The organism is Paraburkholderia flava, assembly GCF_004359985.1.
Taxonomy (GTDB): domain Bacteria; phylum Pseudomonadota; class Gammaproteobacteria; order Burkholderiales; family Burkholderiaceae; genus Paraburkholderia; species Paraburkholderia flava.
Genome location: NZ_SMRO01000002.1, coordinates 343,860 through 401,530, shown reverse-complemented (window position 1 = coordinate 401,530; position 57,671 = coordinate 343,860). Strand labels below are relative to the sequence as shown.

General features: G+C 63.7%; 47 protein-coding genes and 1 pseudogene (2 of these 48 cut by a window edge). 32 read left to right on the top strand and 16 right to left on the bottom strand.

What is annotated here, in order from left to right:
* The 5 genes in view from ileS to dut are tightly spaced (at most 57 nt apart) and all read left to right on the top strand, a layout consistent with a single transcriptional unit that may run on beyond the window.
* On the top strand, positions 1-1,637 hold the 3' portion of the coding sequence (gene ileS, locus E1748_RS13130; RefSeq protein WP_133647671.1) for an isoleucine--tRNA ligase. It extends 1,201 nt beyond the left edge of the window; only the last 1,637 of its 2,838 coding nucleotides appear in the window; its start codon lies beyond the left edge, outside the window; it ends in the stop codon at positions 1,635-1,637.
* Positions 1,637-2,137: a signal peptidase II gene (gene lspA, locus E1748_RS13125; RefSeq protein ID WP_133647670.1), complete on the top strand. Its 501-nt coding sequence runs from the start codon at positions 1,637-1,639 to the stop codon at positions 2,135-2,137. Before ileS ends, lspA begins: the two co-directional genes overlap by 1 nt.
* A 57-nt stretch (positions 2,138-2,194) precedes the next feature.
* Positions 2,195-3,436, top strand: a complete 1,242-nt coding sequence (coaBC, locus tag E1748_RS13120; protein ID WP_133647669.1) for a bifunctional phosphopantothenoylcysteine decarboxylase/phosphopantothenate--cysteine ligase CoaBC — start codon at positions 2,195-2,197, stop codon at positions 3,434-3,436.
* A gap of 22 nt (positions 3,437-3,458) precedes the next feature.
* A complete protein-coding gene (locus E1748_RS13115; RefSeq protein WP_133647668.1) occupies positions 3,459-4,460 on the top strand; it encodes an LLM class flavin-dependent oxidoreductase in 1,002 nt (333 codons plus the stop codon).
* Between the two features lie 32 nt (positions 4,461-4,492).
* Complete coding sequence (gene dut, locus E1748_RS13110; protein ID WP_133647667.1) at positions 4,493-4,939, top strand: dUTP diphosphatase; 447 nt, start codon at positions 4,493-4,495, stop codon at positions 4,937-4,939.
* Positions 4,940-5,027: 88 nt separating this feature from the next.
* On the opposite strand, the gene clpA is transcribed toward dut, so the two are convergent.
* Positions 5,028-7,325, bottom strand: a complete 2,298-nt coding sequence (gene clpA, locus E1748_RS13105; RefSeq protein ID WP_133647666.1) for an ATP-dependent Clp protease ATP-binding subunit ClpA — start codon at positions 7,323-7,325, stop codon at positions 5,028-5,030.
* Positions 7,322-7,636, bottom strand: a complete 315-nt coding sequence (clpS, locus tag E1748_RS13100) for an ATP-dependent Clp protease adapter ClpS (RefSeq protein ID WP_090528410.1) — start codon at positions 7,634-7,636, stop codon at positions 7,322-7,324. Before clpS ends, clpA begins: the two co-directional genes overlap by 4 nt.
* A 539-nt stretch (positions 7,637-8,175) precedes the next feature.
* Here clpS and E1748_RS13095 point away from each other — a divergent pair.
* Complete coding sequence (locus tag E1748_RS13095; protein WP_133647665.1) at positions 8,176-8,382, top strand: cold-shock protein; 207 nt, start codon at positions 8,176-8,178, stop codon at positions 8,380-8,382.
* 87 nt (positions 8,383-8,469) lie between these two features.
* Here the strand turns inward: E1748_RS13095 and E1748_RS13090 are convergent, their stop codons facing one another.
* The 6 genes and pseudogenes from E1748_RS13090 to icd all read right to left on the bottom strand — a co-directional run bounded on the left by E1748_RS13090 (position 8,470) and on the right by icd (position 21,004).
* The gene (locus tag E1748_RS13090; protein ID WP_133647664.1) at positions 8,470-10,113 is read right to left on the bottom strand and encodes a multicopper oxidase family protein; all 1,644 of its coding nucleotides are present in this window, start codon (positions 10,111-10,113) and stop codon (positions 8,470-8,472) included.
* A gap of 187 nt (positions 10,114-10,300) precedes the next feature.
* A complete protein-coding gene (locus E1748_RS13085) occupies positions 10,301-10,657 on the bottom strand; it encodes a hypothetical protein (protein WP_133647663.1) in 357 nt (118 codons plus the stop codon).
* Positions 10,658-10,907: 250 nt separating this feature from the next.
* Complete coding sequence (locus E1748_RS13080; RefSeq protein WP_133647662.1) at positions 10,908-13,556, bottom strand: GH92 family glycosyl hydrolase; 2,649 nt, start codon at positions 13,554-13,556, stop codon at positions 10,908-10,910.
* Between the two features lie 152 nt (positions 13,557-13,708).
* A pseudogene (locus tag E1748_RS13075) lies at positions 13,709-16,075 on the bottom strand (GH92 family glycosyl hydrolase); the annotation flags it as partial.
* Between the two features lie 242 nt (positions 16,076-16,317).
* On the bottom strand, positions 16,318-19,236 hold the full coding sequence (locus E1748_RS13070; protein ID WP_133649345.1) for a GH92 family glycosyl hydrolase: 2,919 nt from the start codon (positions 19,234-19,236) through the stop codon (positions 16,318-16,320).
* A 511-nt stretch (positions 19,237-19,747) separates the two neighbouring features.
* Positions 19,748-21,004, bottom strand: coding sequence for an NADP-dependent isocitrate dehydrogenase (gene icd, locus E1748_RS13065; protein WP_133647660.1), 1,257 nt, complete (start codon positions 21,002-21,004; stop codon positions 19,748-19,750).
* Between the two features lie 312 nt (positions 21,005-21,316).
* Here icd and E1748_RS13060 point away from each other — a divergent pair, with 312 nt between their 5' ends.
* The 12 genes from E1748_RS13060 to E1748_RS13005 all read left to right on the top strand — a co-directional run bounded on the left by E1748_RS13060 (position 21,317) and on the right by E1748_RS13005 (position 35,416).
* The gene (locus E1748_RS13060) at positions 21,317-21,886 is read left to right on the top strand and encodes a pseudouridine synthase (protein ID WP_133647659.1); all 570 of its coding nucleotides are present in this window, start codon (positions 21,317-21,319) and stop codon (positions 21,884-21,886) included.
* A gap of 385 nt (positions 21,887-22,271) precedes the next feature.
* Positions 22,272-22,475, top strand: a complete 204-nt coding sequence (locus tag E1748_RS13055; RefSeq protein ID WP_133647658.1) for a hypothetical protein — start codon at positions 22,272-22,274, stop codon at positions 22,473-22,475.
* A 146-nt stretch (positions 22,476-22,621) separates the two neighbouring features.
* Positions 22,622-23,131, top strand: coding sequence for a DUF192 domain-containing protein (locus tag E1748_RS13050; RefSeq protein ID WP_133647657.1), 510 nt, complete (start codon positions 22,622-22,624; stop codon positions 23,129-23,131).
* A 298-nt stretch (positions 23,132-23,429) separates the two neighbouring features.
* The gene (gene fusA / locus E1748_RS13045; RefSeq protein WP_133647656.1) at positions 23,430-25,532 is read left to right on the top strand and encodes an elongation factor G; all 2,103 of its coding nucleotides are present in this window, start codon (positions 23,430-23,432) and stop codon (positions 25,530-25,532) included.
* A 181-nt stretch (positions 25,533-25,713) separates the two neighbouring features.
* Positions 25,714-26,229, top strand: a complete 516-nt coding sequence (locus E1748_RS13040) for a cupin domain-containing protein (protein WP_133647655.1) — start codon at positions 25,714-25,716, stop codon at positions 26,227-26,229.
* Positions 26,230-26,263: 34 nt separating this feature from the next.
* The gene (locus E1748_RS13035; protein WP_133647654.1) at positions 26,264-27,325 is read left to right on the top strand and encodes a HoxN/HupN/NixA family nickel/cobalt transporter; all 1,062 of its coding nucleotides are present in this window, start codon (positions 26,264-26,266) and stop codon (positions 27,323-27,325) included.
* Positions 27,326-27,621: 296 nt separating this feature from the next.
* Positions 27,622-29,295, top strand: a complete 1,674-nt coding sequence (locus E1748_RS13030; RefSeq protein ID WP_133647653.1) for an ABC transporter substrate-binding protein — start codon at positions 27,622-27,624, stop codon at positions 29,293-29,295.
* A 42-nt stretch (positions 29,296-29,337) separates the two neighbouring features.
* Positions 29,338-30,348, top strand: a complete 1,011-nt coding sequence (locus E1748_RS13025) for an ABC transporter permease (protein ID WP_133647652.1) — start codon at positions 29,338-29,340, stop codon at positions 30,346-30,348.
* Positions 30,345-31,214: an ABC transporter permease gene (locus E1748_RS13020; protein ID WP_133647651.1), complete on the top strand. Its 870-nt coding sequence runs from the start codon at positions 30,345-30,347 to the stop codon at positions 31,212-31,214. The genes E1748_RS13025 and E1748_RS13020 overlap by 4 nt, the downstream gene beginning before the upstream one ends.
* Positions 31,211-33,304, top strand: coding sequence for an ABC transporter ATP-binding protein (locus tag E1748_RS13015; protein WP_133647650.1), 2,094 nt, complete (start codon positions 31,211-31,213; stop codon positions 33,302-33,304). Before E1748_RS13020 ends, E1748_RS13015 begins: the two co-directional genes overlap by 4 nt.
* Before the next feature lie 441 nt (positions 33,305-33,745).
* A complete protein-coding gene (locus E1748_RS31465) occupies positions 33,746-34,597 on the top strand; it encodes a hypothetical protein (protein ID WP_166653558.1) in 852 nt (283 codons plus the stop codon).
* A 345-nt stretch (positions 34,598-34,942) separates the two neighbouring features.
* Positions 34,943-35,416 carry a hypothetical protein gene (locus E1748_RS13005; protein ID WP_133647649.1) on the top strand — a complete coding sequence of 158 codons (474 nt, stop codon included), beginning with the start codon at positions 34,943-34,945 and terminating at the stop codon, positions 35,414-35,416.
* A 24-nt stretch (positions 35,417-35,440) separates the two neighbouring features.
* On the opposite strand, the gene E1748_RS13000 is transcribed toward E1748_RS13005, so the two are convergent.
* Positions 35,441-36,289 (bottom strand): aldo/keto reductase, encoded by an 849-nt coding sequence (locus E1748_RS13000; protein ID WP_133647648.1) that lies wholly within the window; start codon positions 36,287-36,289, stop codon positions 35,441-35,443.
* A gap of 186 nt (positions 36,290-36,475) precedes the next feature.
* Here E1748_RS13000 and E1748_RS12995 point away from each other — a divergent pair, with 186 nt between their 5' ends.
* The gene (locus E1748_RS12995; RefSeq protein WP_133647647.1) at positions 36,476-37,222 is read left to right on the top strand and encodes a GntR family transcriptional regulator; all 747 of its coding nucleotides are present in this window, start codon (positions 36,476-36,478) and stop codon (positions 37,220-37,222) included.
* 102 nt (positions 37,223-37,324) lie between these two features.
* Here E1748_RS12995 and E1748_RS12990 read toward each other — a convergent pair whose 3' ends face one another.
* Positions 37,325-38,719, bottom strand: a complete 1,395-nt coding sequence (locus E1748_RS12990) for a CoA transferase (protein ID WP_133647646.1) — start codon at positions 38,717-38,719, stop codon at positions 37,325-37,327.
* Between the two features lie 139 nt (positions 38,720-38,858).
* Between E1748_RS12990 and E1748_RS12985 the strand changes: the two genes are divergently transcribed.
* Entirely contained in the window at positions 38,859-40,094 is a 1,236-nt protein-coding gene (locus E1748_RS12985; RefSeq protein WP_133647645.1) for a citrate/2-methylcitrate synthase, read from the top strand.
* Here the strand turns inward: E1748_RS12985 and E1748_RS12980 are convergent.
* Positions 40,091-40,408: a DUF2917 domain-containing protein gene (locus E1748_RS12980; protein WP_133647644.1), complete on the bottom strand. Its 318-nt coding sequence runs from the start codon at positions 40,406-40,408 to the stop codon at positions 40,091-40,093. The two genes, E1748_RS12985 and E1748_RS12980, sit on opposite strands and share 4 nt — an antisense overlap.
* 169 nt (positions 40,409-40,577) lie before the next feature.
* On the opposite strand from E1748_RS12980, the gene E1748_RS12975 reads away from it, so the two are divergent.
* The 3 genes from E1748_RS12975 to E1748_RS12965 all read left to right on the top strand — a co-directional run bounded on the left by E1748_RS12975 (position 40,578) and on the right by E1748_RS12965 (position 45,282).
* The gene (locus tag E1748_RS12975) at positions 40,578-42,011 is read left to right on the top strand and encodes an aminotransferase-like domain-containing protein (RefSeq protein WP_133647643.1); all 1,434 of its coding nucleotides are present in this window, start codon (positions 40,578-40,580) and stop codon (positions 42,009-42,011) included.
* Between the two features lie 147 nt (positions 42,012-42,158).
* Positions 42,159-43,595, top strand: coding sequence for a multidrug transporter subunit MdtD (mdtD, locus tag E1748_RS12970; RefSeq protein WP_240766595.1), 1,437 nt, complete (start codon positions 42,159-42,161; stop codon positions 43,593-43,595).
* A 412-nt stretch (positions 43,596-44,007) separates the two neighbouring features.
* A complete protein-coding gene (locus E1748_RS12965; protein ID WP_133649343.1) occupies positions 44,008-45,282 on the top strand; it encodes an EAL domain-containing protein in 1,275 nt (424 codons plus the stop codon).
* Here the strand turns inward: E1748_RS12965 and E1748_RS12960 are convergent.
* Positions 45,238-46,185 (bottom strand): sigma-70 family RNA polymerase sigma factor, encoded by a 948-nt coding sequence (locus E1748_RS12960; RefSeq protein ID WP_133647642.1) that lies wholly within the window; start codon positions 46,183-46,185, stop codon positions 45,238-45,240. The two genes, E1748_RS12965 and E1748_RS12960, sit on opposite strands and share 45 nt — an antisense overlap.
* A gap of 199 nt (positions 46,186-46,384) precedes the next feature.
* Between E1748_RS12960 and clpP the strand changes: the two genes are divergently transcribed.
* The 7 genes from clpP to E1748_RS12925 all read left to right on the top strand — a co-directional run bounded on the left by clpP (position 46,385) and on the right by E1748_RS12925 (position 52,676).
* A complete protein-coding gene (gene clpP, locus E1748_RS12955; protein ID WP_133647641.1) occupies positions 46,385-47,038 on the top strand; it encodes an ATP-dependent Clp endopeptidase proteolytic subunit ClpP in 654 nt (217 codons plus the stop codon).
* Positions 47,039-47,334: 296 nt separating this feature from the next.
* On the top strand, positions 47,335-48,672 hold the full coding sequence (locus tag E1748_RS12950) for a chloride channel protein (protein WP_133647640.1): 1,338 nt from the start codon (positions 47,335-47,337) through the stop codon (positions 48,670-48,672).
* Between the two features lie 220 nt (positions 48,673-48,892).
* A complete protein-coding gene (locus tag E1748_RS12945) occupies positions 48,893-49,234 on the top strand; it encodes a DUF4148 domain-containing protein (RefSeq protein ID WP_133647639.1) in 342 nt (113 codons plus the stop codon).
* A gap of 150 nt (positions 49,235-49,384) precedes the next feature.
* Entirely contained in the window at positions 49,385-49,693 is a 309-nt protein-coding gene (locus E1748_RS12940; RefSeq protein WP_133647638.1) for a DUF4148 domain-containing protein, read from the top strand.
* 294 nt (positions 49,694-49,987) lie between these two features.
* Positions 49,988-51,163 (top strand): class C beta-lactamase, encoded by a 1,176-nt coding sequence (ampC, locus tag E1748_RS12935; protein ID WP_133647637.1) that lies wholly within the window; start codon positions 49,988-49,990, stop codon positions 51,161-51,163.
* A 13-nt stretch (positions 51,164-51,176) separates the two neighbouring features.
* Positions 51,177-51,590: a cupin domain-containing protein gene (locus tag E1748_RS12930; RefSeq protein WP_240766587.1), complete on the top strand. Its 414-nt coding sequence runs from the start codon at positions 51,177-51,179 to the stop codon at positions 51,588-51,590.
* A gap of 108 nt (positions 51,591-51,698) precedes the next feature.
* Entirely contained in the window at positions 51,699-52,676 is a 978-nt protein-coding gene (locus E1748_RS12925; RefSeq protein WP_133647636.1) for a D-2-hydroxyacid dehydrogenase family protein, read from the top strand.
* Positions 52,677-52,784: 108 nt separating this feature from the next.
* On the opposite strand, the gene argG is transcribed toward E1748_RS12925, so the two are convergent.
* From argG to E1748_RS12910, 3 genes are all read right to left on the bottom strand, one after another.
* Entirely contained in the window at positions 52,785-54,125 is a 1,341-nt protein-coding gene (gene argG / locus E1748_RS12920; RefSeq protein ID WP_133647635.1) for an argininosuccinate synthase, read from the bottom strand.
* A 298-nt stretch (positions 54,126-54,423) separates the two neighbouring features.
* The gene (locus E1748_RS12915; protein ID WP_133647634.1) at positions 54,424-54,786 is read right to left on the bottom strand and encodes a hypothetical protein; all 363 of its coding nucleotides are present in this window, start codon (positions 54,784-54,786) and stop codon (positions 54,424-54,426) included.
* 12 nt (positions 54,787-54,798) lie between these two features.
* Positions 54,799-55,356, bottom strand: coding sequence for a 4-hydroxylaminobenzoate lyase (locus E1748_RS12910; protein WP_133647633.1), 558 nt, complete (start codon positions 55,354-55,356; stop codon positions 54,799-54,801).
* Positions 55,357-55,682: 326 nt separating this feature from the next.
* On the opposite strand from E1748_RS12910, the gene E1748_RS12905 reads away from it, so the two are divergent.
* Positions 55,683-56,654, top strand: coding sequence for a LysR family transcriptional regulator (locus E1748_RS12905; protein ID WP_133647632.1), 972 nt, complete (start codon positions 55,683-55,685; stop codon positions 56,652-56,654).
* 239 nt (positions 56,655-56,893) lie between these two features.
* Here the strand turns inward: E1748_RS12905 and E1748_RS31460 are convergent, their stop codons facing one another.
* On the bottom strand, positions 56,894-57,058 hold the full coding sequence (locus tag E1748_RS31460) for a hypothetical protein (RefSeq protein WP_166653557.1): 165 nt from the start codon (positions 57,056-57,058) through the stop codon (positions 56,894-56,896).
* 537 nt (positions 57,059-57,595) lie between these two features.
* Between E1748_RS31460 and E1748_RS12895 the strand changes: the two genes are divergently transcribed.
* A protein-coding gene (locus E1748_RS12895; protein WP_133647630.1) for a LysR family transcriptional regulator crosses the window boundary here: on the top strand, positions 57,596-57,671 show its 5' portion. It continues 860 nt past the right edge of the window; only the first 76 of its 936 coding nucleotides appear in the window; the start codon lies at positions 57,596-57,598; the stop codon falls past the right edge of the window.

Genomic DNA, 57,671 nt, shown 5'->3' with positions numbered 1-57,671 from the left:
GTAACGCCGGCACGCTGCTACGCAGCGAGAAGTACACGCACAGCTACATGCACTGCTGGCGTCACAAGACGCCGATCATCTATCGCGCGACGTCGCAGTGGTTCGCGGGCATGGACGTGAAGCCGAACGACAGCGACCGCACGCTGCGCGAAACCGCGCTCGCGGGCATCGAGGCGACCGCGTTCTATCCGTCGTGGGGCAAGCAACGTCTCTTCTCGATGATCGCGAACCGGCCCGACTGGACCTTGTCACGTCAGCGGCAATGGGGCGTGCCGATGGCGTTCTTCGTGCACAAGGAAACCGGCGAGCTGCATCCGCGCACGCTCGAACTGCTCGAACAGGTCGCACAGCGTGTCGAAACCGGCGGCATCGAAGCGTGGCAGACGCTCGATCCGCGCGAGCTGATCGGCGACGACGCGAACCTGTACGAGAAGAACCGCGACACGCTCGACGTCTGGTTCGATTCGGGCACGACGCACTGGCACGTGCTGCGCGGCTCGCACAAAGACTCGCTGCAGTTCCCGGCTGACCTCTATCTCGAAGGCTCGGACCAGCATCGCGGCTGGTTCCATTCGTCGCTGCTCACTGCGTCGATGCTCGACGGCCGGCCGCCGTACAACGCGCTGCTCACGCACGGCTTCACCGTCGACGGCGAAGGCCGCAAGATGAGCAAGTCGCTCGGCAACGGGATCGATCCGCATGAAGTGGCGAACCGGTTGGGTGCGGAAATCATCCGGCTGTGGATCGCATCGACCGACTATTCCGGCGAGCTCGCGATCTCCGAGGAAATCCTCAAGCGCGTGACGGAAAGCTATCGACGTATCCGCAACACGCTGCGCTTCCTGCTCGCAAACCTGTCGGACTTCGACTTCGCCGCGCACGCGCGCCCGGTCGACGAATGGCTCGAGATCGATCGCTACGCGGTCGCGCTGACGTCCGCGCTGCAGACCGACGTGCTCGCGCACTACGACCGATACGAGTTCCATCCGGTCGTCGCGAAGCTGCAGACGTTCTGCTCGGAAGATCTCGGCGGCTTCTATCTCGACGTGCTGAAAGACCGTCTCTACACGACCGCGCCCGACTCGACCGCGCGCCGTGCCGCACAGACCGCGCTGTATCACATCGCGCACGGGCTGCTGCGGATCATGGCGCCGTTCCTGTCGTTCACCGCCGAAGAAGCATGGAAGATCTTCCAGCCGGGCAACGACACGATCTTCACCGGCACGTATCACGTGTACCCGCAGGTCGAGGACAGCGCCGCGCTGATCGACAAGTGGGCGCTGCTGCGCTCGGTACGTAGCGATGTCACGAAGGCTCTGGAAGAAGCGCGCGTCGCGAACCTGATCGGTTCGTCGCTGCAGGCCGAAGTCGAGATCCGCGCGAGCGGTGCGCGTCACGATGCGCTCGCGAGCCTCGGCGCCGATCTGAAGTTCGTGCTGATCACGTCGGCGGCGACGGTCGTGCGTGTGGACAGCGAAGCCGACGAAGGCGTCGAAGTGATCGCGTCGAAATACCTCAAGTGCGAGCGCTGCTGGCACTACCGCGCGGACGTCGGCGAGAACGCCGAACACCCGACGCTGTGCGGGCGCTGTATCAGCAATCTGTTCGGCAGCGGTGAAACAAGGAGCGCGGCATAATGGCCAAAACCCTGTCGAAATCGGGCGGCGGATCGCTCGCACCGTGGCTGGGCGTCGCACTGATCGTGATCCTGTTCGATCAGTTGACGAAGATCGCTGTCGCGCGCGTGTTCGAGTACGGTCGCCCGTATGAACTGACGCCGTTCTTCAACCTGCTGCTGGTGTTCAACCGCGGCGCGGCGTTCAGCTTCCTCGCGGCTGCCGGCGGCTGGCAGCGCTGGGGCTTCACCGCGCTCGGCATCGTTGCGGCGCTCGTGATCTGCTATCTGTTGAAGCGGCACGGCACGCAGCGGCTGTTCTGTGCGGCGCTGTCGCTGATTCTCGGCGGTGCGCTCGGCAACGTGATCGACCGGCTGATGTACGGCCACGTGATCGACTTCCTCGATTTTCACGTGCGCGCATGGCACTGGCCGGCGTTCAATCTCGCCGACAGCGCGATCACGATCGGCGCAGCGCTGCTCGTGTTCGACGAGCTGCGGCGCGTGCGCGGCTCGCGTTGACCGTGTTTCAAAGCCGGCGCGCTGCGCCGGCGGCACTTGCTTAGTCGGAGGCTTGCGTTGGCGACTGTCACTACCGTCACTACTGCCACAGGCGGAGAACTCGCAGGAAAACATCTCGTCCTCGGTCTGACGGGTGGCATCGCCTGCTACAAGATCGCCGAACTCACGCGCCTGCTCGTCAAGGCAGGTGCCACCGTGCAGATCGTGATGACCGATGCGGCAACGCAGTTCATCACGCCGGTCACGATGCAGGCGCTGTCCGGCCGGCCCGTCTACACGAGCCAGTGGGACGCGCGCATTCCGAACAACATGCCGCACATCGATCTGTCGCGCGAAGCCGATGCGATCGTGATCGCGCCGGCGTCGACGGATTTTCTCGCGAAGCTCGCGCATGGTCGCGCGGACGATCTGCTGTCCACGCTGTGTGTGGCGCGCGACTGTCCGCTGCTCGTCGTCCCCGCGATGAACCGGCAGATGTGGCAGAACCCGGCCACGCAACGCAACGTCGCGCAGCTGCGCGCGGACGGCGTCGAAGTGCTGGGTCCGGACTCCGGTCCGCAGGCGTGCGGTGAAGTCGGCGACGGCCGGATGCTCGAACCCGAAGCGACGTATGAAGCGATCGCGTCGTTCTTCCATCCGAAGCTGCTCGCCGGACATCGCGTGTTGCTCACCGCGGGCCCGACGTTCGAACCGCTCGATCCGGTGCGCGGCATCACGAATCGCTCCAGCGGCAAGATGGGCTTCGCGCTCGCGCGCGCCGCACAACAGGCGGGCGCGGACGTGCATCTGATCGCCGGTCCGGTCAGCATCGAAACACCGTGGGGCGTCTATCGAGAAGACGTGCAGACCGCGCAGCAGATGCACGACGCGGTGATGCGCGCGGTGCCCGACTACGACATCTTCATCGGCGTCGCAGCGGTCGCCGACTGGCGCGTCGATCACCCGAGCGACCACAAGATCAAGAAGACCGCCGACAAGCCGATGCCGTCGTTCACGTTCATCGAGAACCCCGACATCCTTGCAGCGGTCGCGAAGCTGCCGCATCCGCCGTTCTGCGTCGGCTTCGCGGCGGAGAGCGGCGACCTCGACGTGCACGGCGAAGAAAAGCGCGTACGCAAGAACGTGCCGCTACTGATCGGCAATCTCGGTCCGCTGACGTTCGGCCTCGACGACAACGAAGTCGTGCTATTCGAAGCAAGCGGCGCGACGAAGCTGCCGCGCGCGGACAAGCGTTCGCTCGCCGGCGCGCTGATCGCCGAAATCGCGAAGCGGCTGCCGGACACGAGCCTGATCCGCTGATCTCATCCGGAGCGGTACTGCCATGACGCGACTTTCCGTGCTCGATCAAACGCCCGTGATCGACGCGCACTCGGTAGCCGATGCGATCGCGGCCACCATCGAACTCGCCCAACTCGCCGACGACCTCGGCTACACGCGCTACTGGTGCGCCGAACACCACGGGTTGCGCGGCGTATCGAACCCGTGTCCCGAAGTCATGCTCGCGCGCCTCGGCAGCGTGACGAAGCGCATCCGCATCGGCTCCGGCGGCGTGATGCTGCCGTACTACAGCCCGTTCAAACTCGCCGAGCAGTTCATGATGCTCGAAGCGCTGTTCCCGAATCGCGTCGATCTCGGTGTCGGGCGCGCGCCCGGCGGCGACATGCGCACCGCGCAGGCCGTCGCGGCGGGCACGTACAACCGTGGCGACATTTTTCCGCAGCAGGTCGGCGAACTGGTCGGGCTGATGAACGGCACCCTGCCCGACGATCACCTCGCGCACGGCGTGCTGCTGCAACCGCAAGTCGAGACGCGACCTGAACTGTGGGTGCTCGGGTCGAGCGACTTCGGCGGGCTGCTTGCCGCGCAGCTTGGGCTGCGCTTCGCGTTCGCGCATTTCATCAACGCGCATTTCGGACATCAGGTGGCGCAGGCGTATCGCGAGCGCTTCGCTGCCGGCAACGAAGCGCGGCCGTATCTGGCGGCCGCAGTATTCGCGATCTGCGCGGACACCGAACAGGAAGCCGCCGACCTCGAAAAAGCAGTCGATCTGCGCCGCGTGCAGATGGCCTACGGACTCAACGCGCCGATTCCATCGATCGAGCAAGGCCTCGCGCAGGAATACGGCGAGCGCGAGCAACTGGTCATCGCGCGCGAAAAGCCGCGCAGCGTGATCGGCACGCCCGGCACGGTGACCGAACGGCTACTCGAGTTGAAGGACCAGTTCGAGGCCGACGAACTGATCGTGCTGACCGTCGCGGGCAGCTACCGCGCGCGACTGCGCTCGTACGAACTGCTTGCCGAAGCGTTCCAGCTGGGACGCTGAATTTTTTTCTTCACCTCCATTCCCGACCTCGCATGAAACTCGACCTGAAGATTCTCAACCCGAAGATGCGCGACCAGCTTCCGCACTACGCGACGCCGGGCAGCGCGGGCCTCGATCTGCGTGCATGTCTCGACGCGCCGCTGATCCTCGAACCGGGACAGACCGCGCTCGTGCCGACCGGCCTCGCGATCCACGTCGGCGATCCGGGCTACGCCGCGCTGATCCTGCCGCGCTCGGGCCTCGGTCATAAGCACGGCATCGTGCTGGGTAATCTGGTGGGATTGATCGATTCGGATTACCAGGGCGAGCTGATGATTTCGACGTGGAACCGCGGCCAGACCACGTTCACGCTGAATCCGTTCGAACGTCTCGCGCAACTGGTAATCGTGCCGGTCGTGCAGGCGCAGTTCAACATCGTCGACGACTTTGCGGAGAGCGCGCGCGGCGCGGGTGGATTCGGTAGTACCGGCAAGCACTGAACGTCGATACGCAGGACAAATACGCCACGCAAAAGAAAAACGGCGCGGGTTTATAGCCCGCGCCGTTTTTTATTGCTGCTCTTGAAGCTTATTCGGCCTCGACCGCTTCCGGATTCGGACTGCCCGGCTCCGAATGCTCGTCGAACGTCAGCTGCACCTTGTCGTTGCCATCGACGTCGACCGTCACGCGGCCGCCCGTCACCAGCTTGCCGAACAGCAACTCGTCGGCGAGCGCGCGACGGATCGTGTCCTGGATCAGGCGCTGCATCGGACGTGCACCCATCAACGGATCGAAACCGTGCTTCGCAAGATGCGCGCGCAGCGCGTCGGTGAAGAGCGCGTCGACCTTCTTCTCGTGCAGCTGGTCTTCGAGCTGCATCAGGAACTTGTCGACCACGCGCATGATGATTTCTTCATCGAGCGAGCGGAAGCTGATCGTCGCGTCCAGACGGTTACGGAACTCCGGCGTGAACATCCGCTTGATATCGGCCATTTCGTCGCCGGTTTCGCGGCGCGTCGTGAAACCGATCGTCGACTTCTGCATCGACTCGGCGCCCGCATTCGTCGTCATGATGATGATGACGTTGCGGAAGTCCGCCTTGCGGCCGTTGTTGTCGGTCAGCGTGCCGTGGTCCATCACCTGCAGCAGCACGTTGTAGATGTCCGGATGCGCCTTCTCGATTTCGTCGAGCAGCAGCACGCAGTGCGGCTTCTTCGTGACGGCTTCGGTCAGCAAACCACCCTGATCGAACCCGACGTAGCCCGGCGGCGCGCCAATCAAACGGCTCACCGCATGACGCTCCATGTATTCCGACATGTCGAAGCGCAGCAGTTCGATGCCCATCGTGAACGCGAGCTGCCGCGCCACTTCGGTCTTGCCGACACCGGTCGGGCCCGAGAACAGGAACGCGCCGATCGGCTTGTCCGTCTTGCCGAGGCCCGCGCGCGCCATCTTGATCGCGGCCGACAGCGCATCGATGGCCGGGTCTTGTCCGAACACGACGCTCTTCAGATCGCGATCGAGCGTCTGCAGCTTGCTGCGGTCGTCCTGCGACACGCTCTGCGGAGGGATGCGCGCGATCTTCGAAATGATTTCCTCGATCTCGCCCTTGCCGATCGTCTTCTTCTGCTTCGACTTCGGCAGGATGCGTTGCGCCGCACCGGCTTCGTCGATCACGTCGATCGCCTTGTCCGGCAGATGACGGTCGGTGATGAAGCGCGCCGACAGCTCCGCCGCCGCCGACAGCGCACCCGACGAATACTTCACGCCGTGGTGCTCTTCGAAGCGCGACTTCAAGCCACGCAGGATCGCCACCGTTTGTTCGACGGTCGGCTCGGTCACATCGACTTTCTGGAAGCGGCGCGACAGCGCTGCGTCCTTCTCGAAGATGCCGCGATATTCGGTGAACGTCGTCGCGCCGATGCACTTCAACACACCCGACGACAACGCCGGCTTCAGCAGATTCGATGCATCGAGCGTGCCGCCCGACGCAGCACCTGCGCCGATCAGCGTATGGATTTCGTCGATGAACAGAATGGCGTGCGGCCGTTCCTTCAGTTCCTTCAACACCGTCTTCAGGCGTTGCTCGAAATCGCCGCGATACTTCGTGCCGGCGAGCAGCGCGCCCATATCGAGCGAATAGACCTGCGCATCCGCAAGAATGTCCGGCACTTCGCCGCGCGTGATCCGATACGCAAGACCTTCGGCGATCGCCGTCTTGCCGACGCCCGCTTCACCGACCAGCAGCGGATTGTTCTTGCGACGACGGCACAGCACCTGAACGACGCGCTCGACTTCCGCTTCGCGTCCGATCAGCGGATCGATGCGGCCGTCCTTTGCCATCTGGTTCAGGTTCTGCGTGAACTGCGCGAGCGGCGTTTCCTTCTGCGCACCGGCTTCGTCGGACTCGGCATTCGCGTCGCTCGCTTTCGCGGCGTCGGTGCTGTTCGTCTTCGCGATGCCATGCGAAATGAAATTCACGACGTCGAGCCGCGTGACGCCCTGCTGCTGCAGGTAGTACACCGCGTGAGAATCCTTCTCGCCGAAGATCGCAACCAGCACGTTCGCGCCGGTCACTTCCTTCTTGCCGTTCGACGTGGACTGCACATGCATGATGGCGCGCTGGATCACACGCTGAAAACCGAGCGTGGGCTGCGTGTCGACGTCGTCCGTGCCAGGCACGGTCGGCGTGTTGTCATGAATGAAGTTGCGCAGGTTCTGACGCAGATCCTCGATGTTGGCCGCGCATGCGCGCAACACCTCAGCCGCCGTCGGATTGTCCAACAGCGCCAGCAAAAGATGTTCGACCGTGATGAACTCGTGCCTGGCCTGGCGTGCTTCCATGAACGCCATGTGCAGGCTGACTTCCAGTTCCTGGGCAATCATGCTTCCTCCATCACACACTGCAGCGGATGCCCGGCCTGCCGTGCGTGGGTAACGACTTGCTCGACTTTGGTCGACGCGATGTCCCGCGTATAGACCCCACAGACTCCCCTACCTTCGCGATGTACCTTCAACATAACCTGCGTTGCGGTTTCACGATCTTTATTGAAATACTCCTGCACGATCATCACGACAAATTCCATCGGCGTGAAGTCGTCATTCAGCAGCACCACCTTATACATGGCCGGCGGTTTTAGCTTCTGTTCCTGCCGCTCCAGTACGGTGCCATCCTGCTTGTCCGGAATAATCGCCATACACCCATTCTAAACAACTCGGACAGGCCCGCAATCCTGCCAAAACCCCCAGCCAGCTGGCCGGTGAACGTTGCCCGGAGGCCCTGCGGCCAGCATTGCCGGCGCGAGCGTTCCGCGACGAGCCGAGTGCGGTGCCGGCCCTCCCGAAAGTCGTTGCTGCATTCGTCAAACCATCGTCGGATCGAGTATCGCATAACCCGCCGGAAGCGGCTGGCGGCTCCGCGTTCCTCCGCGACCCGCTACGCAGCATGTGAGTCGATTATGCGACTTTTCAAGACCGCCCGCTCGTACGGCCGCACATAAGAAAAGCGGGAAAAACCCTGAAAATGGGATTCACGCAACGGCCCGCAGCGTGTCTCAAAATTTTCTTGACACTCGAATTAAGAGCCTCAACAATCAAGCTGGCACTTTTTTCAACCAGCAATTATTTCGAAAAAATGCCGATGGTGAGCTTGTGAGGAGGGGACGGCTGCAAACTGCGGTCGTTAAGCTTTTCGAGCGTGCTCGTGGTGGGAACATGAGTTACAGGGGAAGTTGGTATGTCAACTGGTACAGTCAAATGGTTCAATGACGCGAAAGGTTTCGGATTCATTACGCCCGACGAAGGCGGTGAGGATCTGTTCGCGCACTTTTCGGCTATCACGATGAACGGGTTCAAAACCCTCAAGGAAGGCCAGAAGGTGAGTTTCGACGTCGTGCAGGGCCCCAAAGGCAAACAGGCATCGAACATCCAGGCCGCCGCCTGACTCCGTTCGATACCCGTACCTCTGAAACCCGGCTTCATGCCGGGTTTTTTCATTTTGCGTTCACATAGGGCGCGACGCTCAGATCACTCAGATCACCTTGAGCGTGGCCATCATTCCGAGGTCCTCGTGCTCGAGGATGTGACAGTGGAACATGCGCTCGCCCGCCATCCGCTGCACCGTCGCGATGCGCACGATCTCGTCGGGCTCGACGTTCACCGTGTCGCGCCACGCGCGATACGGCTCGGACGTCGCAACACCGCCCCGCACCCGCTCGACCACCTGAAACTGCGTGCCGTGCAGATGGAACGGATGATCCATGTCGGTGCGATTTTCGATTGACCAGATTTCCACGTCGTCGCGCCGGCTCGTCAGCGTGACGCGAGATGGATCGAACGTCGCGCCGTTGATCATGAAGGACATGCCGGCGGGCATCCCGTGCACGGACGCGCCGGGTTTATGCATCGCGGCCATGTCCATCTTCTCGGAAAACACGACCGATTTTTTTGCAACCGACGTGCCCAGCGGTTCGATCGTGCGCAATATCGCGGGTAATGCTCGTGGTGTCGCAGCGGCAGCATCGGCACCGGCCGACGGTGCGAATTCGATGTCGGCGAGCGCATGCGCGGGATCGGCGGGCAGACTGCCGTGCGACATTGCCATCTTGCGGCGATCGTAGACATCGGCGGTGAGCACCACCTGTTGCGGCTTCGTGCCGGCGCGCACGATCAGCTCCGCGCGCTCGCCCGGCGCGAGCAGCAGGTCGGTCAGACCGTCGCGCGAACGCTCCAGCAAACCGCCGTCGGTGCCGACCTGCGCGAACGGCACACCCAGCGACAACCGAAGATAGCGCGCATTGCAGCCGTTCCACACACGCCAGCGCTCGTCGTTTGCGACGACGATGCGCGGCCGCCGAGCGCCGTTGACCAGCACGAACTGGCCTTCGCGGCCGTTCATCCAGTCCATCATGTCGTTCGGCGGAATCGTGCCGTCGGCGGACAGCTTCAGATCCGAGAAGAACAGATGACGCTCAGGCCAGCCGGCGAGCGGATCGTTAGCAGCGCGCACGACGATCGGACCGGCCAGCCCGCGAAACACCTGCTCGGCGGACATCATGTGCGGATGCGGGTGATACCAGTACGTTCCCGCGCTGCCGGGCGGCAGCGTGAAACGGTAGACGTGCGTCGCGCCCGGCGCGACCGGATCGGAAGGATTGCCGTCCTGATCGGGCGGCACGGGCAAGCCGTGCCAATGAATTGTCGACGGCTGTGCAAGCCGGTTGATGAAGTGGATCTCGACGGTGTCGCCCTCGCGTACGTCGATCAGCGGACCGACGATGGGACCCTGCGATGTCGCGTCGGTCGTCGGGTCGTACTGCCAGAACGTCGTGGGTTTGCCGCTGCCCGCGAGCACATTGCGCTGGACCGGATGCGCGACGAGCGTCGCGCGAAACACACCTGGCTCGCGGCTCTCGTTGGCAAGGATGCGCAGCGATGCGAGCGGACGGCCTGCCGGCAGCGCATCGACCGCAGCGAGCGGCGCAGGCGCGTGTGCGGCGGCGCTCGTCTTCGGCGTCATGCCGGGCATTCCGGCCATGCCTTCCATCCCTTCCATGCCGGCCATATCGTGCATGCCCTGCATGCCGTGCGACGCCTGCTGCGCACACGCGCCACGACCGGCTAGCGTTGCCACCGCCGCAGCCAGCGTGCGAACCATAAATTCTCTGCGGATCATCGATCGATTCCTCTTTGCTCGCGCACGCGGCTGCCGCTCGGGCAATGTCGCGTGCGCATTCGTTCATTCGGGAAACGGCCAGCGACTGCGCGAGCGCGCGGTCGGCCGTCGTCGTTGCGGCGCGCCGCAGCTGTTGCGTGATTGCGTGACATCGATCACGCGCCCAAGCAGGCGACACACACGTAAGTCAAACGATCGGCGGACGCAGCGGCGGCGCGTGCGAAATGCCTGCGCGATAAGGACCAGTAGCGGAAGACGGCAACGATGCATCGGGCGTCCACGGTTCGAAGCGCCACGCGACAAACAATGCGCCGCAATGCGCACCGCACATCGTCGCGCAACACGACGCGTGACCGCATACACAGTGGAGCATGTCGCAATGCGCGGACAGATGTGACACGCGGTGCTCGTGTTCCGCCGTCGCGATGCGATGAGAGACCTGCGCACCGTTGTTGACGGCGATACGCTGCACGTCTTGTTCGTGTGCGGACACGCGCTGCGTGAACAGCAGCGCGATCGACAGCACAACGAGGATTCGCCACAACGAAGACATGCGACGGGAAAGTGGAAAGTGAAAAAGGCGTGCGGCCATCATACCGCAGCGCGCCGCCGCAGCCGGTCGACCGCCGCAACGCAACTATCGCGACCGTCGCACGATGAGCGACGCAAGAAAAAAACCCCAGCGAGTCACCCCGCCAGGGTTTCAAAGCCAGCCACGGGTCAGGCTGCTGGCCACCACTCCCACCACACCCGCGCTTCGAACCCGCGCGGATGCAGTGCGTCGATTCAACGCTTCAAGGCTGCGGCGTCGCGAGTGCCTTCGTATAGTCCGCGCCCGGTCCGGACGGCGGCGCGAGCGCGGCGCCGGTCGCCCAGTCGGTCGGCGTCGCCGACAGCGTGTAGGTCAACGTACCGCCGTTCGCAATTGCCGCGAGCGGCAGCCACGATCCCTGATACGTCTTGCCGTTCAGCTGCACCGACTTGATGTACGGCTTTGTGTTCAACAACGCTTCGTCGTCGGCTTCGATGCGCAGCTTCTTCGTGCCGTCGGCGAGCCACACGGTCATCCCCTTGAACTGCGGCGTCGACATCGCGAGACCGGGTGCCGACGGAATCACCGGATACAGCCCGAGGCTCGCCCACAGATACCAGCCGGACGTCGCGCCCATGTCGTCGTTGCCGGGCAGGCCGCCTGGGTCGTTGGCGAAGGTCTGCTGCATCACGATCGGGATCACACGCTGCGTGAGCTGCGGCGTGCCGGTCCAGTTGTAGGCCCACGGCGTTTGCAACGACGGCTCGTTACCAATGTACAGCGTGCTGCCGCCCTCTCCGCTGTTCAGCGTTTGCGGACTTGGCAGCGCGCCGCCATACGGATTGCTCGCGTCCAGTCCGAACAGCGCATTCAGCTGCGTGATCGCCGCCGTGTTGCCGCCGAGCGCCGCGTTCAGCGCCGTGTAGTCGTGGCCGATCGTCCAGATGTAGTTCGGCTCGGTCGATTCGTGGAAGCCGCCGTTCTGCGGATCGTTGAACACCCATTGCCCGCTCGAAGTCTTCGGCACGAGTCCCTTCGTCACGCCGAAGTAGTTCTGGCTCGCGGGAATGTTCGCGTCGAAGATGTTGGCCCAGGCGGCGGCCCGTTTGTGCAACGTCGTGACAGTGCTTGCATCGCCGGTCTGGCCGAGCGCGGCAAGGAAGTTGCCGATCGATTCGTCCGTCGTGCCCATCTCCAGGGTGACAGAACCCGAGTGATGATTGACCGAAAGATCGGTGGAAACGTAGCCGTTCTTCAGATAGAAACTACCGACGCTGCTCGACCCGTTCGTCCAGTCGACGCTCGGCTGGTCGTTGCACTGACCTTCGACAAACGCACTGCCCGGACCGCCCGTGCCGAACGCCGATTGCAGCATGTACTTGCGCGCGGTCGTCGTATCGAACGAACGCGCGCCGAACGCGTAAGCACCCGCGATCACGTTCGGCGCGTGGTCGCCTTCCATCGGCCTGGTGTCGTCGCTGCCGTCGACCCAGTGCGGGAGCGCGCCGCATTGCTTCGCGTCGGCGACGAGCGACTGCATCATGTCGCTCGTTTCGGTCGGAAACAGCAGCGCCTGCAATTGCGTCTCCGAACGATACGTGTCCCACATCGAGAAGCCTGAGTAGTGCGCCTTGTACGCATTCGCGTTGCCGGGCACCGGATATTGCGAGACGTTTGCGGTCGGACGTCCCGGTGCCGTGTTGCCGGGCGCGCCAAGATTGGCCTGCTGCATGCTTCGGTAATCGCCGTTGACGTCGCTATAGATCGTGGGGCCCGTCATCGTGTGATAGAGCGCCGTGTAGAACTGCGTCACGTAGTTGGTCGCGGCCTGCGCCTTCGAACCGAGACTCGTGATCGCGCCACTCTGCGCAAGATCGAGCTGCACGGTGTTGAGCCGGTGATTCCAGATCGCATCCTGATTCGTGCGAACGGTATCGAACGACCAGTTCGGGTTTTCCGTCGTCAGATTCAGCTTCGCGTTGGTGACGCTGACCGACGAGATACCGACCTTGACCTGCACGACCGTCGCGGCACCGGCAGCCGCGGGCTGGAACGTAAGCGTCGCGACGCCGTTCGACGACTTGGTCTTCGTCGGATCGAACGCGGTATCGAAGACGATGTAGAAGTACACCGGCTTGTACCAGGTCCCGCCGCAGAACGCACCGACCACCGTTTGACCGGACACCACACCGGCCGTTGTATCGACGGCGATGTTCACGAGCGATGACGACACACCGCTCTTCATTCCGTTGCTCTTCAGCGCGTTGACGACAAGCGTCGGCGTCGACCCCGCCGGGAAGGTCAAGCGAGCCATGCCGGTGCGCGTCGTCGCGGTGAATTCGTTGACGATGCCGTTGCCGGTCTTCACCTTGTAGTAGCCAGGCGATGCGCTTTCGTCCGCATGCGAGAAGGTCAGTTGGCCCCCACCGGGGATCATCGCGACCGCGCCCTGCCCCCGGCAGCCTGGACCATTCAGATGCGTGAGGCTGAAGAAGTCGATGCTCGAATCTTCATAGAAGTAACCGCCCGAGCCCGCCCCGTACGGCGACCTGCTGCCGGGTGTGTCCGGACCGAAGCTCACCATGCCGAACGGCGTCTGCGCTCCCGGGTTGAGGTTGCCGGGATAGCCCGAGAGACCCGTATCCGGCGTATCGGTGCCGATGAACACGTTGACGAATTTCGTCAGGCCGGCAATGTCGGTGCGGGTCACCGGAGGCGTGACCACCGGCGGGTTGCTGCCGGTCGAATTACCGCCAGAGCCAACCGGCGTTCCCGCGCCTCCGCTTACCGACCCTGCTCCGTTACTCCCGCTCGTATGCGTCGCGGACTGCGACGATCCAACGTCGCCTCCGCAACCCGTGAGTGCCGCCATGCTCGCGACGACTATCGCGAGCTTCAGCAGATTTTTCATGTCCACCTCCCTGTTTAATGCATCGGTACGATGTCGCTCGACGATCGCGACGACCCGCACGCTTTGCCGCGTGCGGGGTCGTGTCCGATGCTGTTTGTCGATCGTTGTTTTTAGAAGTACGGCAGTCGGTGCCGCGACTACTGCGAACCCGACGCAGCCGGAGCCGCAAACGAAGGCGGCGCATCCGAAGCCTGCGTGCCCCACGTCGACGGCGCGGTGCCCATCGTGAATTTCATCGACGCGCCGTTCGTCAGTGCATCGAGCGACAGCCACGTGCTCGTGTGAGCCGCACCATCGATGCTCAGGCTCTGCACATAGTTCGACGTCGACGACGCGCCGGGCGCATCGATCTGCAACGTCTTGCCGTTACCGAGCCTCACCGCAATCGAGTCGAACTGCGGACTGCCGATCGCGAGCCCGCCGACACCCGGAATCTCCGGATACAACCCCAGCGCACCCCACACGTACCATCCCGACACCGCGCCGAGATCGTCGTTTCCCGGCAGGCCATCGGGCTTCGTGCTGAAGACGGTCGTCATGATCTGGCGGACGACGCGCTGCGTGCCCGATGGCGAACCCGCCCAGTTGTAGAGCCACGGCACCGTGAAGGTCGGTTCGTTGCCCATGTAGAAGTTGGGCTGCGTGGTGCCCGCATTGAGTTGCGAGAAGAACTTGTCGAGCCGCGCGACGACGACCGCATTTCCGCCGAGTTTCGCGAACAGCCCGCCGACGTCGTGCGGCACCATCCACGTGTACTGCTCCGCGTTGCCTTCGACGTACGCGCTGTTGTCCGGCGAGAGCCAGTTGCCGCTGTCGTCGCGTGGCGTGATCAGCGGCGGCGTCGCGGACGTGTTGAGCAGATTCGCCCAGTAGCCGGAACGTTGCAGTTCGGTCGTCTGGAACGCCGTATTGCCGAGCGCACCGGCGAACTGCGCCATCGCGAAGTCAGTGCTCGCGTATTCGAGTGTGGACGACGCAGGTCCCCAGCCATTTTCGTCCTCTGTCATGTAGTGATACTTCAGGTAGCTGCCGCGTCCTTCGGCGGTCGTGTCGCCCTGGCATTTAGTGCCCGGCACGTTCGCGACGGTCATCATGTGTTTCAGTGCGCCCTGCGTATCGAAGTCCTTCGCGCCGAACGCGTACCCGCCCGCGACCATCAACGAACCGGAATCGCCCGGCATCACACCGGTCTCGACGTTGTAGTTGACCCAGCGCGGAATCGCGCCGCACTGGTCGGCGTCGTTGATCAGCGACTGCATCATGTCGCTGGTTTCCTGCGGGAACAGCAGCGCCTTCAACGGAATCAGCGAGCGGTAGATGTCCCAGCCGGAGTAGTTGGTGTATTGCGCGTGGCCGGCGGCGACCTTATGAGTCTTCTGGTCGAAGCCGATGTAGCTGCCGTCGACATCGCTGAACACGCTCGGCGACCACTGCGTGTGATACAGCGCGGTGTAGAACTTCTTCTTGTCGTCGTCGGTGCCGCCTGTCACCTGAATTGCGTTGAGGCGGCTGTTCCATGTTGCGTCGGCGGCTTTGCGGGTTGCGTCGAAGTCCCACTTCAGATCTTTCGTCTCGGTGGTCAGGTTCAGCTTCGCATGGTCCTTCACAAACGAGATGCCGATTTTCATCTGCACCGTTGCGCCGGGTGCAAAATGCAACTCGGCCTTGCCGTTCTCAATCGGCGACGCTGCATCGAACGGCTGATCGAACACCGCATCGAAATAGACGGTGACCGGCGTGGTGTGATTGCAGAAACCCTGGCTCGTCGTACTGCCTTGCAGTTCGTTCGCGGAGATGCCCGTCACGGTGCCGGTCGTGTGCGACTTCGTGTTGGTGCTCGTCGCGTCGAGCACGAGAATCGACGGTTGCCCAGCGGGGTACGTGAAGCGTCCGAAGCCAGTACGCAGCGTCGCGGTCAGTTCGACCTTGATGCCGTTGTCGAGCTTGACCGAGTAATAACCCGGCGCCGCGTGCTCGTTGTCGTGACTGAAGCCGGGCAGGAGCTTGCCGGTGTCGGTCCTCGGCATCACCGGGAATTCGCCGCCGTTGCCGCCGCAGCCGGCGCCGCTCATATGCATCAGGCTGAAGCCCTTGATCGTCTTCAGATCGTAGTAGTAGCCGGCGGGCGAACCGGGTTCGGCGCTGGTCGACGGGGCTGGCGTGGTGTTCGTGTCGGGTGCCCACTGCACCATTCCGTTAGGCAGTCCCGCAGCAGGTATCACGCTGCCGGCCTGACCCGCGGGCACCGGGTTCGGCGAGTTGCTCGCGAGCGTGCCGATCAATGGATCGACGTATTGGGTCAGTTGCAGATCCTTCGCGACCACCACCGGCGACGATGCGCCACTCGCTGGCGCGCCGGTCGCGGGTGCTGTGCTGTTCGCCGGCGTATCGATCGATGGACTCACGGCGTTGCCGGTGCGAATGGCCGTGCTGTCGACGCCGCCTCCGCATGCGCTCATTAATGCCGCCGTGATGGCGGCGGCGGACACGCGCAGTATCAGTGTGCGTATTGGTTTCATCCTCGTCTCCTGGCCAGCTGTCGACCAGAGTTAGCGCTTTAGCGCTTACTCTGGTCCCATGCACAGCGGTCGGCGGCGCCCATTCCTCGCGCCACCTCATTGTTTTGTCCGTCCGGTCTGCTCTCAATCACAGCAGCCGGACTTCTCCCTAGCACTTCTCACTGTTACTCACCCACTGCTGCGGCGTCACGCGCGGCCGCTCTATTCCACGAGCGACCGCACGCGATCCGACGACGCCACCATCACGTCCCAACCGCCATCCCGAACACGTGCATCTTTCCGGTATTCACCTGCCGGGGCAGCGTCACGCTGGCGACGGTCTTGCCCGCCGTCAGCGGCACCTTGACCGCGAACACATAGGTCTTCGTGTTGTCCTTCTGGCCGCTGCCGGTGTCGCGATACGGCATCGTCAGCGCGATGTCGGCGCTCGCGGTCTTGCTGCCGCCGTTGAGCGTCCAGTCGTCGAATGCGAGCGTGAAGGTCGACGACGTACCGTCCGAATAATTGACACGCGCGGTGCCGCTGCTCGGCCCGTTGTTCGAAGCGCCCAGCACGACGAGATTGCTACCGGGCTGTGCGGGGCTCAGCGTGATCGTCTGTCCGACCGCGACGGCGTTATCGAGCATCGATCCGCCCGACGCCGTGAAGGTCGCGCCGTCGAACGAGAACGCCTGGTCCGCTTTCCAGCCGGCCGCCGCCATCGCCGCCGACGAGTACGCGTACAGACCGCCGTCGAAATCCGCGCCGGTGCCGTCGGTGTTTGCGCTGCCATCGGTGGCGATGCCGTGGTTATTGAACGCATCGGCGACGTTCAGCGCGACCGGCACGCCGAACGAAGGCGGCGCGTCCTTTGCTGCCGTGCCCCAGCTCGACGCCGCCGAACCCATCGTGAAGTTCATCGTCGCGCCGTTGCTCAGCGCGGCGAGCGGCAGCCACGTGCTGGTCTGCGCGGTGCCGTTCACCGTGAGGCTCTGGATGTAGTTCGAAGCGGGCGCATCGGGTGCCGAAATCTTCAGCATCTTGCCGTTGCCGAGACGCACCGCGATCGCCGGGAACTGCGGACTGCCGATCGCAAAACCGCCGACCGCCGGAATCTCCGGATACAGCCCGAGCGCACCCCACACATACCAGCCCGACACAGCGCCGAGATCGTCATTGCCGGGCAAGCCATCGGGCTGCGTGCTGAATGCCGTGTTCATGATCTGCTGGACGACGTTCTGCGTACCGGACGGCGAACCGGCCCAGTTGTACAGCCACGGCACTTCGAAAGTCGGCTCGTTGCCCATGTAGAAATTGGGCAGGCTCATGCCGGCGTTGAGCACGGTGAAGAAGTTGTTCAGACGCGGCACGACGACGCTGTTGCCGCCGAGTTGTCCGAAGAGGCCGGCGGGGTCGAACGGCACCATCCATGTGTACTGTTCGGCGTTGCCTTCGACGTAGTTGTCGGTGCTCGAAGGGTCCTCCGAGGTCCAGCTGCCGTCGCCGTTTCGTGCAGCGAGAAGCGGTGTTGCGAGCGACGTGTTCAGCACGTACTGCCAGTAGGCCGAGCGGCTGAGCATCATCTTCTGGATCGCAGTGTTGCCGAGTGCACCAGCGAGGCTCGAGATCGCGAAATGGCTGCTCGTGTATTCGAGATTCGTCGACGCTCCGCCCCACACGCCGTCGCCAGGCACCAGATGACCTTGGCCCAGGAAGTCGTTCAGACCACCGTAGCTCGTCATCCCGGATTGCTGGCATGCAGTGCCAGGAATGTTCGCCATCTTGATCATGTGCTTCAGCGCGCCTTGCGCGTCGAACGCCGTCGCGCCGAACGCATAGCCTCCCGCGACCATCGCCGAGCCTGCATCGCCCGGCATCACGCCGTCTTCGACGTTGTCGTTGACCCAGTGCGGAATCGCGCCGCACTGATCGGCGTCGTTCACGAGCGACTGCATCATGTCGCTGGTTTCCTGAGGGAACAACACCGCCTTCAACGGAATCAGCGAGCGATAGACGTCCCAGCCCGAAAAGCTCGTGTACTGCGCGTGACCCGATGCGACGGTATGAACCGTGTTGTCGAACCCCTGGTACTGACCGTTTGCATCGCTGAACACGCTCGGTGCCCACAGCGCGTGATAGAGCGCGGTGTAGAACTTCGTCATCGAATCAGGCGTGCCGCCGGTCACCTGAATCGCGTTCAGGCGCGAGTTCCATGCGCTGTCGGCGAGCGTCTTGATGCCGTCGAAATCCCACGCGGAGTTTTCTTTCGCGAGATTGTCCTGTGCGTTTGTGGTGCTCACGTACGAGATGCCGATCTTCATCAACACGGTTGCGCCCGGTTTGAAGTTCAACACCGCGCGGCCGTTGCTGAACGACGACGTCGTATCGAACGGCTGGCTGAACTGCGCGTAGAAGTAGACCGGCACCTGAGTCGAGTTGCCGCAGAAGCCACCGCCGGTCGTGCTGCCGGAGATCGTGTCGGTGGCCACTTTCGTCACCGAACCAGCTACCTGCGAATTCGTGTTGGTGTGCGTGGTGTCGAGCACGACGATCGACGGCTTCGCAGCCGGATACGTGAAGCGTCCGAAGCCCGTGCGCAGCGTCGCGGTGAGTTCGACCTTGACGCCGCTGTCCAGCACGACCGAGTAGAAGCCGGCCGCCGCGTGTTCGTTGGTGTGCTTGAACGAAGGCGCGAGCTGGGTCGCATCGGTGGTCGGCATGACGGGGAACTCGCCGTCGTTGCCCGAGCAGCCGGCGCCGCTCATGTGTGTGAGGCTGAAGCCCTGGATGTTCGACAGGTCGTAGTAGTAGCCCGCGGGAGAGCCGGGCTCCTTGCTGTTCGACGGTGCCGTGCCGGTGTTCGTGTCCGGTGCCCATTGCACCATGCCCGACGGCAGACCCGCTGCCGGCACTACGCTGCCGGCCTGTCCGGCAGGCACCGGGTTCGGCGAATTGCTCGCGAGCGTGCCGATCAGCGGATTCACGTACTGGGTCAACGCGAGGTTGGCGGGCGGTGCCGTGTCGGTACCGCTGCCGCTGCTACCGCCGGTGCTGCTGCTTCCCGTGCTGCCGCCTGCCGATCCGGACTGCGCGGATCCGCTGCCGGTCACCACGGGCGTCGTCGCAGCCTGACCGCTGCCCGAATGCACGTCGCCGCCGCATCCTGCCAATGCACCGAGCATTAACAGGGCCGCAAATATCTCCTGATTTCTTTTCACTGCCGTCTCCTTTTCATTCTTTGTTTAGTAGATTTCCTAAACAATTTAGTGGTGAAAAGCGTGTAAGAATTCTATTTAAACTCAGTCTAGACGGAGTAATTTGCCAATGTCAACGATGTATTCTTATCGCATTATGTTTATTCGTTTTGCTAAACAAGCGAAGTTTGCGAATTTAGTTTATTCGCTAAACGGCACATTCCGCTTAATGAGATAGAAGTGAAGCGCGACGGGGTGAATGCCCTTGCGATTGGTACGCGGCACCGGGATCTGCTGCGTGTTTTGTATTTTTGTATCGATGCATGCGATCGTGAATCGCACAGGCGCGGCAGCGGCTGAACAGACTCACGCGGATCGCGGAGCGCACGCGGCATACGGAATTGACGTAGAACGCGCGCGAATAAATTCGCGCTTAAAAAGAAAAACCCCGGCGGACACGATATGTCTGCCGGGGTTTATCGGATCGCTCCGAACTGCTTTACATGTTTTCGATCAGCACCTGACCGAAGCCCGAGCACGACACTTGCGTCGCGCCTTCCATCAGGCGTGCGAAGTCGTACGTGACGCGCTTTTGCAGGATCGACTTTTCCATCGACTTGATGATGACGTCAGCCGCTTCGGTCCAGCCGAGGTGGCGCAGCATCATTTCCGCCGACAGGATTTCCGAACCCGGGTTCACATAGTCCTTACCCGCATACTTCGGCGCCGTGCCGTGCGTCGCTTCGAACATCGCCACGGAATCCGACAGGTTCGCACCCGGCGCGATACCGATGCCGCCGACCTGCGCAGCCAGTGCGTCCGAGATGTAGTCGCCGTTCAGGTTCAGCGTTGCGATCACGTCGTATTCGGCCGGACGCAGCAGGATCTGCTGCAGGAATGCGTCGGCGATCACGTCCTTCACGACGATATCGTTGCCCGTGCGCGGGTTCTTGAACTTCATCCACGGGCCGCCGTCGATCAGCTCGGCGCCGAATTCCTTCTGCGCGAGTTCATAACCGTAGTCACGGAACGCACCTTCCGTGAACTTCATGATGTTGCCCTTGTGAACTAGCGTCAGCGAGCGGCGGTCGTTGTCGATCGTGTACTGGATCGCCTTGCGCACCAGACGCTCCGTACCTTCGCGCGACACCGGCTTCACGCCGATCGCCGACGTTTCCGGGAAGCGGATCTTCTTCACGCCCATTTCTTCGCGGAAGAACTTGATGACCTTCTTCGCCTGCTCCGACTCGGCCGCCCATTCGATACCGGCGTAGATGTCTTCCGAGTTCTCGCGGAAGATGACCATGTTGGTCTTTTCCGGCTCACGCACCGGCGAAGGCACGCCCTTGAAGTACTGCACCGGACGCAGACACACGTACAGGTCGAGTTCCTGGCGCAGCGCGACGTTCAGCGAACGGATGCCGCCGCCGACCGGAGTCGTCAACGGACCCTTGATCGACACGACGTATTCCTTCACGACCTCGAGCGTTTCTTCCGGCAGCCACACGTCCGGACCGTACACCTTGGTCGCCTTCTCGCCGGCATAGACTTCCATCCAGTGGATTTTCTTCTTGCCCGCGTACGCTTTCTCGACCGCCGCATCGACGACCTTGATCATCACCGGCGTGATGTCCGCGCCCGTGCCGTCGCCTTCGATGAAGGGGATGATCGGCTGGTCGGAAACGTTGAGCGAGAAATCCGCATTGACGGTGATCTTGTCTCCGCCGGTCGGGACCTTGATGTGCTGATACGGCATGGTCGACTCCAGTGATAGCTGTGCTGATGGAAGCTGTGGGGAAAGCAGACTATGAACTGCGGAACCGGGCGCCTCGTTGCGCGCGGTGCCGGGCGCCAGCAAGCGGCCAGGGCGTTATTCTAGCCCACGCCGACGACTGCACGCCCGCACCTGGACACGACGTTTTTGCATGGACGGTCGTACCCGGGTTCCCAAGTCTTATATAAGACAAAAGACTTGCTGTTTCATATTATGCATTAATATCTCGCCATTTGCCAACGCGCTCGCGGGCTAACCCGCGCCAGCCGGGGCTTCCCCGACCCACCGATCCGTATGCGTCTGCTCGCCCTCAACAAGCCTTTCGGCACGATCTGCCAGTTCTCGCCGCACGAGACGCGCGCGTCGCTGGCGGACTGGGTCAAGGTGCCCGGCGTTTATCCGGCCGGCCGGCTCGATTCGGACAGCGAGGGCCTACTGCTGCTCACCGACGACGGCGCATTGCAGGCACGCATCGCCGAGCCCCGGCACAAGCTCGTCAAACGCTACTGGGCCCAGGTGGAAGGCGCACCGGACCCGTCGACGCTCACAGCGCTCGCACGCGGCGTCGATCTCGGCGACTACGTGACGCGTCCGTGCAAGGCCGCCTTCGTCACACCGCCGGATACGCTATGGCCACGCAATCCGCCGATCCGTTATCGCGCTGCGATTCCGACCACATGGATCGAACTGTCGATCACCGAGGGCAAGAATCGCCAGGTGAGGCGGATGACGGCCGCGGTCGGATTTCCGACGCTGCGGCTCGTGCGTGTCGGCGTCGGTGCACTCGATATTTTTTCGCTCGGACTGCAGCCCGGCGAAAGCATCGACCTCCGTGCGAATGCGCCGTGGGACGGTATCGCGTAATCCAGACGTCCCGGGACAATCGTCCATCCGACGCCTAACCCGTTGTGGCGGCACGTATTTCTTATCGAAACGAACACGCCAACGTCAACGCAATCACACGCGAATAAACAATCCCGAAATTTCACGAAAGAATTTCGTCAACCGTGTGCCGAACTCACGCGTTATTCGACGCAGATGCCACCGAAGCTATCCGGCATTCAGCCATAAGAGCCTTTGTGCACGCCGCTCCAACGGCCTGCACGAATAGTTCGAGCGCTAGCAGTGCCCGTCGGAAAAATTCTTCGACGGGTCTGTCAACCGAAAGGTGGATGGCACGTTTACCGGCATGACTCAAGAACCGGGTCATCTGGTTAATTAACCGCAACTCAAGCTGAGGATTTACAAAATGAACAAACTGATCGCCGCTCTGGTCGCTGGCCTGTTCGCAACGGCTGCTTTCGCACAAGCTTCGGCTCCGGTCGCTGCTTCGGCTGCTCCGGCTGCTGCTGCTTCGTCGGCCAAGAAGGCCACGAAGGCTACGAAGCATCACGCAAAGAAGTCGCACAAGAAGGCAGCAGCAGCTGCTGCAGCTTCGGGCGCTTCGGAATAAGTTAGCTTGTAAAACGCAGTCAAGAACCAGCAGTATTGCCGTTCTTACGGCGTTGAAAGGCAGATCACCGCAAGGCGATCTGCCTTTTTGTTTTTGACGCGCTCGCGTAACATGCGCGGGTTATTTTCGAGGCAAGGAGTGTTGTCGTGCGATTTCCCCTGCGCTTGTCGATGGCACGTGTCGCGATTGCGATCATGTTGCCCCTCGCTGCTTTATCGTCGGCCTGGTTTGCCGCGCCCGTTACCGCTCACGCACAGCAGATGCCCGCAGGCGCGAAGCAGCCCGGCGATTTCCCGCGTGCGAAACTTACTGCCGGCATGTTCGTGATCGACGCAGCCGTCGCCGCCAACGATGCCGATCGCGAACAGGGCTTGATGTATCGTTCGCAGCTCGCGCCCAACGAAGGCATGCTGTTCGTCTTCAACGAAAACGCGGTGCACTGCTTCTGGATGAAGAACACGCTGATCCCGCTGTCGATCGCCTTCATGCGCGCCGACGGCACGGTCACCGACATCGACGAGATGCAGGCCGAGACGGAGAACAACCACTGCCCGCGCAACAACGGCGTCTATGCGCTCGAGATGAGCAAGGGCTGGTTCACGTCGAAGGGCATCAAACCCGGGACGAAGATTCAGGGGCTGCCCGCACCGCAGTGATCGCCAGAGCGCGCGTCGCGATGGGTCGACGGCGATGCGCACCCGGCACCGGAAACAGAAAAGCCGGCGGCATGCCGGCTTTTTCGTATTCATCCGACCGGCGCGCCGGACAGGTTCGATTCACGTGCCGCGCCGCCACCGTCATCGTCCCAAACTGCCCGCCCAGCAAGAATCCTGCAAAAGCCTGACGCAGGCGCTATCCTTATAGTCTTCGTACCGCAGCACCCCGATCGTCCGGACGGCATATCCAGCCGTTCGACGTTTTTCCATCGGCGCGCCCAACTCCAAGGAGATTCACGTGCCCCGCAAGACTCCCATCGAGCGTTACCGGAACATTGGTATCAGTGCTCACATCGATGCCGGCAAAACCACCACCACCGAACGCATTCTGTTCTACACCGGCGTGACTCACAAGATCGGCGAAGTTCACGACGGTGCGGCGACGATGGACTGGATGGAGCAGGAGCAGGAGCGCGGCATCACGATCACGTCCGCTGCTACGACCGCGTTCTGGAAGGGCATGGCCGGCAACTACCCGGAACACCGCATCAACATCATCGACACCCCGGGTCACGTCGACTTCACGATCGAGGTCGAGCGTTCGATGCGCGTGCTCGACGGCGCGTGCATGGTCTACGACTCGGTCGGCGGCGTGCAGCCGCAGTCGGAAACGGTGTGGCGTCAGGCGAACAAGTACAAGGTGCCGCGCATCGCGTTCGTCAACAAGATGGACCGCGTCGGTGCGGACTTCTTCCGCGTGCAGCGGCAGATCGGCGACCGCCTGAAGGGCGTCGCGGTGCCGATCCAGATTCCGGTCGGCGCGGAAGAAAACTTCCACGGCGTCGTCGATCTGGTGAAGATGAAAGCGATCTACTGGGACGACGAGAACCAGGGCATCAAGTTCGAGTACCGGGATATTCCGCCGGAACTCGAAGCCACCGCGAAGGAATGGCACGACAAGATGGTCGAGGCCGCCGCCGAAGCGAACGAGACACTGCTCGAAAAATACCTGGGCGGCGAAACGCTGACCGAAGACGAAATCAAGCACGGCATCCGCACGCGCTGCATCGCGAATGAAATCGTGCCGATGCTGTGCGGCAGCGCGTTCAAGAACAAGGGCGTGCAGGCGATGCTCGACGCGGTGATCGACTATCTGCCGTCGCCGGTCGACGTGCCCGCCATCACCGGTCACGACGAATACGACAAGGAGATCGAGCGTCATCCGACCGACAGCGATCCGTTCTCCGCGCTCGCGTTCAAGATCATGACGGACCCGTTCGTCGGCCAGCTGATTTTCTTCCGCGTGTATTCGGGCGTCGTGAATTCGGGCGACACGGTCTACAACGCGATCAAGGAAAAGAAAGAGCGCCTCGGCCGGATCCTGCAGATGCATGCGAACGAGCGCAAGGAAATCAAGGAAGTCTACGCGGGCGATATCGCCGCGGCGGTGGGCCTGAAGGAAGCGACCACCGGCGATACGCTGTGCGATCCGAACCACGTGATCATCCTCGAAAAGATGATTTTCCCGGAGCCGGTGATCTCGCAGGCCGTCGAGCCGAAGACCAAGGTCGACCAGGAAAAGATGGGTATCGCGTTGAACCGTCTCGCACAGGAAGATCCGTCGTTCCGCGTGCAGACCGACGAAGAATCCGGCCAGACGATCATCTCCGGGATGGGCGAGCTGCATCTGGAAATTCTCGTCGACCGGATGAAGCGCGAGTTCGGCGTCGAGGCGACTGTCGGCAAGCCGCAGGTGGCGTACCGCGAAACGGTGCGCAACAAGGTCGAGGACGTCGAAGGCAAGTTCGTCAAGCAGTCGGGCGGGCGCGGCCAGTATGGCCACGCGGTGATTACGCTCGAGCCGGCGGAGCAAGGCAAGGGCTACGAATTCGTCGACGCGATCAAGGGCGGCGTGATTCCGCGCGAATACATTCCGGCAGTCGACAAGGGCATCACGGAAACGCTGAAGGCCGGCGTGCTCGCGGGCTATCCGGTGGTCGACGTGAAGGTCACGCTGACCTTCGGTTCGTACCACGACGTCGACTCGAATGAAAACGCGTTCCGGATGGCCGGCTCGATGGCGTTCAAGGAAGCGATGCGCAAGGCGAAGCCCGTGCTGCTCGAACCGATGATGGCCGTCGAAGTGGAAACGCCGGAAGACTTCATGGGCAACGTGATGGGCGATCTGTCGAGCCGTCGCGGGCTCGTGCAGGGCATGGAAGACATCGCGGGCGGTGGTGGCAAGCTGGTGCGCGCCGAAGTGCCGCTTGCGGAGATGTTCGGTTACTCGACGTCGCTGCGCTCGGCCACGCAAGGTCGCGCTACGTACACGATGGAGTTCAAGCACTACGCCGAAACGCCGAACAACGTCGCCGAAGCGGTGATCAACGCGAAGCGGTAACACGTGTGCCGCTGCTAAGGCGGCTCGCGGCAACACCCGAAAGCCCGTTCCATGTGAACGGGCTTTTTTTCGCCCGTCCACGCGGTTCGTATCGCGCGTCCACCCATCCGTTTTTTGAACGTGCAAAAATGCCTGACGACACCGGGCAGCTCGCCGGAAGCCACATGCAGAAGGAGACACCATGAGCCACGATCACGACCATCCGCATCATCATGACGATGAACCCACCGCACCCGTCGACTGGCGCGAGCACGGCGTGAAGGTCATCAAGGGCGATCAGCTGGACACCAACACCGCGCAGACGCCGGGGATGAACCGCGCGGCCGCGATCAACGCAGCGCGCGTCGGCGCGCAGAAAATCTGGGCCGGCACCGTGACGATCCATCCGGATGCGAAGACCGGTGCCCATCACCACGGCGCGCTCGAAAGCGTGATCTACATCGTGCGCGGTCACGCGCGGATGCGCTGGGGCGATCACCTCGAATTCGTTGCCGAGGCAGGTCCCGGCGACTTCATCTTCGTGCCGCCGTTCGTCCCGCATCAGGAGATCAACGCGAGTACCGACGAGCCGCTCGAATGCGTGCTCGTGCGCAGCGACAACGAAGCGGTCGTCGTGAATCTCGACATCGATGCAGTCGAATCGCCGCAGACCGTTCACTGGGTCGATCCGATTCACCGTCATCCGCACGAACACTGAAGCACTCGTTCATCCATCGTTTCTTCGCTACGTCATGACCTCGACCGCTGCGCTGCGCCCTCGCCTCGTCACGCTGTACGCCGTGCTGATCGGCGCCAATCTCGCCGCCTGGCTGTGGGCGTTCGTCGCGTTCCGCCACTATCCGCTGCTGCTCGGCACCGCGCTGCTCGCGTATGGTTTCGGTCTGCGCCACGCGGTCGACGCGGACCACATCGCCGCGATCGATGCCGTCACGCGCAAGCTGATGCAGGCGGGCAAACGACCGCTCGGTGTCGGCCTCGCGTTCTCGCTCGGTCACTCGACGATCGTCGTCGCGGCCACCGTCGGCATCGCGTTGACCGCGCTCAAGTTCCACGATCGATTCGATGCGTTCAAGGCGATCGGCGGGACGATCGGCACGATCGTGTCCGCCGTGTTTCTGCTTGTGCTGGCCGGCGTGAATCTCGTGATCCTGCGCGATGTGTGGCGCCGCTACCGTCATGCGCAGCGCAGCGGCGAACCGCTCGCCGACGATGAAACCGCAACCGCGCCGGCGGGTCTGCTGTCGCGCGCACTGCGGCCGCTCTTTCGCGTCGTCACGAAAAGCTGGCACATGTACCCGGTCGGCGTGCTGTTCGGTCTCGGCTTCGACACCGCGACCGAAATCGGCCTGCTCGCGATCGCCGCAGCGGAAGCAGGCAAGGGTCTGCCGCTGTATTCGATCCTCGTGTTCCCCGCGCTCTTCACGGCGGGCATGACGCTCGTCGATTCCACCGACAACGTGCTGATGGTCCACGCATACGGCTGGGCAATGGACGACCCGAAGCGCAAGCTCTACTACAACGCGAGCATCACGTTCGTGTCGGCGCTGGTCGCGATCGTGATTGGCGGCGTCGAGGCATTGGGGCTACTGTCGGACAAGTTTGGTCTGAGCGGCGGCGCGTGGGATGCGATCGGTGCGGTCAACGAGCGCTTCGGCGCGATCGGCTACGGCATCGTCGCGTTGTTCATGGCGTGCTGGATCGGCTCGGTGCTGTTTCATCGCTGGCGTGCGCCGGTCACGCTCGCCGCACGCATACACCGTCACCGCGGCCACCGTCGCCACGATAACGACTGAACCGCTTCTAAAGCGTCGTCGCACGACACTTCGCGCGACGCGAGGCTGTCGCATCGCCTTCGCCTGGCAGCGAATTGGCAGCTGAGTGACAGCATGTCTGCGGCACACTAACCGCACGAATCGCGCGCGGCATCGCAGCAATGCGTTGTCGCGACGACACGTCTCGTGCGCCGCAGGCGTTCCGGATCGACGGGCAATCGCTTACACTGAACGCCCAGCCCGCCATCGCAGCACCGCTCGCCTTGCCGCGCCGCCATCGTGCGACGTTCCCCCAAAACCGAACGGATACTCCCCCGATGAAGACACCCGCGGACCGCTCCCTTACCATCGCTCTCGAAGCAGCACGCCGCACCGCCGACTCTCACGGCAATCACGCAATCGACGAATTCGTTGCAGGCCGTCTGTCGCGCCGCGAACTGCTGCGCCATGCGAGTGTGCTTGGCCTGTCGCTCGCAGCGGGCGGCCTGCTCGGCATGCCGAGCGCGCGCGCCCAGGGTGCTGCAGGTACCGCCGGTGCAAACGCGACGATCCGCGTCGCACATCTGACACCCGCAGGCGCAGTCGACCCGCTCACCGTCACCGACGCCGCCAGTCTCGCGCTGCTGAACCAGACCGGCGAATTCCTGATCGACGACGACGGTCAGCAACTCGTGTTGAAGCCCGCGCTCGCACTGTCGTGGAAACCGAACGACAAGGGCGACGTCTGGACCTTCAAGCTGCGGCCCAACGTGAAGTTCCACGACGGCCAGCTGTTCAGCGCGAAGGACGTCGTCGCAACGTTCGATCGCCTCGCCGATCCGGCAACCGGTTCGGCTGCGCTATCGGTGTTGAAGGGCGTGCTGTCGAAAGGCGGTGCGAAGGTCGTCGACGAGCATACCGTCGCGTTTCATCTCGATGCACCGAACGGCAATTTCCCGTACTACGTGTCGTCGGATAACTACAACGGCGTGATCCTGCCCGCGAACTACGCGGGCAACTACGAGAAGAGTTTCATCGGCACGGGTCCGTTCAAACTCGAGAAGTATCAGCCGAAGGTCGGCGCATCGTTCGTACGCAATCCGGACTACTGGGGCGAAAAGGCATTGCCGCAGCGCGTGCAGTTTTCGTTCTATGCGGACGAGCAGGCGCAGATCCTCGCGCTGCAGGGACACCAGGCCGACGTGATGGGCACGTTCACCGTGCAGGGCGGCTCGGGCATCATGAACAATCCCGAGTTCCAGGTGATGGGCGTGAAGTCGAGCGCGCATCGGCAGATTCACATGCGCAACGACAATCCGCTGTTCAAGGACAAGCGCGTGCGCCAGGCGCTCGCACTGACGCTCGATCGCGATGTGATCGTGCGTGGCCTCTTCCGTGGCAGGGCGCAGATCGGCAACGACAGTCCGTTTGCGCCGGTGTTTCCGTCGTCGGATGCGGGCGTGCCGCAGCGGAAAATCGACATCGCGAAGGCGAAGCAGCTGCTCGCGCAGGCCGGCGTCGCGAACGGCTTCGACGTCACGCTCACCACCGAAAAGTACATGGAGATTCCCGACCTCGCGGTCGTCGTGCAGAACGCGGCGAAGGCGATCGGCGTGCGCATCAATCTCAAGGTCGAAAGCCAGTCGCTCTATTACGGCGCGGGTACGCCCGGCAAGTCGGACTGGCTCGACTCGCCGCTCGGCATCACCGACTACGGCCATCGCGGCGTGCCCAACGTGTTCCTGAACGCCCCGCTCACAAGCTCAGGCACATGGAATGCTGCGCACTTCCGTAATCCGCAGTACGACAAGCTCGTCGCACAGTTCGTCGCCACACTCGACATCGCGTCGCAGAAAAAGGTGGCCGGAGAAATCCAGACGCTGCTGCTCGACGAAACGCCGGTCATCATTCCGTTTTTCTACGACCAGTTGATCGCCGCGCGTGCGTCGTTGCGCGGCATGCGCTTCACGGCGCTCGCCCAGCTGTACTTCGATCGCGCGGTGCTTGCGTAAGCGTTCGACGCAGCGAGCCACGAGGTCACTACCGGAACATCGATGTCGACTACGGTTTCGTCTTCCGTCGCCCGGGTCGCGCGCAGCAACGCGGGACGCATCGCGCGTTTTCTCGCGACGCGCGCGCTGCTGTCGCTCGTCACGCTGTGGCTGCTGTCGGTGATCGTGTTCGCGGGCGGCCAGCTGCTGCCCGGCGATATCGGCCGCGCGATTCTCGGCCCGCTCGCCGATGCGCGCGCGGTCGCCGCGCTGAATCACCAGCTCGGCGCGGACCGTCCGCTGTTCACGCAATACATCGACTGGATCTCGCATTTCGTGCGCGGCGACATGGGACTCTCGTATGCGTACCGTGAGCCGGTCGGACCGTTTATCAGCGATGCGCTCGCGCATTCGGCGAAGCTCGGTTTCCTCGCGTTCGTTGTCGTCGTGCCGCTCGGTATCGCGGGCGGTGTGTGGGCTGCGATGAATGCGGGCCGCTGGCTCGATCGGACGATCAGCATCGCGGGGTTGTCCGCGACCGTCGTGCCCGAGTTCGTGTCGTCGATCGTGCTGATCCTGATCTTCGGCGTATGGCTGCGCTGGCTGCCGATCGAAGCGTCGTACCCGCCCGAGGCCGGCGCGCTCGAACAGTTAAGACATCTGGTGCTGCCGGTGCTGCCGCTCGTGTTCGTGTTCTTCGGCTATATCGCACGGATGGCGCGCGCGGGCACCGTCGAAGCACTCGATGCCGACTACACGCGCACTGCTGTTCTAAAGGGTCTGCCGAGGCGCATCGTGATCTGGCGTCACGTGCTGCGCAACGCATTGCTGCCGACCGTCACGGTCGCCGCGACGCAATTGGGCTACATGATCGGCGGACTCGTCGTCGTCGAGACGCTGTTCCACTACCAGGGCATCGGCTCGCTGATCTACAACGCCGCGAAAGCGAAAGACTTCCCGATGCTCGAAGCGGGCGTGCTGACCATCGGCATCGTGTACACGGTCGCGAACCTCGTCGCCGATGCGCTGCACGTGCTGCTCAATCCGCGGCTGCGTGTGAGGAGCGCCGAATGAGCACGATCCTCCCCGATACGTCGCCGCCCCGGCCGCACGATTCGCGCATCGATACGCTGCGCGTGCTGCTGCGCTCGCCCACGTTCGTCGTCGGCGCGGTGATCGTGCTGTGGTGGATCGCGTGCGCGGTCGCCGGGCCGTGGATCGCTCCCCTCGACGCGTACGCGTCCGATCCGCTGAACTCGCTGATGCCGCCCGATCACACGCACTGGTTCGGCACCGACCAGCTCGGCCGCGACGTGTTCTCGCGCGTGATCGCGGGCGCACGCGACATCCTGACGATCGCCCCGCTCGCGACGCTGCTCGGCACGCTTGCGGGCACCGCGCTCGGGCTGGTGGTCGGTTACTTCGAAGGCTGGATCGACAACGTGATCGGCCGCGCGATCGACGCCGTGCTCGCGCTGCCGCTCGTGATCGTCGCGCTGCTCGCGCTCGCGGCCGTCGGTGCATCGAACTTCACGGTGATCCTCGTGATCGGCATCACGTTCACGCCGATCACCGCGCGCACCGTGCGCGCCGCCGTGTTCGCCGAACGTCATCTCGACTACGTCGCGGCCGCGCAGCTGCGCGGCGAGCGCGCGCCGTACATCATGTTCGCGGAGATCCTGCCGAACGTGCTGCCGCCGATCATCGTCGAAGCGACCGTGCGCCTCGGCTACGCGATCTTCGCGGTCGCGACGCTGTCGTTTCTCGGCTTCGGCATCCAGCCGCCTTCCGCCGACTGGGGGCTCGCGCTGTCCGAGTCGTACACGTTGATGGCAGGCGGTGCATGGTGGACCGTCGTGTTCGACGCGGCCGCGATCGCGTCGCTGGTGGTCGGCGTGAATCTGATCGCCGACAGCGTGCAGGGAGTGCTCGACCGATGAACGGCCCGCCGCCCGCCTCGTTCCCCGCGTTCGACGTGTCGAAGAGCGATCGCACCGACGCGCTGACGATCGTCGGCCTCACCGTGACCTACCGGATTCGCGGACGCGACCGCGAGGTGCTGCAGGACGTGTCGTTCCGCATCCGGCGCGGCGAAGCGTATGGGCTCGTCGGCGAATCGGGTTGCGGTAAATCGACGGTCGCAATGGCCGCGCTGCGCTATCTGCCGCGCAACGGCAAGGTGAAGGCCGGCAAGATTTCGATCGCGGGACAGGACGTGCAATCGCTCGGATCGGAGGCGCTGCGCGTGATGCGCGCTCGTTCGATCTCGATGGTCTATCAGGATCCGTCGCGCGCGCTGAATCCGTCGCTAACCATCTCGCGCCAGGTCGCCGAGGCGTTCGAAGCCGCCGGCGCGACGCGCGCGGAAGCGCTGCGACGCACGCTCGAGATGTTGAAGCGCGTGCGCATCGCCGCACCCGAGCGCGTGATGGACAGCTATCCGCATCAGCTGTCGGGTGGCATGCAGCAGCGCGTCGTGATCGCGATGGCGCTCGCGTCGAACCCAGAACTGCTGATCCTCGACGAACCGACCACCGGCCTCGACGCGACCGTCGAGGCCGAAGTGCTCGATCTCGTCGCGCAGCTGCGCGAGGAATTCGGCACCGCCGTGCTGTTCATCAGCCACAACCTCGCAGTGATCGGCCGGATGTGCGAGCGCGTCGGCGTGCTGTATGCAGGCAAGCTGGTTGAAGAAGGCGCGACCCGCGACGTATTCGACGCGCCGCGCCATCCGTACACGGTCGGCCTGCTGCGCTGCCTGCCCGACACGGGCCGCAGCAAGGACGACGCGCGGCTCGACACGATCGCCGGTCATCTGCCGGCGCCGGGCTCGGTTGTGCAGGGCTGCATTTACGCGGATCGTTGCCGGCTCGCCGACGATCGTTGCCGCCGCGACGCACCGCCACCCTATCGCGTTGCGTCGGCACATGGCGAGCAGATGTCGCGCTGTCATTATCACGAGCGTGCGGCGGATTTGCCTCGGGCGGTGAAGGAAGGGCCGGTTGCTTCGGTCGCTTCAGCTGCTGGCATTGCGAACGGCAAGGAACGCGCCCTCGTGCTGCGCGCCGAAAACGTATCGAAGACTTTTTACGCCAGCGGCGCAGCGCTGCATGCAGTCGATAACGTGTCGCTCGATCTCGCCGCCGGCGAAACACTTGGGCTCGTCGGCGAATCGGGCAGTGGCAAGACGACGCTCGCGAAGCTGATGCTCGGCCTGCTGTCGCCCGATGAAGGCAGCGTGCTCGAACTCGACGGCGCGCCGCTGTCGCCGCGCATCGGCGGCCGCAACGACGAGCAGGTCAAGTCGATGCAGATCGTGTTCCAGAATCCGGACTCCGCGCTCAACCGCTCGCATTCGGTGAAACGGCTGATCGGCCGTGCGCTGTCGCGGCTCGGTGCGTTGCGCGGTCCCGCGCACGACGAACGCCTCGCGGCGCTGACGGCAGCGGTGCGACTGCCCGACCGCTATCTCGGCGCACGCACGCGACAACTGTCGGGCGGACTGAAGCAGCGCGTCGCGATCGCGCGCGCGTTTGCCGGCGATCCGCGCGTGGTGGTCTGCGACGAACCCACGTCGGCACTCGACGTCTCCGTGCAGGCCGCGATCCTCAACCTGCTCGCCGATCTGCAGCGCGAACGCGGTGTGAGCTATGTCTTCATCTCGCACGATCTGCACGTCGTGCGGTATCTGTCGGACCGCATCGCGGTGCTGTACGTCGGTCGGCTGCTGGAGATCGGACCAGCCGCTGCCGTGTTCGACGGCCCGCATCACCCGTACACCGAAGCGCTGCTGTCGTCGGTGCCGACGCTCGACGATGCGAACGCACACCAGCGCATCCGCCTCGACGGCGATCCGCCGAGCGCAGCCGCACCGCCGTCGGGCTGCGTATTCCACACGCGCTGTCCGCGCAAACTCGGCGCGATCTGCGAACAGCAGGACCCGCCGTTCGTCGATGCCGGCGACGGCCATCGCATCCGCTGCCATATCCCGCTCGCGGATCTGCGCCGTCTCCAGCTCGGCGAGCCGTAACGGCCCGCCGTCACGGCTGACGTCTCGGCTGACGTCGACGTCGCAACGTCGCGGCGTCACCCGCGTTTCACGTTCGAAACGTTTTCCACGCATTTCTCCAGTGCAGCGCGCCGCGCGGTTTGCCCGTGTCAGGCGCCGCGCGGCTTCGCGCCGAATGGCACGGTTATCGCTAAGTAACGGTTGGGCAACGGGGTCACGTGAGACGGACGCCGTTCAGCGGATCGACTGCTGACGACACCGTCCACGCTACCGGCACGACGCACGCTGCGGCAGTGAATTGCCGCAGCAATGCCGCAAGGCATGCGCGCGCCGGTAGCGGCATGCACGCGGGCGCCCGGACAACCGGGCAGCCCACGCACCGTGACGCGCTGCATGGCCGGCTCCGAGCAATCGATGGAGATGACGCGGACGAGGAGCGCCATGTCGTTGGGGAGAGATGTGATGAGAACCATAACATTCAATCAGTACAGCTACGGGATGATGAGACGTGCGGCATTGCTGTCGATTGCTGCGGGAATCATGCTGACACCGCACCGCGCACACAGTGCGCCTGCCGACGACGCGCTCTCGAAGTGGGTCGTCGCCGTCTCGTTGCCCGATGCGCCGTTACCGGCGAGCGGCGCCACGCCGGTCGCGGTCATCGCACAGAGCGACGGTGCGGGCGCAGGTGCGGGTGCAGGTGCGGGTGCTGCCGATGCATCGGCCGGTATCACTACCGCCGATGCGGACGCTGCTGCAGTCTTCGCGCCGAAGGAGTGCTCCGGCAAGAACGGCGACTGCACGCCGAACGGCGGTCGTGGCGGCGGGTCGTCGGGATCGTCGGGCGCGGGAGCCGGTAGCTCGAGCGGCAGTTCGAGCAGCGGCGGTGGAAGCGGGAACGGTGGTGGTAGCAGCGGCGGAGGTGGCAGTAGCAGCGGTGGTGGCGGTAGCAGCGGTGGTGGTAGCAGCGGTGGCGGCGGTAGCAGTGGCGGCGGTGGTAGCACTGGTGGCGGCGGTAGCACTGGTGGCGGCGGTAGCACTGGTGGCGGCGGTAGCACCGGTGGCGGTGGCGGCACCGGCGGTGGTGGTAGCAGCGGCTGCGGATGCGGCAGTAGCGGCGGTCCGAGCGGCGGCCCCAGCGGCGGCGGTTTTGGTGGAGGTTTCGGCGGCGGATTCGGCAGTGGCAAGGGCGGTTTTGGTGGGATGGGCGGCGGCTTCGGCGGAGGTTTCGGCAAAGGCGGCGGCTTCGGTGGGGGTCATGGCGGCGGCTCCGGCGGAGGCAACGGCGGCAACGGTGGTGGCAACGGACATTAGATCCTCGCGACGGCGCCCCCGCGCCGTCCACCACGACGAAATCTCGGCAGAACGCGGCCCTCCCGGCCAGCGTCGGCGGTGACGTTGCGATCCCCCGGTCCAACGTCACCGCCGGGGGCCGGGACCCCCGGGCACGAATCGGAAACGATAGCGACGGCCGGCGCGCGCACCGCCGGCCGTCCACGGCCCTTCCCTCTTGAGCAGTAGCAGAGACAATCGGCGGTGCAGATGCAACGCGCACTGCACTACAGCACACGCATCGCGGCATCCGCATCAGACCGGCAGGAACCAAACCGCGTCGCGCGCCTCATACGAGATTCAACGATCGATATGAGGACACCACACATGCACAGAAACGTCCCCCTCGCTTCGTCGCGCGCGATTGCCGCGCTGCTGATGGCTACAGCCGTTGCGCTCGCGCCATCGCTCGCTACTGCGCAAACTGCGGCGCAACCCCAGGCACAAGCGACTACGGCGCAGGCTGATTCAGCCGCCCCGCCCGTCGATCCCAGCTTCTCCGCGTGGTCGCTTGCGCAGTTGTGCCGCCAGCAGGACAACGCCGCGCACGGTCAATGTGTCGGCGCGATTCGCGGCATCATCCATGGGTATCAATACGGTGTGCTGTTCCTCGGTCAGCGTGCGTCGCTGCCGGCCAATGAAACGCAGCGCGTATCGCTGTGTCTGCATGGCACGTCGGTGTCGTCGATCGTCGACGAGTTCGTCACCGACGCGGGCCAGGTCAGCGAAGACTCGCTGAAACGCACGCCCGCCGAAGTCGCGGTGCTCGGCTCCGTGCACATGCACCACGCATGCAGCTAACCACGTCGTACCGCAAGCGACCGCTCACAGCATTTCGAGCGGCCGTTTGCTGCGCGGCGGTCTGAAGTGCGCATCGATTCGCGCGCACTCGCTGGCATCGAGCCGCAGCTCGAGTGCGCGATGGTTGTCGCGCACGTGATCGATCTGCCCTGACTTCGGAATCGCGAACACGCCGGGCTGTTGCAGCACCCACGCGAGCGCGACCTGAAACACCGAGACGCCGCGTGCATCGGCGATGTCGTCGAGCGGCGAGCGCTTCGGCAGCCGTGCATGATCGACCGGGCTGTACGCCATCGCCGGGATGCTGCGCTCCGCGAGCCACGGCAGCAGATCGAACTCCGCTCCGCGACGCGCGACGTTATAGAGAATCTGATTGGTCGCGCAGCGCTCGCCGTCGGGCACGCTGACCAGTTCTTCCATATCGTCGGTGTCGAAATTGCTCACGCCCCAGTGACGGATCTTGCCGTCGCGACGCAGCGCCTCGAAGCCCGCGACGGTCTCCTCCAGCGGAATCGACCCGCGCCAGTGCAGCAGATACAGATCGAGCCGATCGGTCTTCAAACGCTTCAGGCTCTGCTCGCACGCCGCCTGCACGCCGCGTTTGCCCGCGTTGTGCGGATACACCTTGCTGACGAGAAACACCTGGTCGCGCAACCCGTCGAGCGCTTCGCCGAGCAGCGATTCGGTCGCGCCGTCGCCGTACATCTCAGCGGTATCGATCAGCGTCATGCCCAGCTCGATGCCCGCGCGCAACGCCGCGATTTCCGCTGCGCGCTGTGCGCGGCGCTCGCCCATTTCCCACGTGCCCTGCCCCAGCTTCGGAATGCGCTCGCCGTCGGGCAGCGCGACGCTGGGTAGCTCGGTCGTCGTCATGTCGTCTCCGGTTGATAACGGTGCGGTTGCGGTTCCGTCTGTCTCGCTTGACGCGAGACCGCAGCCATCGTTCACCGGTTCAGTGTAGCCGCTCGTCCGGTGCGCGAGCGGGTCGCACACAAAAGCCCGCTATAACGGGACGCGCCGATGTCATAGAATTGCCGCTTGCCCTTCTACGTGCGTCTTATGAACTCTGCCTCGGAAGACCGCTGGCGCGACCTGCGCCCGGACCCGGAAAGCGATACGCCGCTGTATCTGCAACTCGCGCGCAAGCTCGGCCATGCGATTCACGAAAACCGCTGGAACGCGGGCGAGGCGCTGCCTTCGGAGCGTGTGCTGTCGGAAGCGCTCGGCGTATCGCGCATCACCGCGCGCAAGGCGATTGCGCTGCTGGTCGAGCAAGGGCTGATTCGTCGGACGCAAGGCGCGGGCAGCTTCATCACGCCGCGCTACGAAGATCCGCTGTCGCGGCTGTCGAGTTTCAGTGAAATGCTGCGCCGCCGTGGCTTCACACCGAGTTCGCAATGGCTGTCGCGTGAAATCCTGCCGGCTAACCGCGATGAAGTGATTCAACTGGGGTTGTCGCCGGCCGCGGCTGTGACGCGGTTGCGCCGTCTGCGGCTCGCCGACGGCATCGTGATGGCGGTCGAGAACTCGACCTTCCCTGCTTCGCTGATTCCCGATCCGCAGTCGATCGGCGATTCGCTGTACAGCTATCTCGAACAGCGCGGGCTGTCGATCGTGCGCGCGCTGCAGCACTTTCGCGCGGTCAACGCGAACGAGGAGATCGCGCAGCAGATGAGCATCGCGCAGAACGAAGCGCTGCTGCTGATCACGCGAGTCGGCTATACCGCCGATCAGCGCGCGATCGAACTCACCGATACGTATTGCCGGAACGATTACTACGACTTTGTTGCGGAGTTGCGGAAGTAGGGGATTGAGGCGACGCGGTGCTTGAAGCAAAGCCGCGCTCGAAGCGATGCGATACTTGAAGCGATGCGGTGCTCGAAGCGACGCGCCGCCCGAAGTAGCACGTCAATCCTCCCAACGCGCATCGTCGTACCCCACCGGCACCGGCGGCCGCGCGAAGAACGGGGGCGTTTCCGTCAGCCGTTCGGCCGGCTGCGTGCCGAGCACGCGGCCGAACGGCGACTCGACGGTTTCGACACAGTCCGCGACATCGTCGAGCGTGACCTCGGGCGCGCGCCAGCCGTCCTCGATCTGCCCCATCGACTGCAACCAGCGTCCCGTCTGCGCAAGCGACACGCGCACGTGCCAGCTACCGCCTTCGGTCGCGCGTCGAGCGAGCGCGACCATCGCGCCGAACGCGGCCAGATAGCCGGTCGCGTGATCGAGCGCCTGACACGGCAGATGCTTCGGCGCATCGGTTCCCGCCGCGCGACTCTCGGTCCACGCGATGCCGCTCGCGGACTGCACGAGACTGTCGAACCCACGCCGCCCGGCCCACGGCCCGGTATGCCCATACGCGCACACCGACACATAGACGATCCCCGGCCGCAGCCGCGCCAGCTCGTCGGGTCCGAAGCCACGCGCCGACAACGCGCCCGGACGATACGCCTGCAGAAACACGTCAGCATCGGTGGCGAGTTCACGCAACTGCGCACGCGGCGCCTCGTCGCGCAGATCGAGCGTGGCCGAGCGCTTGCCGCGCCCGAGATCGATCACGAGCGGCGCGATGTTCGGCAGATGCGGACCGTTGATCAACAGCACCTGCGCACCATGCTGCGCGAGTGCGCGCCCCGCCACCGGTCCCGCGATGATCCGCGACAGGTCGAGCACGCGCACACCCGCGAGCGGCCGGTCGAGGCCGCTTCGGCCCGGCGGCTCCGCCGGTGCATCACCAATCCGCTCGATCTCGAAGAGCGGCAGATTCGCGATCGCCTTCGCCTGATCGAGCGCGGCCCACTCGCGTGGTGAGCGGATCAGCGCCGCGCACAGACCTGCATCGGCGAGCGTCTGATCGAGCGCCGCACCGTCCCAGCCGCGAATCGCATCGGCCACCGCCGTGCGATCGTTCGCGCAGCCGAGCACGTTCAACACGCCCTGCAGATGATGCGGAAAATTCGTGTGCAGCTGAATCCAGCGGCCGTCGCGCGTTGCATAGAAACCCATCACCGGATCGCGCAGCGCAGGCGGCGGTCCATCGTTCACGCGCAGATAACGCTCGCTGCGAAACGCGGCGAGCGCACGACGCATGTCGACCTCTACGCGCTGCCGGCGACCGGTGCGCAAGCGCAGGCATTCGGCGGCGGCGAGCCCGGTCGCGGCAATCGTCGCGGCGGCCAGCGTGCCGACGCGATACACCGACGGCAACGCGGGATCGTCGCCTGAGATGGACACGGTATCGAGTGTCGCCGGGTCGCATGCGGCGGCGGTCCATAGATGATCGAGAGCAAGGAGAGGTGTCATGGCTGGCATCCCATCAGCAAGAGCAGTACGAGATAAGAGAACGGCTCCGAGTCTAGAATTCCGCGCCATCTCGATCAATCTTGATTAAGATAATCAACATAGATCGATTTCTCCTGTTTTCTCGCTGCCTTATATATCGATGCCCAGTCACCTCACCGCGACCGAAGCTGCCGAAGCGCTCGGCATCAGCCTGTCCACGCTCTACGCGTATGTGAGCCGCGGCATGCTGCATTCGACTCCCGATGCGCACGGCCAGCGCCGTCTCTACGATGCGGCCGAAGTGCGCACGCTCGCGCGCCGCAAGGCCGACGGCAAGCGCGCGGGCAAGGTCGCGCAGAAGGTGCTGGACTGGGGCGTGCCGGTGCTGGAGTCGTCGATCACGTTGATCGCCGATGGCCGCTTGTACTACCGGGGCCGCGATGCGGTCGACCTCGCGCGAACCGCGACGCTCGAACAGGTCGCCGCGTTGCTGTGGGACTGTTCGCCGCGTCGCGTTACCGACGCACCCGCGCCGCGCGAAGGTCCGCCGTCGCCGACGCAATGGGCAGCATGGCTGAAGCTGTGGAGCGACAGTGCACCGCTCGACCGCGCGCTCGTGTTGTTGCCCGCAGCGGCCGCGCAGATGCCGCGCGTGTGGGCGCTCGGCCGCGATGCGCAACTGGACACTGCGTGCACGTTGATGCGCTTCGTCGCCGCCGCGATGATGTCGAGCGCACCGTCGGGCGACCCGCTGCATCGCCAGCTTGCCGCCGCGTGGGGCGTGCGCAACCGGCAGCAGGTCGATCTGTTGAGGATGGCACTCGTCGCGTGCGCGGATCATGAGTTGAATGCGTCGACGTTCACCGTCCGCTGCATCACGTCGACCGGCACGCATCTGTTCGGCGCGGTGACCGGCGGCCTCGCCGCGCTCGCGGGGCCGCGTCACGGCGGCGAGACCACGCGCGTCGCTGCGCTATTCGATGAAGCCGCGCGCGCCGCCGATCTCGACCGCTTCCTCGGCACGCGTCTCGCGCATCACGAACACGGTGCGCCGGGTTCGGTGCTATCGGGCTTCGGTCATCCGCTGTATCCGGACGGCGATCCGCGCGCCGCGCTGCTGCTCGACGCGCTCGTTCATTGCGCGCCTACGCGCTCACCGCTGCCGGGCATTCTCGCGCTCGCGCGGAGCGTGCACGAAATCACCGGCACGCAGCCGACGCTCGACTTCGCGCTCGCCGCGATCGAACGCGTGCTCGGTCTGCCGAAAGATTCGGCGTTCGTGCTGTTCGCGGTGGGCCGCACCGTCGGCTGGATCGCGCACGCGATGGAGCAGACCACCGACGGCCGGCTGATCCGGCCGCGCGCCCGTTACGTCGGCGAGCATCCGGCGGACTAGGCCGTACGCAACCAGCGCGGAAACCAAGCCGGCAACGTCCACGTGCCACGCCGACGCGAACGCACCGGCGCACCGGCACTCGCCTCTTCGAAAGCCAGCGCGACGCGCGCATCGAGACGACCCGCGCTGATCCACGCCAACGCCCCGCGCGGCAGACGGAACGACTCGCCGGACGCGAGCCAGTGATCCCGTTCATCGCCTTCCACGGTCAGCCAGATCTCGCCGGCCATCACCTTCACGATAAGCGGTCGGGCGGCGCGCCACGCGGCCGCCGGCTCGCCGTGTTCGAGTTCGAAAGTACGGATTTCGCGCATCGCCATTCTCCTTGCTGGGTTCTCTGGTGGAATCATTATTGTCGTGAGAGGATCTAAAACACATGCACAGTTCCGGACAGTTTCAACGGAACTGTGCAGTTGAAAAACCGGACAGTTGCGCGTTTGTCCACTGTTCGCTGCCTCTCGTGTCATCCGCCAGGAGCCGCGCATGAAACTCCCTCTCGAACTCGATCGCGACAACGGCGTGCCGCTGACCGAACAGATCGTCAGCGGCGTGCAGGCCTGGATCCGCTCGCGCGCCGCGCATCCCGGCGCGAAGCTGCCGTCGATCCGCCAGCTCGCGAGCGATCACGCGATCAGCCGTTTTCCGGTGATCGAGGCATACGACCGTCTGGTGTCGCTCGGCTACGTCGATTCGCGGCCGGGGTCCGGCTTCTACGTCGCCGAACGGCCGCGCACGACGATGTCGACCAGCATGGGCACGTCGGACCCGCGCCGCGCCGAGGAGGAGTCGGGGCACATCAGCCAGCAGTTCAATCATCCGGGCGAATCGCTGAAGCTCGGCACGGGCTTCGTTCCGGAATCGTGGCGCGACCTGGAGAGCATCGGGCAGGCGATCCGCCACGTGTCGCGCGCGGACCCGTCGAGCCTGATCGACTACGCGACGCCGCTCGGCAACCTGGCGTTGCGCGAGCATCTGCAAGCGCGTATCGCGCAGCTCGGCATCGTGGCCGACCCGTCGCAGATCCTGATCACCGAAGGCGCGAGCCAGGCGCTCGACCTCGTGATGCGCTACCGTCTGAAGTCCGGCGACACGATGTTCGTCGAGGACCCCGGCTACTACAACCTGAACGGCCTGCTGAAGCTGCACGGCGTGAACATCGTCGGTATTCCGCGCACGCGCACCGGTCCCGATCTCGACGTGCTGCAGGCGCAGCTGCAACACCATCGACCAAAGCTGTTCTTCATCAACACCGTCTTCCACAATCCGACCGGCACCACGGTATCGCCGCCGGTCGCATTCAGGCTGCTGCAGCTCGCGCGCGAACACAATTTCACGTTCGTCGAGGACGACATCTACGCGGACTACCAGACCGATCCGACCGATCGCCTCGCGACGCTCGATCAGCTCGAACACGTGATCTACGTCGGCGGGCTGTCGAAGACGCTGTCGTCGTCGCTGCGCGTCGGGTATGTCGTCGCGAGCCAGGAGATCGTCAAGGATCTCGCCGACATCCGCATGTTGACGAGCATCGGCGGCTCGCGCTTCGTCGAGGCCGTCGCGCTCGCGCAGCTCGAACGCGGCGCGTACCGGAAGTATCTCGAACGGCTGCGGCGCCGGATCCGCGAGGCGATCGGCACCACCGTGCAGACGCTCGAGAACTGCGGCTGGGAAGTGTTCGAAAAGCCACTGGGCGGCACGTTCGTGTGGGCTCGCGTGCCGGGTATCGACGACGCGGAGCAACTCGTCGCGTGCGGCGAACCGCTCGGCGTCACGGTCGCGCCCGGCCGGTATTTCCGGCCGCATGCGGAGGCGAGTCCGTGGATCCGCATCAATGTGGCGCTCACGAACGATCCGCGCGCGCAGACCTTTTTCGCGGCCGCGGCCGCGCTCGCCAAACGCCAGGCAACGGTCGCATAGACGAAGGGGAGATGAAGGCAACGCACCGCGTGGGAAGACCGCGCGCTATCGTTGCCCGACGCTTTTCCCTAGAATGTGGGCAGCCCGTCAGTCCCATCCATTCGAAGCGTCACATCCCGGCCGTGCGTCGATCCGGCGCCTACTCCCATGTCCACGCCCTCTCCCGCCGTCGCTCCGTCTTCCCGCTCGCTCACGGTGATGCTGTGGCTCGCCGCGACCGGCTTCTTCATGCAGGCACTCGATTCGACCATCGTCAACACCGCGCTCCCCGCGATGGCGACGAGTCTCGGCGAATTGCCGCTGCGGATGCAATCGGTCGTCATCGCGTATTCGCTGACGATGGCCGTGATGATCCCGGTCTCCGGCTGGCTCGCGGACAAGCTCGGCACCCGACGCGTGTTCTTCAGTGCGATCCTCGTGTTCACGCTCGGCTCGCTGCTGTGTGCGAACGCGCATACGCTGACGCAACTGGTGATCTGGCGCATCGTGCAGGGCGTGGGCGGCGCGATGCTGCTGCCGGTCGGGCGGCTGTCGATACTGCGCACGTTTCCCGCCGAACGCTATCTGTCCGCGCTGTCGTTCATCGCGATTCCCGGCCTCGTCGGACCGCTGATCGGCCCGACGCTCGGCGGCTGGCTCGTCAAGATCGCGTCGTGGCACTGGATCTTCCTGATCAACGTGCCGGTGGGGATTGCCGGTTGCATTGCGACGTTCATCTACATGCTCGACAGCCGCAACCCGGACACCGCGCGCTTCGACATGAAGGGCTACGTACTGCTGGTGCTCGGCATGCTGGCGATCTCGTTCGCGCTCGACGGCCGCACCGAGCTCGGCATCCAGCACGCCACCGTGCTCGTGCTGCTGATCCTGAGCCTCGCGTGCTTCGTCGCGTACGGGCTGCACGCGGCGAGCGCCGCGCAGCCGCTCTTTCCGCTCGAGCTTTTCAAGATCCATACGTTCAGCGTCGGCTTGCTCGGCAATCTGTTCGCGCGGATCGGCAGCGGCGCGATGCCTTACCTGATTCCGCTGCTGCTGCAGGTGAGTCTCGGCTATACCGCGTTCGAAGCCGGCCTGATGATGTTGCCCGTCGCCGCCGCCGGCATGACGTCAAAGCGGATCGTCACGCGGTTGATCACGAAATACGGCTATCGACGCATCCTCCTCGTCAACACCGTACTGGTCGGCCTCGCGATGGCGAGCTTCTCGCTGACGAACATGGCGCAGCCGCTGTGGCTGCGGATCGTGCAGCTCGCGTTCTTCGGCGGCGTCAACTCGATCCAGTTCACCGCGATGAACACGCTGACGCTGAAGGACCTCGGCACCGGCGGCGCGAGCAGCGGCAACAGTCTGTTTTCGCTGGTGCAGATGCTGTCGATGAGTCTCGGCGTGACGGTGGCCGGCGCGTTGCTCGCGACGTTCACCGGACTGATTCCGCGCGTCACCGAAGCGAACTCGCTGCCCGCATTCCACGCGACGTTCCTGTGCGTCGGCATCATTACCGCGGGGTCGGCGTGGATCTTCGCGCAGCTCGCGCCGGACATTCGTCGCGCGACGAAAAGGACGGATCCGTCGGAGCGGACGTGATGCTGCGGGTCGGGTGTGGGCGTTCGGGCTGACTGTCGGCGTGTTGGGTGTGCCCCGGCGGCCTGACCGTCAGCATGTTGGGTGCATGCGTCCGGCCGCGCTGTCGTTCAGACGCAGTTGTGATGAAGTTCGCATGCCCGCGCGCCTGCGTGCCGCGCCTATGTGCCGCGCCTGCGTGCCGCGCTTACGTGCAATACGCAGGCGCAAAGCGCACCATCGCTGTGCGGGCGTGGTGCATGACGTCGCGCGCAAAATGGCACCTGACGCTACGCAGCACGCGTAAACGCGAAGCCCGCGCACGCGGCGGCGGGTTTCTCCATGCGCATGTTTCTTGCTGACCTATCCTGTAAACTTGTCCGCAGCGTCCGCGCTATTTCGCGACTTCGCACGTCGCCATCACCCGACCGACATGATGAGCATGATCGACCTCGACCCACCTGGCTTTCAGCCGCCGCGCCCGATGGCCGGCGACGAAGGCTCCCGGCGCACCGTGCTGTACGGCGGCTACACGGTTTTCAGCGTGTTCCAGCCGGTGTTTTCGGTGTCGCATCGTCGCGCGATCGGCTATCACGCGTCGCTGCGCGCACACGACGAGCACGCGCAGCAGGTGCCGTCGCACGAGGTGTTCACGCAGGCGGCGCGGCGCGGCGATCTGCTGGAACTCGGGCGGCTCGCGGAATCGCTGCATCTCGGCAACTTCAATGCATTCGACAGCCACGACGAGTGGCTCTTCCTGAATCTGCACCCCGCCGCGCTGATGGACACCAGCTACGGCGACGCGCTGCTCGCGAGCCTGAAGGCGCTCGGCCTGCCGCCGCAGCGCGTGGTGCTCGAAGTGTCGGAACAGGCCGGCGGCGAAACGACGCGCTTCGCGGAGATCGTCGACGCGCTGCGCAAATCGGGCTTCCTGATCGCACTGGACGGCTTCGGCGCGAAGCATTCGAATATCGATCGCGTGTGGCAGCTGCGGCCCGACATCGTCACGCTCGACCGCTGCATTCTCGCGCAGGCGAGCGAGCATTCGCACATCGAACGCGTATTGCCGGGACTGGTGTCGCTGCTGCACGAGTCGGGACAGCTTGTGCTGATGGGCGGACTCGCAACCGAACGCGACGCGCTGATCGCACTCGAATGCAACGTCGATTTCGTGCAGGGCGCGTATTTCGCGGGACCGAGTGTCGAGCCGGTGAAGCCGCAGACGGCGGCGGGTCTGATGGATGCGCTGTCGGCTGCGCTACGCGAACGCGTGGCCGCGCGCGAACGTGCGCAGGTGAAGCGTCTCGCGCCGTACGTCGCCGCGCTCAAACAGGCGAGCGTACAGCTCATCGGCGGTGCGACCGTCGCGGATGCGACCGCGCCGCTCCTTGCGCTCGGCGAAACGGCGCGCTGTTTTCTGCTCGACGGTTCGGGACGGCAGATCGGCGACAACGTGTTGCCACCCGGTCGCTCGTCGCAACGTGCGAAACGCTTCCGGCCGCTGCTGCATTCGGAAGGCGCAAGCTGGGAGCGTCGGCCGTATTTCATCGAAGCGCTACGCGCGCCCGGCAAGGTGCATGTGACGCCGCCGTATCTGTCGATCAACGAAGCGCACCTGTGCGTGACCGCATCGATTGCCGCGCAGACCGCGCACGGCACGCAGGTGCTATGCGTCGATATCAACTGGGAAGTTGCTGCACACCGTAACTGACGGACGCATCGTCTGCGTACGAATGCCTCGCAGCAGGCGTTGCACCGCGCGCAGGCCGAACCTCGCATTCAATACGTACAGCGTCGCGGCATCCGCGACGAGTTGCAGCTCCGCGATACTTCCGTCGTCCGCCGCCCACATCTCCAGCACACCGACAATCTCGCCATCGCGCAGCAGCGCAAGCTCGCGCACGCCACGCATCGACACAGCCTGCGCCGTGCAACCGTCGACGCGTTCGACGAACGCCTGCGCGGTCAGCGCATCGTCGTGCTCGTCGAACCGCTGCGGCACATGACCGACGAGCCGCAGCACGCGCTCGCTGTCCTGCGCGTCGATTGCGGCACGCAATGCATCGACGAGCCGACGATGCGCGGCCGGATCGGCTGCAGGCAACGGCGCGCCCGCACGCTGCAGACGATGCTTCGCGCGATGCACGATCTGGCGGCAGGTCGACGACGGCCGGTCGAGAATCTTGCCGATCTCGACGAAATCGCAATCGAACGCTTCGTGCAGCACGAGCGCCGCGCGCTCTTCGGGCTTCAACCGTTCGAGCAGCAAACGCACCGCATCGGAAATTTCCGACATGTGCAGCGCGAGCGCTTCCGCCGACGGCGCGAGATCGTCGAGCCACGGCGGCAGCGTGCCGTCAGTTTGTAGCGCGCGCTCGAACTGCCGGTGTCGCAGCCGGTCGATCGCGAGACGCGTCGTGATCGTCGTGAGCCACGCGACTGGCGTACGCACGTCGTCGGCGCTCGCGAAGCGCCACTTGAGCCACGCATCCTGCACGACGTCCTCAGCCTCCGCGCGGCTGCCGAGCAGCCGGTATGCGAGCGCTTGCAGCCTTGCGCGCGCGGCGTCGAACACGGTGGTGGAATCGTCTGCCTGCTCGGTTATCTGCGTCATTCGTGACCTCTCTACATCGGTCGATATGTCGTTTAACGCGCCCGCAGGCGCCCGCTCGCTTGACGTTCGACGCGCGGCGAACGTGACACCCGCGCGCAAAAATTTTTTCGTCACGCGGCACCCCACTCCCGCGTCATGCGGATGAAACCCGTGCTGCGAACGCAGCGACGGGACACTCACCCGCCATTGCGAGGAACGCATGCCATTTCATCCCTCATCCGTTTCCGGACTCGGCCTCGTGCCGACGGTCATCGAACAGTCCGGACGCGGCGAACGCGCTTACGACATCTACTCGCGGTTGCTGCGCGAACGGATCGTGTTTCTGGTCGGCCCGGTCAACGAACAGTCGGCGAGCCTGATCGTCGCGCAACTGCTGTTTCTTGAATCGGAGAACCCGGACAAGGACATCTCTTTTTATATTAACTCGCCGGGCGGTTCGGTCTACGACGGCATGGCGATCTACGACACGATGCACTTCATCAAGCCCGACGTGTCGACGCTGTGCACCGGTTTCGCCGCGAGCATGGGCACGTTCCTGCTGGCGGCCGGCACACGCGGCAAACGCTTCGCGTTGCCGAACGCGCGGATCATGATCCATCAGCCGTCGGGCGGCAGCCAGGGAACCGCCGCCGACGTCGAGATCCAGGCGAGGGAAGTGCTGTTTCAGCGCGAGCGGCTGAACGCGATGCTCGCCGAGTGCACCGGACGAAGCATCGAGCAGATCGTCAAGGACACGGACCGCGACAACTTCATGTCGGCGGAAGAGGCGAAGACGTATGGGTTGATCGACGATGTGCTGGCGCATCGGGATGCAGCGATGGCGGCTGCGGCCGCGCATGAGAATACTGAATAGCGCTCGCAGTTCTATCCACTCGACCGGGCCGCGCTCGTTGCGGCGAGATGCGCGGCCAGCGGCCCCTGCCAACTCACACGTCAATCCGCGAGCAGCCCTGCCTCTCGCGGATTGACTTCGACCAGCCCGAATCGAGACACCCGACCTGATAAAGTCAAATTTAGCATCAATTGATTCAAATAAACAATTTGAATCATGATGCAGCGCGGCATACCATTCGATGCAACGAATACGGACAGCGCACAGCCTGCGCGAACGGTCCGTCACGAACGATTGCGAATTCAGGGAGCCGCACCATGTCAGCCGAAAACGAACGCCGTCCAGCCTCCGTCGACGAACCCCGTTCGCTCGCGGGATTCGCGGCGGTCACGGTGCTGACCGGCATCGGTGCGGGGCTCGGCGGCATGGCGCTCGCGCTGTTGCTGCATGCGATCCAGCACGTCGCGTACGGCTACAGCGTCGCGCATGTGATCAGCGCGGAGAGTTTTCTCGAAGGCGTGACGGACACGGCGCCGCTGCGTCGTCTGATCGTCGTGTCGATCTGCGGACTGATCGCGGGCGGCGGCTGGTGGGCGCTGTATCGCTATGGCCGGCCGCTCGTCGGCATTCGCAAGGCGATGAACAGCGACGACCCGCGGATGCCCGGCCTGAGCACGACGATTCATGCGCTGCTGCAGATTGTCACCGTCGCGATGGGCTCGCCGCTCGGCCGCGAAGTCGCGCCGCGCGAAATCGGCGCGGCGTTTGCGGCGTGGCTGTCGCGCCGCGCGGGACTGTCGGTGGCGGATCGACGGATCATGGTCGCGTGCGGTGCCGGCGCCGGTCTCGCCGCCGTGTACAACGTGCCGCTCGGTGGCGCGGTGTTCGTACTCGAAGTGCTGCTCGGCACGTTCGAGTGGACAGTCGTCGTTCCCGCGCTCGCGACGTCGGCGATCGCAGCAGTGGTCGCGTGGATCGGGCTCGGCAACGAACATCAGTATCAGGTGCCGCAGTTCACGCTGAACGCGCAACTGGTGGTGTGGTCGATCGTGTGCGGGCCGCTGTTCGGTGTGGCCGCGTATGCGTTCACGCGCCTCATGAGCCATGCCCGTTCGCTCGCACCGAAAGACCAGCGCCTGCCGGTGTTGACGCTGCTCAATTTCGTCGTGATCGGCGTGCTCGCGATGTCGTTGCCGCAACTGCTCGGCAACGGCAAGGGACCGGCCGGCCTCAGCTTCGACAGTCACCTGACCGTCGGCCTCGCCGCGACACTGCTCGTGCTGAAGGTCGCGATCACCGCAAGCACGCTGCGTTGCGGCGCCGAGGGCGGATTGCTCACACCGGGTCTCGCGAACGGCGCGTTGTTGTCGCTCGTGATCGCCGGCCTGCTGAATCCGCTGTGGCCCGGCATGCAACCGGGCGCATTCGCGGTCGTCGGTGCGGCATCGTTTCTTGCTGCGTCGATGCAGATGCCGATCACCGCAGTCGTGCTGATTCTCGAATTCACACGGGTCAATCACGACATGTTGATTCCGATGCTGCTCGCGGTCGGTGGATCGGTGAGCACGTACAAGCTCGCGGCGCGCTGGTTCCCTTCGTCGCTGCCGGCTGCGAAACAACCGGAACCTGCGATGAGAATCCGCCGCACGATCTGACGCGATCCGCAGATCTGCGGATCCACACGCATGGCGCGACGTGTAACCCGCGTCACGCCATTCTTATTCCAGATTTTCAAAGTATTTTTTGTACGCGAATGTAGCGCGTAAAAATACTGCACGTCCCACGCTTTTTTCAAAATTTCGGGAATATCCAGGCGAGAGTCGATGTTCACTCAAATGAACACAGCAGTCGTCTCTCACCACTCAGGAGTTCCAAATGAAAAAGCTTTCGTTCATCGCACTGTCCTTCGTTGCCCTCGCTTCGGCAAGCGCATTCACCAATGCATCCGCACAGGAAAAGACCCGCGCCGAAGTGCGTCAGGAACTGATTCAGGCGGAGAACAACGGGTCGCGTCTCGTCACCGACACGTCGTACCCCGACGTCAATCCGATCTTCGCGCAGCAGCTCAAGCATCAACAACAGCAGCAAGCGCAAACGCAAGGCGCAGTCGGCGCACAGACCGCCGGCACGAGCAGCAGCGGCATGCGCATGGGAACCGATGCGATGACCGAGTGCGTCGGCCCTGTCAGCTATTGCTCGGTGTATTTCGGCAGCTGATGCGAACGCGCATCGATCGCGCCGATCACGCGGATCGCGCCGATCACGTATTACCCTGGCTCCACGCAGGCTTCCGGTTCGGGTGAACGCCCCACCCCGGCGGCATGGCGCTGGCTGCCTGTCGCTCAATCGATACCGGAAACCTTCATCATGAAAACGCTTATAGCCATTGCACTGACCCTCGGTGCCTGTACCGCCTCCATCAGCTCGTTCGCGAGCACGACCGCGCCGCTCACGCGTGCGCAGGTCTACGCCGATCTCGTACGCGTCGAACAGGCGGGTTACACGCCGAGCTTAGGCGACGATGCCAATTACCCCGAAGACATTCAGGCTGCGGAAGCGAAAATCGCTGCGGAAGATTCAGCCGCTGCCACTGCGCAAAACGCAGCGAATGCGCAAGGTGCGGTTGGCGGGACGACTTCGAATGGCACTTCGCAGGCAGGGGCGTCGACGTATTGATGTGCGCTCCGATAACGTCAAGGCATGCACGTCCGCTCGTGCATGCATGACGCTTGCGATGGCGCAGCGTCGTCGCGGGTCGCCGGATTGAACTGCTGACTCTCGGCAATCGAGACGCGAGTCCAGCGCGCGTTACGCTGCGACACGATGCGCAGTCATTTCACCCAAAGCGAAACAACCACCCCACTGCATCGATAAGAATTTCTTTTGGGCCCCACCAGTTATCGTCGCTTGTTGCCGGTTCCCGACGACGCGACAATGCCTCGTCCTCCTCATCGGCCCAATCGATCCGTCATGTCCAGAAACGCGCCACGCATCAACAAAATACTATTGCTGCTCACGTGCCTGTGGGCCACACACAGCTACGCGGCGGGGAACGCAGACTCGTCGCCGCAGACGCGCGCGATCGATGCAATCGTCCAGCCGTTGCAGCAGAAATACGCGCTGCCCGGCGTCGCGGTCGCGGTCACCGTCGACGGCAAGCAATCGTTCTACAACTATGGCGTGATGTCGAAGGCGACTGACGAAGCAGTCACGCCGCAGACGCTCTTCGAAATCGGCTCGTTCAGCAAGACTTTCACCGCGACGCTCGCGTGCTACGCGGAAGTGGACGGCAAGCTTTCGCTTTCGGACAACGCGAGCAAGTACCTGCCCGCATTGCGCGGCAGCCCCATCGATCACGTCAGTCTGCTGAATCTCGGTACGCACACATCGGGGCTGCCATTGTTCGTGCCGGACAGCATCACGAACAACGATCAGTTGATGGCCTACTTCCGCGCATGGAAACCGGAGCATCCGATCGGCAGCTACCGGATCTACTCGAATCTCGGCATCGGCATGCTCGGCATGGCGGCCGCGGCCAGCCTGAACCAGCCATTCGACGATGCAATCGAAAAGCGGTTGCTGCCCGAACTCGGCATGACGCACAGCTACATCAACGTGCCCGCGAACGAAATGAAGCGCTACGCGCAGGGCTACACGAAAACCGATGCGCCGGTCAGAGTGAATCCCGGCATGCTGTCGTCAGAAGCGTATGGGCTCAAATCCAGTACGTCCGATCTGATCCGTTTCCTCGACGCGAACATGCAGGTCGTGCCTGTGAACAACAAGCTGCAACGCGCGATCGCGTGCACGCATACCGGCTACTACAAGGTGGGCAAATTCGTTCAAGACATGGTGTGGGAAGAGTACCCGTACCCGATGGCACTCGACACGCTCGTCGAAAGCAACAGTCCCGATGCGATTTTCAAAGGCTCGCCGGCCACTGCGATCACACCGCCGTTGCAGCCTCAACAAGCGTATCTGCTCGGCAAGACCGGTTCGACGAACGGCTTCTCGACTTACGCCGCGTTCGTGCCGGGGAAGAAAATCGGTGTCGTGATACTCGCGAACAAATCGTACCCGCTCGACGCGCGTGTCACCGCCGCGTACGAAATCCTGAATTCGCTCGATGCTGGTAGCAAGCCTTAAAACCGGAGCCGTCGTGACACACTCTCTTCGTTTCCTTGCCCTCGTCGTCGCTGCGATGGCCGCGCCGCTCGCGCAGGCAGCCACCATCGCAGCCTCCACCGCACCCGCCGCGAAAGACACCGTCGTACTACAGCGAGTACCCGTTCCGGGCACCGATCGCGAGATGGGCATGGGCATCGCCGAGTTCCCTCCGAACGCCGCGAAGCCGCGACATAAAGCTACGGGCCCGGAAGTGTTCTACGTGCTCGAAGGCGAGGTGACGGTGCAGATCGAAGGTCAGCCCGCGCGTGTCGTGCATGCGGGCGAGAGCGTGAAACTCCCTGCGAACGTCGTGCACGTAACGACAGCAGGACCGGCCGGCGCGAAAGTCGTCGCGACATGGGTGTGGGTGCCGGGCAAGCCTTTCAACATCGCGGTGCCGGATTAACGTCGCGGGGGGACATCGGCATCAATCCGACGATTCGTGAATTAATTTCATTTTCCTGCGGAAGAGACAGCGATCAAGATGTGACAGCCCTGAGGAGACGGAACCCCCATGAACATCACCATTCTTGACGACTACTTCGACACCGTTCGTCACCTGCCCAGCTTCCGCAAGCTGGACGGTCACACGGTAACGGTATGGAACGACCACGTGCAGGACGTCGATGCACTGGCCGAACGACTGCGCGACACGGAGGTACTCGTGCTGATCCGCGAGCGCACGCAGATCCGCGCGCCGCTGATCGCGCGATTGCCGAAATTGCGTTTGATCAGCCAGCGCAGCGTCTTTCCGCACATCGACATCGATGCGTGCACCGCGCAAGGCGTCATCGTTTCATCGAATCAGCACGCCGGCACGCCGTCGTATGCGGCAGCCGAACTGACGTGGGGTCTTGCCATCGCGGCGATGCGCCAGATTCCGCAGCAGATGCGTTCGCTGCAAACCGGCGGCTGGCAGATCGGCGTCGGCCGCAGTCTGCATGGACGCACGCTCGGCATCTACGGTTATGGCCGCATCGGTGCCGAAGTGGCGCGCTACGGCGCCGCGTTCGGGATGAAGGTGCTCGTGTGGGCACGCGAGGCGTCGCTGCAGCAGGCTCGCGAAGACGGTTGGGACACTGCGCCGGACAAGCAGACGTTCTTCGAATCGTGTGACGTGCTGTCGCTGCATATGCGGCTTGTTAAGGACACCCGCGGCATCGTCACCGCCGATGACCTCGCCCGGATGAAACCAGACGCACTGCTGATCAACACAAGCCGCTCCGGACTGATCGTGCCGGGCGCGCTCGAACACGCGTTGCAGGCAGGCCGCCCCGGCATGGCCGCCGTCGACGTGTTCGACGAAGAGCCGCTACGCGACCCGCAGCATCCGCTGCTGCGCATGCCGAACGTCGTGTGCACACCGCACATCGGCTACGTCACCGAGGACGAGTACGAGGTGCAGTTCTCCGATATCTTCGATCAGGTCGTCGCGTATGCGGACGGGCATCCGGTTCATGTGGTGAATCCGGACTCGCTCAACAAGCACTAACGGAACGATTGCCGGAAGCTAAAAAGCAGAAAGCCCTCTTGATAGAGGGCTTTCTTTTTCACTACCGTCTGCCGACGTGACTCACATCAGCATGAACGCACACGCGGTTTAATCCTCGCTCTTGCCGCTCTTCAACTGCGGCAGCACCGATGCATCGCTGGCCGACAGCAAACCGATCTGCGAATAGACGCGCAGCTTGTCGCGCGTGTCGGTGATGTCGAGGTTGCGCATCGTCAGCTGGCCGATCCGGTCGCGCGGCGAGAACGTCGACACGACCTTCTCCATCGACAGACGCTCCGGTTGATACGTCAGGTTCGGCGACTTCGTGCTGAGAATCGAGTAGTCGTTACCGCGACGCAGTTCGACCGTCACTTCGCCGGTGACCGCGCGCGCGACCCAGCGTTGTGCGGTTTCGCGCAGCATGATCGCTTGCGGATCGAACCAGCGGCCTTGATACAGGAAGCGGCCAAGACGGCGACCGTTCTCGCGATACTGCTCGATCGTGTCTTCATTGTGGATGCCCGTGACGAGACGCTCGTACGCGATGTACAGCAGCGCGAGGCCCGGGGCTTCGTAGATGCCGCGGCTCTTCGCCTCGATGATCCGGTTCTCGATCTGGTCGCTCATGCCGAGGCCGTGACGCCCGCCGATGCGGTTCGCTTCCAGAAGCAGTTCGACCGAATCCGTGTACGTCTTGCCGTTCAGCGCGACCGGATGACCTTCTTCGAAGCGGATCGTCACTTCTTCCTTCGCGACCTGCACGTCGTCGCGCCAGAACGCGACGCCCATGATCGGGTTGACGATCTTGATGCCGCTTTCGAGGCTTTCGAGATCCTTCGCTTCATGCGTCGCGCCGAGCAGGTTCGAATCGGTCGAATACGCTTTTTCCGCCGACATCTTGTACGCGAATCCTGCCTGACGCATGAACTCGGACATCTCGGCGCGACCACCGAGTTCGTCGATGAACTGCTGGTCGAGCCACGGCTTGTAGATCTTCAGATCCGGGTTCACAAGCAGACCGTAGCGGTAGAAGCGCTCGATGTCGTTGCCCTTGTACGTGCTGCCGTCGCCCCAGATGTTGACGCCGTCTTCCTTCATCGCGGCGACCAGCATCGTGCCCGTGACCGCACGGCCGATCGGGGTCGTGTTGAAGTACGTGACGCCTGCGGTCGAAATGTGGAACGCGCCGGATTGCAGTGCTGCCAGGCCTTCCGCGACGAGTTGCGCGCGGCAGTCGATCAGTCGGGCGCCTTCCGCGCCGTATTCGGTCGCGCGGCGCGGGATCGAATCGTAGTCGTCCTCGTCGGGCTGGCCGAGGTTTGCTGTGTACGCATAGGGCACGGCGCCCTTGAGACGCATCCAGTGCAGTGCCGCGCTGGTGTCGAGGCCACCGGAGAAGGCGATGCCTACCTTCTGGCCCGTCGGAAGATTTTCAAGAATTGTGCTCATGACTGGAATCGATGAATCTACGTGAAAAATCGGGTTCGGCTCCGGGTGTCGGCGCTGATCCGGCGCGAGCGAGGCTCGGCGGAACATGGCGCGAACGGCTGTTCGACTGTCGTGCGCGCTTGAACGGACTGGTCGCCCGGCACCCTGCCCGAGGATAGCCGGCAGGTCAGCAATAATACCGCGAAAGGCGGGGCGCTCCGGCGGCGCGCTGTGTCGGGCAGTCTGGATGATGGGGAAATGGCGGTCCGGCTTGGGTCCGGAGTCCGGCGCCTGGTTGAGAGAAGCGCGTCGCGCGCGCTCAGTCGGAATTATCGGTATGCGCCATCGTCGCCGGAATCCACGCCATGTCGCTGCCCGCCAGTGCGCGCTGCCCGTACACGGCAACCGACTGCGCGAGCCTCTCGATATCGATCGCGTCGCCGTGGTCCGCACGCGCGGTCTTGAGCCCGGGATCATGCAGTTCGGCCGACCGCACGACGTACCGTCCCAATGACGTGACGCGTCCCGGCAGTGCCACCACGAGCATCGTCGCGACAGACCGCGCGATGACCTGCTGCGCGTCCGCGGTCATGTCGAGGCTCGCAGCACCACCGACCTCGGCGGCCAGCAGCAACGCGAACGCTCGCCGCTTCACGCGTTTCTGTAGTGCGCTGACCAGCATCAAAACCGCTAGCTACTTCGCATCAGGCGCCTTCACCGCATACGAAATACGCCCTGCCGGCAAAAAGAACAGCGCAATCACCGCCCCACCTTTGACCTCCGGATAATGATGGCTTCCAGGCGCCGGCGTGGTCCAACCGCCATAACACCAGCCGTTCGGACCCGCGAGTGCCGCGCCTTCGTTAAGCGGTATCACCATGTTGAATTCGCCATACGGGTGAGCGTGATAATCGCCACGGAAACTGTCCTCCGGATTAGCCTGAGTATTCCCGACGCTATCCATGTAGACCGTCGTGATGCTGAATCCGAAGGTCGCCTCCGAAGGATCGACCAACCGGGCGCGACGATATCTCCGGCCCTCGACCTCGACGTTGGCAGCCCACCCTTCCTCTTCGACGCCGACACGGATCAAGTGGGCTACTTCTCGATAGAACTCGCTGTCCGTGCCGTACTTCGTGTTGAGCCATTGCTCGACTTCGGCGCCGGTCGTCATGTCTTTGACCTCGGCAAGAAAGGGCAGGCATCGCGCGATCAACTCGTCTTTGCTGCTTGAAATTTTGCTGTGTTCCATATGCGTCCTCATCCGGTATGCGGTGGATCGGGTGCGTGGCACCTTCAACGATGCATGCATGGTCACGCGGCTTCATGTATGCCGTTTGAGCAAAATGCCACGGCCACCGCAACGAAGGAAGCGACAACCCTGCAAGGTGATAATGCCGCGCATGCAAGAGCTGACTCGCGGCCAGTGAACAACAGTATTTCAACGATCGCGGCATGTTCAATATCGTGTTGAAACCGCGTACCCGGCGACAGTAAAACGGCAGTGCTCACCGTCAGTAGAAACGTTCCCGACCCAGCGTAAGATGGCCTCAACGCAACGTGACCCGGATGGAACGCATGAACCTCGCGAGGATCGATCTCAATCTTTTGCGCGTATTCGATGCGATCTTTGAAGACCGCAACCTGCTCCTCGCAGGCAAGCGGCTCAACCTCAGTCAGTCTGCGATCAGTCACGCGCTCGGTCGACTGCGCGACGTACTCGAGGACGATCTTTTTGTGCGTACCGCAAAAGGGATGCAGCCTACCGCTCGAGCGGAAGCGATGGCCATGCCGCTGCGCAATGCACTCCAGCAGATCCAGAACGCACTGGGTAACGAACCGTTCCTGCCGAAGGTGGCAAGCCGCGATTTTGTGGTGGCCGCGAACGACTACATGACCATGCTGTTGCTCAGCCGTTTGAGTCGACGGCTGAGTGCCGAAGCGCCGATGGTCAATCTGATCATCAGGCCGTCGACGAGACTCGATCTCGCCGAACAGATCGATCTCGGCCGGATCGATATCGCGATCGGAATTTTCGCGGAGGTGCCGTCGCGATTTCAATCGATGCTGGTGTGGAAGCACACCGAGCTTCTGGCGATGCGTCAGGACCATCCGCTCACTGCACGGACCATCACGCCGGAAGACCTCCTGAATTACCCGCTCGCGACCGTTTCGCTGGGTGGGCGCGAGGAAGGCGCGCTAGGCGGATTTATCCTGGAGCGAGGTCTTGCACGGCAATCGGAAATGTTCGATCGACAGGCGCTCGAAGATGCCTTTGAGCATTCTCCGACGCATCCGCGCATGCGCATCTCCGTCGCTCATTCGCTAGCGATTCCGTCGTTGCTGCGTGATAGCGACATGCTGGCCATCGTGCCTTCTCCGCTTGGGTTCGAATTCGAGCGCAGCGGCGAACTGTGCACGCGCCCCGTTCCCTATCCCGCACCTGATTCATGTGTGCGGGCAGCATGGCACGCACGCAATGACCAGGACCCCGCGCTTCAGTGGCTGCGGACGCAGATCGCCGATGTCGCCGGCCAGGTCCGATGCTAGGCCCATCCTGTCTGCTGCAACTTCGTCTTGCAGTTTTTTCATCGCGATCGGCAGTTTTTCTGTGCCATCATCGACGCCGACATGCGGATGGCAACGTCGCAGGGTCACCGTCGAGACGAGACAGCGGCGAGTGACGGTGGTGTCTGGAGAACTGAATTCGGAACAGGCAACCGTACTCGCTTGAAGCGGCACTTCTAAAGCAGGATGTCGGGTTCACCACCATGCTCACCGACCGCGCGTCACCCCCACACGCTCAACCCCCGAGCATCGCCGACGATCGCATCCTGTGCGCCCGCGTTGAGCGACGAAGTGAGCGGCGAAGCCGCTACGCAGATCCGGCAATCGTTGTGCAGCCGGCTCGCGGTGCTCAATGCATCGGACAGTGAACAGACCCGTCGGTCCATGGAACCGTGCGCGGCTCCACTACGTGAGCCGCCGACACGTCATAGCATCGACGGTCCCTTCTGACGGCACAGCCCTGGTCTCGTCAACTGGGGCTGTGTCCTTGTGCCGTCCACCCAATGCGCGATAACACACACACGCATCCCTCTTAGCAGCGTCTCTCGTTTGCACACGCAGCCACTCCGCCCCGGCAATACGCGACAACGCAACAGCCAACGTCATCGCGTCTCGATTATTTCGCGGCGCCGACTCTCGCTCACCGTGCGACCGACTTAACGCCTGGAATGCCTGAAACGCCTGGCGCCGATCGCGGGCCATGCCGTGCCGTTCAAATCGGCTCGCGATGTTCGGTGAACCAGCCGCCGTCGACAACGATCGGCGCATGCCAACCAACGCGCAGCGCCGCTACGCGCTGCCGGACATCCTGTCGATCGACGAAGCGAACCGGCAAGAAAATGAATCAAGGTCGACCCGATGGAGTGCAATAGCCGGGTCACCTGAATCATCACTATTCAAATTAGTTTTGCAGTGGAGCGGTAATGGACCGGTTTCAGGAAATGCAGGTGTTCGTGCGGATCGCCGAGCGACAGAGCTTCACGCAGGCGGCCGAGGATC

Bases quoted from the DNA above. Each gene is read 5' to 3' on its own strand.
- E1748_RS13005 (WP_133647649.1), top strand. From the start codon at position 34,943: ATGCACAGAAACGTCCCCCTCGCTTCGTCGCGCGCGATTGCCGCGCTG.
- E1748_RS13025 (WP_133647652.1), top strand. From the start codon at position 29,338: ATGTCGACTACGGTTTCGTCTTCCGTCGCCCGGGTCGCGCGCAGCAAC.
- E1748_RS13060 (WP_133647659.1), top strand. From the start codon at position 21,317: ATGCGTCTGCTCGCCCTCAACAAGCCTTTCGGCACGATCTGCCAGTTC.
- lspA (WP_133647670.1), top strand. From the start codon at position 1,637: ATGGCCAAAACCCTGTCGAAATCGGGCGGCGGATCGCTCGCACCGTGG.
- E1748_RS12965 (WP_133649343.1), top strand. From the start codon at position 44,008: ATGAGCATGATCGACCTCGACCCACCTGGCTTTCAGCCGCCGCGCCCG.
- E1748_RS13040 (WP_133647655.1), top strand. From the start codon at position 25,714: ATGAGCCACGATCACGACCATCCGCATCATCATGACGATGAACCCACC.
- E1748_RS13015 (WP_133647650.1), top strand. From the start codon at position 31,211: ATGAACGGCCCGCCGCCCGCCTCGTTCCCCGCGTTCGACGTGTCGAAG.
- E1748_RS12945 (WP_133647639.1), top strand. From the start codon at position 48,893: ATGAAAAAGCTTTCGTTCATCGCACTGTCCTTCGTTGCCCTCGCTTCG.
- E1748_RS13035 (WP_133647654.1), top strand. From the start codon at position 26,264: ATGACCTCGACCGCTGCGCTGCGCCCTCGCCTCGTCACGCTGTACGCC.
- E1748_RS31460 (WP_166653557.1), bottom strand. From the start codon at position 57,058: ATGGACCGACGGGTCTGTTCACTGTCCGATGCATTGAGCACCGCGAGC.
- E1748_RS13030 (WP_133647653.1), top strand. From the start codon at position 27,622: ATGAAGACACCCGCGGACCGCTCCCTTACCATCGCTCTCGAAGCAGCA.
- E1748_RS13080 (WP_133647662.1), bottom strand. From the start codon at position 13,556: ATGAAAAATCTGCTGAAGCTCGCGATAGTCGTCGCGAGCATGGCGGCA.
- E1748_RS12980 (WP_133647644.1), bottom strand. From the start codon at position 40,408: ATGCGCGAAATCCGTACTTTCGAACTCGAACACGGCGAGCCGGCGGCC.
- E1748_RS12950 (WP_133647640.1), top strand. From the start codon at position 47,335: ATGTCAGCCGAAAACGAACGCCGTCCAGCCTCCGTCGACGAACCCCGT.
- E1748_RS13055 (WP_133647658.1), top strand. From the start codon at position 22,272: ATGAACAAACTGATCGCCGCTCTGGTCGCTGGCCTGTTCGCAACGGCT.
- E1748_RS13095 (WP_133647665.1), top strand. From the start codon at position 8,176: ATGTCAACTGGTACAGTCAAATGGTTCAATGACGCGAAAGGTTTCGGA.
- E1748_RS12940 (WP_133647638.1), top strand. From the start codon at position 49,385: ATGAAAACGCTTATAGCCATTGCACTGACCCTCGGTGCCTGTACCGCC.
- E1748_RS13000 (WP_133647648.1), bottom strand. From the start codon at position 36,289: ATGACGACGACCGAGCTACCCAGCGTCGCGCTGCCCGACGGCGAGCGC.
- E1748_RS13020 (WP_133647651.1), top strand. From the start codon at position 30,345: ATGAGCACGATCCTCCCCGATACGTCGCCGCCCCGGCCGCACGATTCG.
- E1748_RS12995 (WP_133647647.1), top strand. From the start codon at position 36,476: ATGAACTCTGCCTCGGAAGACCGCTGGCGCGACCTGCGCCCGGACCCG.
- clpA (WP_133647666.1), bottom strand. From the start codon at position 7,325: ATGATTGCCCAGGAACTGGAAGTCAGCCTGCACATGGCGTTCATGGAA.
- E1748_RS13070 (WP_133649345.1), bottom strand. From the start codon at position 19,236: ATGCTCGGTGCATTGGCAGGATGCGGCGGCGACGTGCATTCGGGCAGC.
- E1748_RS12975 (WP_133647643.1), top strand. From the start codon at position 40,578: ATGAAACTCCCTCTCGAACTCGATCGCGACAACGGCGTGCCGCTGACC.
- E1748_RS12985 (WP_133647645.1), top strand. From the start codon at position 38,859: ATGCCCAGTCACCTCACCGCGACCGAAGCTGCCGAAGCGCTCGGCATC.
- clpS (WP_090528410.1), bottom strand. From the start codon at position 7,636: ATGGCGATTATTCCGGACAAGCAGGATGGCACCGTACTGGAGCGGCAG.
- E1748_RS12990 (WP_133647646.1), bottom strand. From the start codon at position 38,719: ATGACACCTCTCCTTGCTCTCGATCATCTATGGACCGCCGCCGCATGC.
- E1748_RS13115 (WP_133647668.1), top strand. From the start codon at position 3,459: ATGACGCGACTTTCCGTGCTCGATCAAACGCCCGTGATCGACGCGCAC.
- argG (WP_133647635.1), bottom strand. From the start codon at position 54,125: ATGAGCACAATTCTTGAAAATCTTCCGACGGGCCAGAAGGTAGGCATC.
- E1748_RS13090 (WP_133647664.1), bottom strand. From the start codon at position 10,113: ATGATCCGCAGAGAATTTATGGTTCGCACGCTGGCTGCGGCGGTGGCA.
- E1748_RS12925 (WP_133647636.1), top strand. From the start codon at position 51,699: ATGAACATCACCATTCTTGACGACTACTTCGACACCGTTCGTCACCTG.
- mdtD (WP_240766595.1), top strand. From the start codon at position 42,159: ATGTCCACGCCCTCTCCCGCCGTCGCTCCGTCTTCCCGCTCGCTCACG.
- E1748_RS12910 (WP_133647633.1), bottom strand. From the start codon at position 55,356: ATGGAACACAGCAAAATTTCAAGCAGCAAAGACGAGTTGATCGCGCGA.
- clpP (WP_133647641.1), top strand. From the start codon at position 46,385: ATGCCATTTCATCCCTCATCCGTTTCCGGACTCGGCCTCGTGCCGACG.
- ampC (WP_133647637.1), top strand. From the start codon at position 49,988: ATGTCCAGAAACGCGCCACGCATCAACAAAATACTATTGCTGCTCACG.
- icd (WP_133647660.1), bottom strand. From the start codon at position 21,004: ATGCCGTATCAGCACATCAAGGTCCCGACCGGCGGAGACAAGATCACC.
- E1748_RS12960 (WP_133647642.1), bottom strand. From the start codon at position 46,185: ATGACGCAGATAACCGAGCAGGCAGACGATTCCACCACCGTGTTCGAC.
- E1748_RS12915 (WP_133647634.1), bottom strand. From the start codon at position 54,786: ATGCTGGTCAGCGCACTACAGAAACGCGTGAAGCGGCGAGCGTTCGCG.
- E1748_RS31465 (WP_166653558.1), top strand. From the start codon at position 33,746: ATGAGAACCATAACATTCAATCAGTACAGCTACGGGATGATGAGACGT.
- dut (WP_133647667.1), top strand. From the start codon at position 4,493: ATGAAACTCGACCTGAAGATTCTCAACCCGAAGATGCGCGACCAGCTT.
- E1748_RS12905 (WP_133647632.1), top strand. From the start codon at position 55,683: ATGAACCTCGCGAGGATCGATCTCAATCTTTTGCGCGTATTCGATGCG.